The organism is Oricola sp. (assembly GCF_022763245.1).
Taxonomy (GTDB): Bacteria; Pseudomonadota; Alphaproteobacteria; order Rhizobiales; family Rhizobiaceae; genus Oricola.
Genome location: NZ_JALEGV010000023.1, coordinates 1 through 53764, shown reverse-complemented (window position 1 = coordinate 53764; position 53764 = coordinate 1). Strand labels below are relative to the sequence as shown.

Below are 53764 nucleotides of genomic sequence, written 5' to 3'. Positions count from 1 at the left end.
AAACGAGACTGATCACTATCGACGAAAGGAGGCGATCATGACCCGTGATGAACTGATCCGCGAATACCGCATGCGTGGCGCCTCCTGGCCTGCGCTGCTCGGCGTTTACGGCATTCTCGTTGCGACGATGGTGCTGTCGGCGATGGCGATGACCTGAGCGGTCCGCCGCCCGCAGATTTTCCTGCGACATTCGAGTTTCCGCGAAGCCGGCCTTGCCGGCTTCGCTTTTTTGTACCGTCAGGCCGTCGCGGCTTCGCCGACATTGTCGACGCCACGCTCTTCCAACAGGGTCGAGAGCCAGTTCGGATCCATTTCGGGAACCGAGGACAGCAGCAGGTCCGTGTAGGGATGGTGCGGCGGCTGGAACATCTCGTCCTTTGGCCCCAACTCCACGACCCGGCCCCGCTGCATCACCACCACTTCGTCGGCAATGGCGCGAACCGTCGCCAGATCGTGGGTGATGAACATGTAGGCGAGGTTCAGTTCCTTCTGCAGCCTGTCGAGCAGCCTCAGGATGCCCTCGGCGACGAGCTGGTCGAGGGCGCTCGTCACCTCGTCGCAGATGATGAAGGACGGCTCGGCCGCCAACGCCCGGGCGATGCCGATGCGCTGCTTCTGCCCGCCTGACAGTTCCGTCGGGAAGCGGTTGTAATATTGCGACGGCTCCAGCTCGATCATGTCGAGCAGTTCGTCGACCCGATTCTTCAGCGCCGTGCCATGCAGCCCGCTATAGAAGCGCGCCGGGCGGCCGATGATCTCGCTGATACGGACCTTCGGATTGAGCGCCGTGTCGGCCATCTGATAGATCATCTGCGCCTGGCGGAGCTGCTCCTTGGAGCGGTTTTTGTAGCTCGGCGGCAGTGCCTGGCCATGGAACAGTATCTGCCCCTTGGTCGGCGGCAGGAGGCCGGTGATGCAGCGCGCGGTGGTCGACTTGCCGGATCCCGACTCGCCGACAACGGCGACGGTCATGCCGTCATAGATATCGAAGGACACATCCTCCAAGACCTTGGTTGTGCCGTAGGCGGCATCGACATTCTGCACCGAGACGACCGGAACGGCGCCGCCGCCCGGGCGCGACTTCTGCGGCCGCTCGAAGCTGCGCACGGCCCACAGGCTCTTGGTGTAATCCTCCTTCGGATTTTCCAGCATCTGCACCGTCGGCGCCTCTTCCACCTCGTTGCCCTTGAGCAGCACCTTGATGGTGTCGGCCATCTGCGCCACGACGGCGAGGTCGTGGGTGATGTAGATGGCGGCGGTGTTGAACTGGTCGACGATGTCGCGGATCGCCGCCAGCACCTCGATCTGGGTCGTCACGTCGAGCGCGGTGGTCGGCTCGTCGAAGATGATCAGATCCGGGCGGCAGGCCATGGCCATGGCGGTCATGGCGCGCTGCAACTGGCCGCCCGACACCTGGTGCGGGTAGCGGAAGCCGATTTCCTGGGGGTTGGGAAGGCGCAGGCGCTCATAGAGCTCCATCGCGTCTTCCTGGGCCTCCATGCGCTTCTGGATCCGGTACTGGATCGGCGCCTCGGTGTGCTGGTCGATGATCTTGTGCGCCGGGTTGAAGGAGGCGGCGGCCGACTGGGCCACATAGGCGATGCGCGAACCGCGCAGCGCCCGCAGCACCGATTCCGGCGTCGTCGTCAGCTCCATGCCGTCGAACTCGATCGAGCCGCCGGAAATCCGGCAGCCGTCCCGGGCAAAGCCCATCGATGCGAGACCGATGGTCGACTTGCCGGCACCCGACTCGCCAATGAGGCCGAGCACCTCGCCACGATGCAGCGTCAGGTCGATGCCGTGCACGATCTCCATCCACTCCTCGTCGGCATAGCCTTCGATGCGTAGATCCCTGATCTTCAGGAGAACGTCTTTCTTGCTCTTTGTCATGATTACTGCTCCTTCAGGCCGGACGACCGGAACAGCATCCAGTCAACGACGAAGTTGACCGCGACCGTCAGAAGAGCAATCGCGGCGGCGGGGATCAGCGGGGTCATGTCGCCGAAGGAAATCAGCGTCGCCGTCTCGCGCACCATGGAGCCCCAGTCGGCCGTCGGCGGCTGAATGCCGAGACCGAGGAAGGAAAGCCCGGCGATCAGCAGGAAGACGAAGCAGAACTCCAGGCCGAATTCCGCGATCAGCGGCGCGGTGGAGTTCGGCAGGATTTCCCTGCGGATCAGGTACCAGGTGCCCTCGCCGCGCAGCTTCGCCGCCTCGATATAGTCCATCACGACCACGTTGCCGGCCACGGCGCGTGACAGGCGGAAGACGCGTGGCGAATAGATCACCGCGACCACGAGAACGATCACCCACAGATCGGTGCCGAAAATCGACAGCATCAGCAGGGCGAAGATCAGCGACGGAACCGACATGATCACGTCGGCGACGCGACCCAGGACCGTGTCCAGCCATCCGCCCTTCGTCGCTGCGAAGAGCCCGCCGGCAGCACCCAGGAAGAACGCGAGTAGCGTCGCGATCAGGGCCAGGCCGACGGAGTTGCGGGCACCGAAGATGATGCGGCTGAAGATGTCGCGGCCAAGCTGGTCGGCACCGAGCAGCATGGTTTCATCCGGCGGCGCGAAGGCCGACGAGATCACCTCCGACTGGCCGTGCGGCGCGATCCACGGCGCGAAGATGCCCGCGATCGCATAGGTGAAGATCACGAACATGCCAAACGACGCGGTGAGCGGCGCGGTGCGAAGCTCCTTGGCCAGGTTCACCGGCGCAATGGCGACAAGGAATTCCTTGAACGCGTAGGAGGTGCCGGCGGCCAATGCGAGGATCGCGGCGGCACCCGCCACGAAGCGCAGCGCGGACACGCCGCCGATGATCCCGAGGACGAAGGAAACCAGCGTCAGCGAGAAGAGCAGCATGAAGGCCGAGCGCTGCTTGTAGTAAGCGGCGAGGCAGGACACACCGATGAGGAAGGCGTAATAGCCGATAACGAAATAGCTCATGTCCAGCCCCTCACTTCGGATGCCGCAGACGCGGATTGGTGAGGATCGCGCCCACATCGGCTGCCAGGTTGAGCAGGATGAAGGTCGCCGCGAAGATCAGGCAGCAGGCCTGCACGACCGGGAAGTCGCGCTTGCTGACCGCATCGACGAGCAACTGGCCGACGCCCGGATAGACGAACACCACCTCGACCAGCACGACGCCGGTGATGAGATAGGCGAGGTTCAGCGCCACGACGTTGATGATCGGCGCCCAGGCGTTCGGCAGCGCGTGCCGGACGATCACCTTCCATGGCGGAACACCCTTCAGCCGGGCCATCTCGATATAGGGAGAGGCCAGCAAGTTGATGATCGCCGCCCGTGTCATGCGCATCATGTGCGCGGTGACGACGAGCACGAGCGTCAGGGCCGGTAGGAACGTTCGCTGGAGCAGTTCGAGGAAACTCATCCCGTCGCTGATGCTGGCGATGGCGGGGAACATGCTCCACTTCACCGCGAAATAGAGGATGAGGATGTAGCCCAGGAAGAATTCGGGAGACGAGATCGAGGTCAGCGTCAGGACGTTGGCGACGCGGTCGAAGATCGTGTTGCGCAGCAGCGCGACGATGACGCCGAGCGTGATCGCGATCGGCACGGCGATCACCGCCGCATAGGCGGCCAGGAACAGCGTGCTGGCGAAACGCGGCCCGATCGACGCGCTGACGGGCTCCTGCTTGACGAGCGAGATGCCGAAATCACCCTGCACCGCCCCGGCGAGCCACTGGAAGTAGCGTACGAACCAGGGTTGGTTGAGGCCGAGTTGCTCGCGCATGGCGGCGACCGTTTCCTGCGTGGCGCCCTGACCGAGCACGGCTTCAGCGATGTCCCCGGGCAGCAATTCCACGGCAATGAAGATCAGGAACGAAACCACCAGCAAGGTCAGCACTCCGTAGAGCAGCCGCCTCGCCACGAGCTTGAGTATGTCCCCCATTTATGTCCCTCCAGACTGCAACGGCAGCAGGATGCCACCGACTGGGTCGTCCCGGCATTGGCTCAGACAGGAATCTTTATTCAAGGGGTCGCCTGGAGCCCGTACCGGGGCTGGTCAACGATGCCGCAAGAAACGGGCATCGTCCAATTGCAAATCCCGCGCGGCGCAAGGGTGCGCCGCGCGGGACCTTCGTTCAGCTTACGAGAACCACCAACGGCTCGGCGCGCGGGCACCGTCGCAGGCCCAGCTTGCGGCGACCTGGTCGGGACGCTGCACATTGGAGCGGCGCGCATAGACGAAGTTGTTGAAGAACGGCAGCAGCGTGCCGCCGTCGTCATGCATGAGCTGGCACATCTCGCGATACATCTCGCCGCGCAGGCTGTCGTCGAGTTCCGACTTGGCCTGGAGCAGCAGCTCGTTGAACCGCTCGTTCTGCCAACGGCTCTCGTTCCATGCCGCGTCCGACTTGTAGGCGAGCGTGAACATGACGTCCGGCGTCGGGCGGGCGCCCCAGGACACGGCCTGGAACGGCTTCTTCAGCCAGACATCGGAGTAGTAGCCGTCATTCGGCTCGCGCACGACATTGATGTTGATGCCGGCGGCCTTGGCGTGTTCGGCGTAGAGCACGCACATGTCGACGGCGCCCGAGAAGACGCTTTCCGCGCTCGACAGGTTGATCGACAGGCCGTCGTGGCCGGCCTTCTTGAGCAGCGACTTGGCCTGGTCCGGGTCATAGTCGTGCTGCGGAATGTCGTCCGGCCAGAAAGGCTGCACCGGCGAAAGGTGGAAGTCGTTGCCTTTCGTGGCCGCGCCGAAGGCGATCTTCTCGATGATGTCGTCGCGGTTCATCGCCAGCTTCAGCGCCTTGCGCACGTCGACATTGTCGAACGGCGCCGTGTCGCAATGCATCGGCATGGTGATGGCAGCGCCCGACGGGATGTTGTCGATCTGGATGTTCTTGTCGCGCTGCAGCAGCGCCATCGTCTTCAGGTCGATGAGCGAAACCGAATCCACGTCGCCGGTGACCAGCGCGGTCTGGCGGGCGTTCGGGTCGTTGAGGACGATCAGTTCGACGCCGTCGAAATAGGCGCCCTCGCCGTGCCAGCCGTCGTGGCGGGTCAGGCTCCAGCTGACGCCGAATTCGCCGTCCTCGATCTTGTAGGGGCCGCAACCGTCGCCCGACTGCCAGTTGATCGTACCGTCATCATTGGCCGGGCAGATCGCGAGGTGGTAGTCCGTCATCAGCCACGGCAGGTCGGCGATGCCGCGTCCGAGCTTGATGACCACCGTGTGGTCGCCGTCCTTGACGATGTCGGTCACGTCGGTCAGCAGCGCTTTGGCGGCCGAGGTCGTGCTGTCGCCGCGGTGGTGGTTGAGCGAGGCGATGACATCGTCGGCAACGACCGGCTTGCCGCTGTGGAACGTCGCGTTCGGATTGATTTCGAAGGTCCACTCGGTCGCGTCCGGCGTGGCTTCCCAGCTGGTCGCCAGATCCGGGCCAAGCGAATTGTCGGGTTCGATCTGCGTCAGGTAGCTGCGGTGCTGGTGCGCCAGGAAGATCATCTGGCGGGTCACATAGGTGCCCGGATCGTGGGTGTCGGAGGTGTTGCCGTCATGAATGCCCCACCGGAACGTGCCGCCCTTCTTGGGCTGCGCGGCAGCCGTGGTCGTCCACAGGCCGGTGGCGGTCGTCGCGGTCACGCCCGCGGCGATCGAGTAGTGCATGAAATCGCGGCGCGAAATCTTGCCGCGGCGCGCTTCCTCGGCGATGCGGTCGATCATGCTTTGCTTGGAATCTTTTCGCATATGAAAAATGCCTCCTCAGTTATGGCTGTGTTGGCGAGCGCCGGACGCGCTCTACACCCGTCGCTAGGGTCAAACGCCCAGCACAATTCGGGTAGTCAAATTGCGACATTTAGGAACATAAACACGAACAATCGGACAGGACCACCCGTTCGGCTGATTTTTCCCGGGACGCGGCGGGCATGGCGGCAACCGTTGTTCTTGCCGGTGGACGCAAGGTAAACTGAGGACTTCGGCGGGCAATACAGGCTCGAAACTCCACTCGACATCGCTAGACAACGAAACGGGCAAACAGGATTGCCGGCCTGTGCAACAGAGATTTTTTCACCTTCGGCAACCAGGCGCCCAAAAAATAACCGTGCCACGCCGGCTGATGCACAATTTCTCACAGACTTGCGCCCCAAACAGCGCGATTCGGACCGCCAGAACCGCAAAACCGTGGCTGGCACAGGCCTTGCTTGCCCCTGAGACGTGCAGAGGCGCCTAGGGTTCCGGTCCGCAAGGACGACTGGTCCGAGAGGTGCAAGCCGCCAGGAACCGGCGGTGACACGGCGGGGCAAAATCCCGGGAGACAACTGCACAGGTTTGCGCGCGCAGACCTCTCCCGGTTGTGCGCTCGAACCTCCCATGGATGCGGCCCGTCCGCGTGAAACTTGAGAGGCAGGAGCATGATCGCAAAATTCATCACCACCCTCGGCCTGGCGGCGACGTTGGCGCTACCCCTTTCCGCCACTGGCGCGGCGGCGGAAGAGAAAACCGATTTCAAGGTCTGCTGGTCGATCTATGTCGGCTGGATGCCATGGGGCTATCTGTCGGATTCCGGCATCATGGACAAATGGGCCGAGAAATACGGCATCGACGTCGAGATCGTTCAGATCAACGACTACGTGGAATCCATCAACCAGTACACGGCCGGCGAATATGACGGCTGCTCGATGACCAACATGGACGCGCTGTCGATCCCCGCCGGCGGCGGCATCGACACGACCGCGCTGATCGTCGGCGACTATTCCAACGGCAATGACGCCATCATCCTCAAGGACACGGACGACCTCGCGGCCATCGCCGGGCAGAACGTCAACCTCGTCGAGTTGTCGGTGTCGCACTACCTGCTCGCCCGCGCGCTCGATTCGGTCGGCCTGTCCGAGAAGGACCTGACGGTCGTCAACACGTCGGACGCGGACATGATCGCAGCCTATTCGACGGACGACGTCACCGCGGTCGTCACCTGGAACCCGCTGGTCTCGGAGATCATGGCGCAGCCCAACGCCAACAAGGTGTTCGATTCGGCCGGCATTCCGGGCGAGATCATCGACATCATGATGGTCAACACCGACACGCTCGCCGACAATCCGGCCTTCGGCAAGGCGCTTGTCGGCGCATGGTACGAGGTGATGGGCCTGATGGCCGGCGGCGACGAGGCGGCGCTCACCGCCATGGCCGAAGCGTCGGGCACGGACCTCGCCGGATACGAGGCCCAGCTCGCCTCCACCGAGATGTTCTACGCACCGGGAGACGCGGTGGCCTTCACGGAATCGGCCGACCTGCCGAAGACCATGCAGTTCGTCGCCGAGTTCCTGTTCGACAAGGGCATTCTCGGCGAGGGCGCGCCCAGCCCCGAATTCGTCGGCGTCTCGTTTCCGGACGGCTCCGTCTATGGCGACGAGAACAATGCGAAGCTGCGCTTCGACACGACCTACATGCAGATGGCCGCCGACGGCGCGCTCTGACCGCAACGGGGGCCCGGCGCGAGCCGCGCCGGGTCCCCTCCCCTGGTTGTCCCACTGGGTCGCAGCTCCGGAGCCGCCATGCGCCTGATCAACCGCAAACCGTCCCGCGTCGCCGCCTTCGCGCTCGGCATGGCGCCGTTCCTCGCGGCAATCATCGCCTATGCCGTCGCCAGCCATTACCGGCGGCTCGACAATCCGGCCGACAAGCTCTTGCCGTCGCTGCCCGACATGGCCGCCGCCTTCGGCCGCATGGCGTTCACGCCCGACCGGCGCTCCGGCGACCTGCTGTTGTGGGTCGACACGCTGGACAGCCTTGAGCGGCTCGCGGCCGGCATGGGTGTTGCGGTGGTCCTGGCGCTCTCGCTCGGCATCCTGATCGGCTTCATTCCGCATGCACGCGCGTCGCTGGCGCCGTTCATCGCCACCTTTTCGCTCATTCCGCCGATCACGATCCTGCCGATCCTGTTCATCATTTTCGGCCTCGGCGAGGTCTCCAAGGTCATGCTGATCGTCATAGGCACCGCGCCCGTGATGATCCGTTCGGTCGCGCAATCGGTGATGGAGATCCCGCGCGAACTGATCATCAAGGCCGAAACGCTGGGCGCGTCCGTATGGCAGATGATGGTGCGCGTCGTGCTGCCGCAAATCCTGCCGAAGCTGATCACCGCGATGCGGCTCGGCCTGGTGCCGGCCTGGATCTTCCTGATCTCGGCGGAGGCGATCGCCTCGACTTCCGGACTCGGCTACCGCATCTTCCTGGTGCGGCGCTATCTCGCGATGGACGTGATCCTGCCCTATGTCGTGTGGATCACGTTGCTCGCCTTCATTCTCGACCGGCTGCTGCTGATGGCCTCGCGCCGCGCCTTCCCGTGGTACCACATGCACGGAGAGAGCCTGTGAGCGACCAGCCGAAAGTCTCCGTCCAGAACGTCGCCAAGATCTATGACGGCACGATCGTGCTGGAACGGCTCAATCTCGACATCGAGGCCGGCGCGCTGTGCACCATCGTCGGCGCGTCCGGCTGCGGCAAGTCGACCTTCCTGCGCATGCTTCTGTCGCAGGAAACGCCGTCGCGCGGCCAGATCCTGATCGACGGCGAGGTCCTGCCCTCCGAACCGACGCCCGATCGCGGCATAGTCTTCCAGCGCTATTCCGTCTTTCCGCATCTGACGGTGGAGGAAAACCTGATCCTGTCGGCGGAATTCGACGCCGCCCCGTTCACCGGCCGGCTGCGCGGCAGCGCGCGGGCCAGGGCGCGCGACGACATCGCCGAGACGCTGGAGCGCATCGGGCTGGCGCAGGCGCGCAGCCGCTACCCGGCACAACTGTCCGGCGGCATGCAGCAGCGTCTCGCCATCGCTCAGGCGCTCTTGAAAAAGCCCAAGATCCTGCTGCTGGACGAACCCTTCGGCGCGCTCGACCCCGGCATCCGCGCGGACATGCAGGCATTGCTGACCGAACTCTGGCGGGAACTCTCCATGACCATCTTCATGGTCACGCACGACATCCACGAGGCCTTCAAGCTCGGCACCCGGGTGCTCGTCTTCGACAAGATCCGCCACGACCCCGCGGCGCCGGAACGCTGGGGCGCCACCATCACCTACGACCTGCCGCTCGACCGGCCGGGCGTGCAGACCTACCCCGATGCAAAGGCGCTTTTCGCGCTGAAGAACACAACAAGAGGAGACGCTCCAGATGCGTGACATTTTTTCGTCGAAACCGGCGCGCGGCGCGCGCAAGGCGGGTGTGGCGGACCGGACCGAGACACGACGCCTGCACCACCCGGATTTCGACAAGCTGAACATGCGCGGATGGAAGGCGGCGGAGAAGGAAGGCCAGTTGCCGTCGGCCGCATGGCAGCAGGAGCGCGCCTGGGCGTTGCGGATGGGCCTGACCGGCTCGGATTCGCTGGAAGACAAGTCGATCCCGACCTTCGCGCGCGGAGAACTGCCGCATTATGCCGGCATCAACACCTTCCTGAAGGCGCCCTATATCGAGGACGCGACGAAGGTCGGCGCCTATGACGCCGCGATCATCGGCATACCCTTCGACGGCGGCACGACCTATCGGCCCGGAACCCGCTTCGGCCCGCAGGGCGTGCGCAAGATCTCCGCGCTCTACACGCCCTACAATTACGAGATGGGCATCGACCTGCGCGAACAGATGACGCTCTGCGATGTCGGCGACGTCTTCACCATCCCCGCCAATATCGAGAAGACGTTCGATCAGATCACCCGCGCCGTCTCCCATGTCGCCTCGTCCGGCGCCCTGCCGATCATGATCGGCGGCGACCATTCGATCGGCTTTCCCTGCGTGCGCGGCATCGCGCAATGCACCTCGAAGCGCATCGGCATCGTGCATTTCGACCGCCACATCGACATCCAGGAGAAGGATCTCGACGAGCGCATGCACACGACGCCGTGGTTCCACGCGACCGACCTCGCCAATGTGCCGGCGGTAAACCTGGTGCAGGTCGGCATCGGCGGCTGGCAGGTGCCGCGCGAGGGCGTTCAGGAGGCGCGCAAGCGCAACACCAACATCTTCACCATGCGCGACATCGAGGAAATGGGCCTTGGCGAAACCGCGGCCCGCGCGCTGGAACTCGCATGGAAGGACGCCGACGCGGTCTATATCTCGTTCGACATCGACTCGGTCGATTGCGGCTTCGTGCCCGGCACCGGCTGGCCAGAGCCCGGCGGCTTCCTGCCGCGCGAGGCGCTGGAACTGGTCTCGCTCGTTGCAGCGGAAGGCATTTGCGGTCTCGAGGTCGTCGAGGTCTCGCCGCCCTATGACACGTCCGACATCACCGCGCTTCTGGCGACCCGCGTCATCGTCGACGTGCTCGGCACGCTGGTCAGCCACGGCAAGATGGGATCGCACAAGGCCATCATCGACAAGCCGGTGCAGATTCCCGCCGGCCCGGATGTCGGCACGCAGGGCTGGGAGCTGAAATCAAATGCATGACGACCATCATCACGGCCACGGCCACCATCAGCACCATCATGATCACGATCACATGCATGACCATCACCATGGCGTCGGGCACAACCATGCCCACGACCATGGCGACCATCTGCACAGCCATGTCCATGGCGACGCGGCAAAGGAGCGGGCCGAGGAATTGCGGGTCCTGTCGACGGCGTTTCTCGACGGCTATCGCAAGGCCGGCGACAAGACATCGTTCCTGCGCGTGGCCGGCGTGCCGTTCAAGCGCGCGGGTGCGGACGGGCTCGCCATGCACCTGGTCGAGACGAAGATCGAGTGCAAATGGCAGCTCGGCACGGCCTCGCCCGCCTTCGGATCGCGCGAACTTGTCTATCTTCCCTATCCGGGCGAGATGGTAACGGAACGTGAAACCATGACGTTTACCTATGTCTCGCTGACCGCGCGCGCCGATGTCGATCTCACCGAGATCCTCGCCGCCCGCCAGGAGACATGAGGAAGCCGTCCGTGATCGATACCGCCATCGCCCTTGCCGCTCTTGTCGCGGCGCTCGCGCCCGCCGGAACCCTCGCACACACGGGTTCGCATGCGGCCGTGGAGGGCGGGATCGTCAGCCACGTGCTGGCCTCACCCTTCCATGTCGGCCTGATCGCGGCGGGGCTCTACCTCGCCGGCTTCAGCGTTTCGAGCCTGCTGCGGTCGGTACGGGCGAAAGACAGGCGCGACTGACCGGCAGGCGCGGCATGTAGGACGCATCCCACGGCTGTGTCAGCGGCGGGCGGTGAATGTTGCGATCGCGACGGCGATCCAGCCGGCCATCATGGTCATGCCGCCGGCCGGTGCGGCCATGGCGAAGAGCCGGCCGTAGCCGAACAGGCGCAACGCGATGTCGCCGGAGAAGAGCGCCGCACCGACGAAAAGCAGCAATGCGGCGAGGCGCAGCACGATGTCGCGGCGCGCCGACAGGCCGATCGCCAGCAACGCCGGCGCGTGGGCAAGGCAGACAAGCGCCACGGCGCTCGCCAGTCGCGGATCGTCGCCCGCATGCGCGCTCATCGCCGCCGCACCGACGCCGCAGAAACCGAGGATGCCGGCGCCGAGAAGGGCCATGGCGTTGCTGCCCGATCGTTCGCTCATGTGATCTGTCTCCTTGGCCCGCAGCCTTAGCCGATCGGCCGCGCAAGCGACACCATGACAGATGGGCGCATGCGGCGCGACGGACCTGTCCACCGGCGATTGGCCCGTTTCGATTGCACGCGCCCCCTCGCCCGCCTAATCCTTGAGGCGTTCACCCGCGATTCCCCTTCTGACGCCCAACCGACAGGCCCCATGTCCGCCAAGCACGCCGTATTGAAAGAGGTCTTCGGCTTCGACAGCTTCCGTCCCGGACAGGAGGGAATCGTCGATTGCCTTCTTGCCAATCGCAACGTGCTCGCCGTCATGCCGACAGGGGCCGGCAAGTCTCTCACCTACCAGGTGCCGGCGCTGGTCAAGGGCGGGCTGACAATCGTCGTCTCGCCGCTGGTCGCGCTCATGGCCGACCAGGTGGCGGCACTGAAACTGGCCGGCGTCGCGGCCGAAACGATCAACTCCGCGGCCAGCCGCGAAGAGAATGTCGCGATCTGGCGGCGCGTGGCGGCCGGTCAGGTGCGCATCCTCTATCTCGCGCCCGAACGGCTGATGACGGACCGGATGATCGCCGCCCTGCAGAAGATCGGCGTCACCCTCTTCGCCATCGACGAGGCGCATTGCATCTCGCAATGGGGCGCCTCGTTCCGGCCCGAATACGACATGCTGCAGGCGCTGCGCACGGCGTTTCCGGGCGTTCCGATCGGCGCGGTGACGGCGACGGCCGACGAGGCGACGCGGCGCGACATCGTCGAGAAGCTGTTTGCCGGCGACGCCGAGCAATATGTCGCCGGTTTCGACCGTCCGAACATCAGCCTCACGGTCGAGCCGAAGCTGAACACCAAGAAGCAGTTGCTGGCGTTCCTGGAGAACCGGCCGTGCGAAAGCGGCATCGTCTACGCGCTGTCGCGCAAGAGCAGCGAGGAACTGGCGGAGTTCCTGTCGCAGAACGGCTACCACGCCGTGCCCTACCATGCAGGCCTTTCGCCCGAGCAGCGGGCCGAGACGCAGGCGCTGTTCATGACCGAGCCCGGCGTGATCGTCTGCGCGACGATTGCCTTCGGCATGGGCATCGACAAGCCCGACGTCCGCTTCGTCTTCCATGCCGACCTGCCGGGCACGCTGGACGCCTATTACCAGGAGATCGGCCGCGCCGGGCGCGACGGCAAACCCGCCGACGCGCACATGGTCTTCGGCCTGCAGGACATCTCCATGCGGCGGCGCTTCATCGACGGCGAACAGACCGACGATGACCGCAAGCGGCGCGAGCACAAGCGGCTGGATTCGCTGGTCGCCTATTGCGAGGCGCCCGCGTGCCGCCGCCAGAGCCTGTTGTCCTATTTCGGCGAGACGTCGGAACCCTGCGGCAATTGCGACGTCTGCCTCAATCCGGTGGAGACAGTCGACGGCACCGAGGACGCCCGCAAGATCCTGCTCGCTGCCGAGATGACGGGCGAGCGCTTCGGCGCGACGCATCTGGCCGACCTGCTGCTGGGCAAGGCCAACCCGAAGGCGCAACAATTCGGCCACACCGAGCTGCCGGTCTTCGCGTCCGGCCGCGACCAGCCGCGCAATGTCTGGCAGTCGCTGATCCGCCAGCTCGTCGGCAGCGGCTTCCTGACGCTCGACGTCGCCGGCTATGGCGGGCTGTCGATTGCCGACAAGGGCCAGGCGCTGATGCGCGGCGAGGCCGAATTCCGCTATCGGCCCGACCTGATCCGCGCCCAGCGCAAGCCTGCGCGCACCCCCGCCGCCACGCTCGACGCCGATGTTCCGCAGCCGCTCTTCGACCGGCTGAAGGCGCGCCGCAGCGAGTTGGCACGCGAGCGCTCCGTACCCGCCTATGTCATCTTCTCCGACCGGACGCTGATCGAGATGGCGAAGTCGCAGCCGACCACGAAGAGCGACTTCGCCCGGCTGCACGGCGTCGGCGAGGCGAAGCTGGAACGGTTCGCCGACGCGTTCATCGAGGAAATCCGCGGCTTCGCAGCAGCCTGAACGCGTCGCGACGGTGGACAGGGACGGCAAGCGCCCATAGCCTGAGAGCGACTGTGGCATGACGGCCCGTGCTGCATGCTCCCGTCCTGGAGGCAAACATGTTCGGTTTCCTGAAACGGAAGAGGTCCGCCAAACCCCGTGATCCGGCCACCGGCGCGCCGTTCGACGCGGCGGCATGGATCGAGGAAAGCCTCGCCCATTGCGTCCCGGAAGTGCGCGCGACCATGGGGGTGATGCAGATGCAGCGCGACCTGCTGTCGCTGATCGAAACCTCCGTGGCCGAAAACCGGATGAGCCGGGCCGAGGCGGACGCCACCTGGGCCGCTTATGACGCCGAGATCGACCGGCGCTTCGGCGCGAACGGTCCCGTTGCCGCCCCGGCCGAAACGACACGCAAGCCCGCCGCCGCCCCGGTCCCGATCGCCGACATCGAGGCCGCCGCCATTACCGCTGCGCGCAGCGCCTTCGACGCAACGATCGACGGCAGCCGGGCGCGGGCGGAAATCCTGGCCGAGCGCGCACGCGGCAATCTGCGGCAGGTGCTCGATGACGCCAAACTGGACCGCCGCGACCGCAAGCGCATCGAACAGGCGGCGGAAGTCATCATCGCGGAAGAGATGGCAAATTGCGTGTTCTCGTCCTCACGGTAGGCTCAGCCCACGCTTGCACCTCGCCCTGCGAGCATATGAAATCACATCCGGCCCGACAGGAAACGATCAGAACCTGACATTCAGGCCGCCCTGTGCGCTTTGAACGGTCGTGTCGGCACCGAATTCGCCCCTGTAGCCGACATGCACATTGACGTTGTCGCCGAACCGCAGGTTCAGCTTGACATCGGCCAGCGCCGCATCCTCCTCGACGGGCACGCCGGAGACGGTGAAGGGCGTCGCCGCAGCACCAAAGCCGTGGGTGGCCGTCGGCGTGACGTCGCCGAACGCATGTCGCCAACCGATCGCGCCGGTCACGACCGCGGCACTGTCATCGCCGCCCAGGCTTGCCGAACCGCGCAATCCAAGCGTGGTGAAGGTGAGGTCGGTGCTTGTGCTGCCGCTCGTCAGCGCGGCGTCGCCCCCGGTTTCCACATAGCCGTCGGTGTTGAGGTTCACGTGTGCGAGGCCGGCGAAGGGCTCCCAATCGTAATCGCCGGCGCCCAGGTCGACGCCCAATTCGCCGAAGACCTGCGTCGTCGTCGCGTCGTAGTCCGCCGTCAGACTCTGCATTTCCGGCAAGGTCGCCATCCTTGTCGTGGCCATGTCGTGCCAGCTGTGGCTAAGCGCCGCGCGCACGCGCACCATGTCGATGTCGCCGCCGGCATAAAGGCCGAGATGGTAGTTGTCGCCTTGCGCCGACGATGCGCGCTCGTCCACGCTGACATCGCTGTTGCTGTAGCCCGCGAGAAAGCCGACCTGCCAGTCGCCGACGCGACGATCCGAACCGATGAACATGCCGGCCGTATCGTGATCGGCCGACGCGGCATTGCCGTCGCCGTCGATCGAGCCCCAATTGCCAAACCCCGTGGCCCAGAACCCGTCATTCTTCCTGATGTCGGTGATGCGGTCCATCACCGCGCCGCGCAGCAGCTGGCTGTCGGCAATCAGAGCCGTCTTCGCCGACGCGTGGATCTCGCCCGACAGCAGGTCGAAGGCGTCGTCCAGTTCGTCCTCCTCGAGGAACATGGCCGAGAAATAGACCGGATTACCGCCGCCCAACGCCTGCACCGCATCGGCGGCCGCACCCTGATTGGGCGTGCTGACGAACATCGACCACGGGTCGGAAACGCCCTGAAAGGTCAGGGTCACTTCGTCGGTGCCATAGTCCAGCGCGCCTTCCAGCAACGCGTAGTCCTCATCGGGAAGGGTAAAACCGCTTCCCTGAACGAAGATCTCGCCGGTCGAACCGCTGCCCAGCGTGATGATCTGGTAGGGATTGTCGAGGACGACATCACTGGAAAAGACGGCGTTCAGCAGCGCCTGGTCCTCGATCGTCACATTGCCGTCCGCCTCGACGAGGATGCGGTCGCTGAGCAGGCCGTCGAACTCGACGTCGTAGGTCGAGCCAGTCTCGAAAAGCGTGTCGCCGTAAACGGTCATCGTGCCTGGAGAATTGCCGGGCGCCACCGTGCCGCCCGACTGAACGACCAGCGACATGATCGAGCCCGAACCGCCCAGCGTGCCGCCATCGCCCACCGTCACCTGCGCGCCCGAGAGATCGCCATTGGCTTTCAGCGTGCCGCCCAGCACCGCGATCGTGCCGCTATAGTCTGGCGAATCCGCCGTCAGGTCCGTCACACCCGCGACATGGCGGATCTCGTGGCCGGTGTAGGGCTCCTCGGTGGAGGAGATGACATTGGCGAAGACGTAATCCTCGCCGGTGTGGTTGAAGACCAGCGTCGCGTCGCCCTCGCCGAAGAAGACGCCGTTGGCGGCTTCCACCGTGCCTGCCCCAACGGCCGATTCGCCCTCCTCGGCGCCGATCACCAGGACGCCGGTGCTGCCGGCGAGGCTGGCGATGTCGAGGATATTGGCGTTCTTGAGCACGCCGCCTTCCTGCACGATGATCGTCCCGTCCCCCTCGTAGCCGGCGCGTACGTTGCCGGAGAAGTGCGGGCTGCTCAGGACATCCAGCCTGGAGCCTTCGCCGGTGATGATGATGATGCCCTCAGCCAGCAGATCGGTGCCGGCCGCGACGGTGTAGGCCGAGGCCGTCGCGCCGTCGGAGATGGTCAGCTTGCCGTAGCCGCCCGTGGGATTGCCGCCGCCGCCGACATAGAGGCTGAGATTGTTGACCATCCGCGTGCCCTCGCCGGTCACGGTGAGGACGGAATGGGCCTCCGGCGTGCTGGAGACATGCGTGCCGTCGGCATCCAGCAGCGCGCCGCCTGAAATCAGCACGGTGCCGCCGTCCACGGCGAACCAGCCGTCCGCGTCGTCCCAATGGCCAGGCAGGTCGGAGTGTTCCGTGCCGATCAGCAACTGTGTGCCCTCGCCCGTGACGGTGACCTGCGAGCCCGCGCCCGTGTAGAGGCCCTGGCTGACCGTCTCGAAGGTGGCGCCGTCGCTGATCGACAGCGAGCCTGTCGCACCGTTCGTGCGGGCGATCTGGCCGCCATTCCGGCTCACCCAGTGCGTATCCTCTCCCGTCAGGGTCAAGCTTCCGTCCAGGAGGATCGGCGAAGCCTCGGGATCGTTGTTCGTGGTGCCGATATTGGTGTGGGCGGTCTCCACCTTCGCGCCGTCGGACACGGTGATGCCACTCTGGGCGCCCTCCTCATATCCGATGTGAATGTAGGCCGCGTTCTGCCACAGCGTGTCTTCGCCGCTGATCGTCACCGTGCCGATGCCCGTCGCCCCGGCGCCCAACCGCACATTCTGGGTCTGCCAAAGGCCTCCGGAACCGACGTCCAATTTCCCGACCCCGTTCTGGCCGACGATGATCGCCGAATCCGTTCCGGTGTCGATCCACGTCGCGTCCGCGCCTTCCACGTAGACAGTACCGGTGGAGCCCGCATTGACGCCGATGACGCTCGCACCATAGTCAATGCCGGTGTTCAGCGTGTCGCCTGTCCCGACCTGCACCGTGCCGCTTTCGCCGCTGTCGATGCCCACGGTGATGATCCCGTAGGTTTCGCTGCCGGAGACCTCGTGGGTGGCGCCCGATCCGCCGGCGCTGACCGGCAGATCGGCCGCCCGGGCGACGCTCACTGCGAGTGCCAAAGACACCAGGCCGACCGACACCACGCCGATGGCCCTCCACGTCTGAAGCCCTTTCCGCGATCCAGTCATCAGCATGCCTCCCCCACGGCTCGCCCGTCATCCATGCTTGCCGAGGACAGCGATGCCCGATCGACATCCGCGCGACATGAAGCACCGGACCGAGGTGGTCCGACAGGTTTGAACACATGTTATTCTTGATTTCTATTTTTGTACATCGCCGCACAGGACTCTCGATACACACGGAAGAGTCTTAATAGATTCCGAGCGTCGCGATAAAAAATACAAATCAAATATACACTTAGAAAATATGCATCCTAGACTTCCATTTGGACGCGGAGCAGCCCCGCATGGCAATATCTTATATTCCCAAAGGGAAGGTTTTTGATGGAAACCGAATCGAAGCGGATCGAGGGCGCCTCAACTGCATTGCCACGATGAAGCGCGTTGCCGTGCGCCGGCAGGGCGCGACGCAACAGGCGAGTCGCCCCGTGCCGCCGAATGTAGTTTGACACCGGGTTCTGGAATTTCCGGGATTATCCGGGATCTGGCGGGAATTGGCGGGAAACGGCGGTAATTCAACAGCTTGCGCGGGAACCCCTCGAAAAGGGCGGGCGGTTCGTTTGACAGCGGGTTCTGGAACAACCGGCGAATTCGGGCGGCACTCGAGCGATGCGTGAAGGGGCTTCAAAAAGGCTTCGAAAACCATTCGACGCGCGGTCGAGCATCAACAGCAAGCCTCTGACATTCATAACGTTTTCGATTTGAAGGGTGGTCTTCAAAGAGCTTCCGGATACGTCGCTGCAGGCGTCGAGAAAGCAAAATCAAGTTGCGCACTTTGCGCAAGTTGGCGCAATGAGATCGACGCAATGCGAAAACGGACATAATATCAATGGCATGCGTGTTTTCGGATCAGTCAACATGAGCGGATCCAAGTTGCGCACCTTTCGCAGGATTGGCACCATTGCATTGACCCCATAGAGTGGGGCCTCGAAGCATGGATGGGGTCCTATGCGATGAGACCAAGACACCTGCTAATTGCCCTCCCGCTGCTCGCGGGGTGCAGCTTTACCGAAAGCGCTCTCACGAAAGCCTGTGAAGCGGAGATCAAGTCCAGACTCCGCTCTCCTTCAACCTATGAGCGGGTCGAGCTGCTTGTCGATGCCGTGGAAATCTCCGTGGCCGCATGGAAGTCGAAAGAGGAAGACCGATTGGCCGGAAGGAGCCCAGACGGCGACCTGACCGAAGAGGACAAAAAGCTGATCGACCTCGCAGCTACGGTCCTAAGCGCCGGCGATTCCAATCCAACATTGTTCATCAAGTTCTACAGTTATGATGCAGCCAATGCTTATGGCACCCCAGTTCGCGGGGTGTCCAAGTGTGAGTACATCTCGAATGACGGCGAAAAAGGCGACATATCGAGACAATGGTTGCTCGTCGATGGTGAGACCCATGCTGAATGGCTTTTGTCAGCCATCCACAAGCTTAAATGAGCTACCTCAATGGACCGCCTGACCACACGACGCGCGCGTGCACAAGCATCTTCTCGTCCGCGTATTCGCGATCGACGCGCTCCGGTTCGTAGCGGTCGTTGTCCGACCGGATCATGATTGATCCGTCGAGCATGATCTGCAGGCGCTTGACGAAAAGGTTGCCGTCGATGGTGATGACGAAGACGCCGCCATTGGCGACGTCCTGGCGATTGACGTCGAAGTTCAGCAGCAGGATATCCCCGTCACTGATCGTCGGCTCCATCGAATCGCCCCTCGCCTCGATGACACCCGTCCGGGCGCCGCGCGGCACGTAGCGCTCAAGCCAGTCGCGGCCGACGCGAAACCAGTCGGCGACCTCCTCCGCCAGAACCACCGCTCCATTACCAGCTGATGCCTGGACAGAGTAGCGCGCGATCGCGACCTCATTTCGTCCAACCGTCACGGGAGCCTCTACTGACTTCTCCCCAGACACGATCCAATTCATGTCAGCACCAGCGATTTCCCTCAAACGTGAGAGAAAGTCGGCCGTGGGTATGCGGTCGCCGCGCGTGTAGTTGCTGACCGTCGTTTCGGGAAACCCTAGCCGTTTAGCAAAATCTGCCTGTGTCTCTCCCTCTGGAATCAGCTCGGCGATGCGCGACGCGATTCCTGGGCCAATCTTCCTAGGCCTACCCATGATTTATTGTCATTCGGGGTTTACATAAAACCCAAATGATGTTTTTCTCCCCATAGCGATGGGCTGTCGCCCGTTGAAAAAAGGAGGCTCTGCAAAGCCTCCCGGTTCGTGACCAGGAGCCACTATGGACTCGAAGAAGCCGAGCGCCAAGAGCAGGACGAAGCGCCTGATCGACATGCGCGTCAAACAGGCAGCATCCATCAAAGCCCTACTCTACGAGGCGGGTTACACCTTCGCTGAACTCGAGCGCATTCACGACATCCCCAGAGGAACTGTCAGCGACACGCTGCGCGCGCCGAACCTCAAGGGCGAGCGTGCGATTTCCGACGCTCTCGGAACCAGACCTGAGCTGCTGTGGCGTGACCGGTATCACGCTTCCGGTCGCCGGAAATCGCCCCAGGATCATTCCCGCCCGCCGACCATGGCGCAACGTCGAAAAGAGGCGGAGGCGCGGACATGAGACGCCTCCATTCGACAGACCGCTTCAGAGTGCGCCAGCACCATCCGGCGGCCGAGCCGATGGTCTACGCGATCGTCGGGGTCTGCGTGGCCGCATGCATCGCGGCATCTCTCTCCTTCCTTGGAGTGTTCTCATGAGCTGGAGCGCCGCCGCCATCGGCTATCTGATCTTCTGCGCCGTCGTCCTGCTTTTCGTCATGTGCGCGCGCAAGCAGGAGGAGACCACGCGGGCTTCCCGCCGACGGGAGGGACAGGGCGATGTCTGAGCCGTTCCCGCTGCTCTTCCAGGCACTGGCAGGGTCGAGCGCGTCTCCCCGACGAGAGGAGCCGGCCGATTACCTGGCCGGCGGCAAGGATGCCGTCGTGCCGCTGTTCGAAGCGAGCGTGCGCGGCGTTCAGAGCCGCTTCCCCCACCTGTCGGAAGCCGACATCACGGCACCGCCGCATCACTGGTTCGACGCGGCGCTCGCGCGCCAGATCGCGCTGCATCTGCTGATCCAGCATTTCGACGTGCCGAAGCGCGCCGTCGCGCAGGAGCTGGAACGCTCGCGCGAGGCCGTGAACCGGGCGCTGCGGACGATCGACGAAAGGCTCCAATACCCGGAGTTCCAGGACGCCTATTCGGCCATGGCCGAAAGCGCGCAGGCATCACTCACGCAGCGAGGCGACAATGAGCAAGATTGAGACCATCGCCCTTGCGGATATCCATGTGCCTGAGGATCGGCTACGGGCGGTCAAGGAGGACTTCGCCAGCCTTTATGCCGCCACGCTGGCGCGCGGTCGCAGCTTGCCGCCGATACAGGTGCGTCGGACCCCAAACGCGAAGGGCGGTAAGTTCACACTGATAGCCGGTCTGCACCGGCTGCGCGGACACGAGATCGCCGGCCTCGTCGAGATCAGGGCCGATATCGTCAAGGCCGACGCCGTGGAGGCCCGCAAAATCGAGATCGAGGAGAACCTGTTTGTCAACGGGTTGTCTGCACTGGAGCGGATCGACGCCGTCGCCGACTATCGCCGCATCTTCGAGGAGGAATTCGGCGAAATTGACCCGAAGGGTGGCCGGCCGAAAAACTCCGCCAAGTTGGCGGAGTTTCCGAAACGCAATCTCCTCGGCGTGGTCGAAGACAGCCAGGAAGGCCATTTCTACGCCCGCGTGTCAGAGCGCCTCGGCCTTTCGCGGCGCTCTTCTGAGCGCCTCTGCGCGATCGCGAAATCGCTTCAGAGTACCCTGCATGACGCCATCGTCGGAACGCCGATCGAGGACAACCAATCCGCCATCGAGCGGCTCTCCAAGCTGCCGGTTCGCGATCAGGTCAAATACGCGTCAGTCCTCGCCGATAATGGCGGCGACCTAAATGCGGCGGACCTCGCCCTCGCCCCGAAGCCCAAGCAGAGCGACACGGACAAGCTGCGCTCGCGCCTGATCGACACATGGGGCCGGATCAAGCCGAAGGCGCGCCTAGAGTTCGTTCGGGAACACCGGACCGAAATCGAGGCGGCGCTGGCCAAGCTGGACGCCGAGGCCGCGTCATGACCAGCGACCTCGCCCATGATTTCGCCGAGCGCCTGCACACCCTCAAAGCCGAACGCGACCTGACCGTTCGCGAGATGGCGGAACGCTGCGGCCTCGGCAAGAAGCGGATGGAGAATTATCTCTCGCGCCACGCTCCCACCCAGCCGGGGCTGGACGCGCTTGCCGCGATCGCGGTCGGGCTGCAGGTCGCCCCGAACTGGCTCGTGCTCGGCATCGGCTCTCCGGACATCAGGAAAGCCTCGCCGGACCGAACGCCTGGCAGCATTCGGGGGGGCATCATGACTCCTGATCGCGGGCAGATCGACCTCGACGATGATCTCAACGGGAGCGGGTCATGACGATCTGCCGTTTCCCCGCATGCGAGTCCGAGACAGGTGGCCGGGACGCCGTTTTCTGCGCCGACCATCATTTCGAATGCACGCGGGTAGAGGCGGGCTTCCTTCTTCGCATCAGCATCACGGCACGGCGCACAGAATCGCCGGCCGAGCGCGAACACCTGCGCGGGCAGCTCAATGGCTATGTCGCCCAGGTGGTTCGCAACATTCAGAGCAGACAGGACAAAGGGGCTTCAAGTGTTGCGTAATCCTCCCCATGCCGGCCAGGGCGATCTGTTCGCCAAGGCCGTCTTCGAAAGCCGCGAGGCGGCTCCCATGCTGGACGTCGACAGGTTCCGCCTGCGGATCAAGGGCGCCATGTCGGCGGCGATCACCAACAGGAATCTCGACCGCCACGCGATCGCCTCCGACATGGCCAGGGCGCTGAACGCGCCAGGCCTCTCCAAGGCGATGCTCGACGCCTACACGTCACCCGCCAAGGACCAGGACATCACCCTGGTGCGCTTCAAGGCGTTTGCGCGCGCCATCGACGCGCCCGAGCTTTGGGACGTGGCCGTTTCCGACGACGGGTTGCTGGTGCTGCGCGGCGACGAAGCGCGCCTGGCGGAGATCGCACGGCTGCAGCAGGAGCAGCGCGCGATTGGCGCTAAGCTGAAGCAGCTCCGGTCCGTTCCCGTGAACATCTCCCGAGAGGAGCGTTGACCGCATGAAGGAGTGGCTGACCCCGCGCGAGATCGCCGAGTTGGGCGGGCACGACCTTCCGTCCGACATCGGCGGCGTGAACCGGCTCGCCAAGCGCCAAGGCTGGCGCGCACAGGGCGACAAGGCGCGCAAGACGGCGATGCGAGGCGGTGGCTGGGAATACCATGTCTCCCTGCTTCCCGGAACGGCGCAGGCGCGGCTGATGGCGGCGCATAGCGCGCCGGCCAACGAGAATCGCGACATGCTCAATGACGCCCGGAACGCCCTTTGGGAGCGCTTCGAAGGCCTGTCGAAGGAGCACAAGGAGACCGCGCGAACGCGCCTCGCGATTGTCGATCGCTTCGAGACGCTGATGACAGGCGGGCTCGGCAAGACGGCAGCCGTCCGCCTGGCCGCGCGCCAGAACGGCGTCTCCGCCGGCTCGCTGCAAAGCTGGCTCGGCAAGATCGCCGGTGTCGATCGCGCCGACCGGCTGGCGGCACTCGCGCCAGACTACAAGGGTGCGACCGAGCGGGGCGAGTGCGACCCGCGCGCCTATGCGGCGTTGAAGTCCGACTATCTGCGCCCGGAACGGCCGAGCTTCTCGGCCTGCTACCGGCGCATGAAATCCGCCGCCGCAAAACATGGCTGGACGCCGATCCCCTCCGAACGCGCATTGCGCCGGCACCTCGACAAGGACGTTCCGAAGGCGACGATCGTGCTGGCGCGCAACGGCCGCGACAAGGCGAAGGCGCTCTATCCGGCGCAGCAGCGCACGCGCGGCCACCTGCATGCAATGCAGGCGGTCAATATCGACGGCCACAAGCTCGACCTGTTCGTGCGCTGGCCGGGCCGGGAACTGCCCGTGCGTGTCTACATGATCGCGTTGCAGGATCTCTATTCCGGCAAGTTCCTCGCTTGGCGATTGTCGGAGAGCGAGAACAAGGAAACCACGCGCCTCGTCATCGGCGACATGGTCGAGCGTTACGGCATCCCCGACCATCTCTATTCCGACAATGGCCGCGCCTTCGCGTCAAAGTGGATCACCGGGGGCATCGCGAACCGGTACCGGTTCAAGGTGCGCACGGAAGAGCCGCAGGGCCTGCTAACGACGCTCGGCGTCGAGGTGCACTGGACGACGCCGTTTTCTGGCCAGTCGAAGCCGATCGAACGCGCCTTCCGCGATCTCACGGACACTGTCTGCAAGCACCCACTCTGCTCGGGCTGCTACACCGGCAACACGCCGGAAGCGAAGCCCGAGAACTATGGCGACAAGGCAATCGAGCTGGAGACGCTGCGCGCCCATGTCGATGCCTGCATGGCCGAACACAATGCGCGGCCAGGACGGCGCGCGGAACATCTCGGAAAACGCAGTTTCGACCAGGCCTTCTCCGAGAGCCTCGCCGACCCTTCGACCGTCGTGCGCTGGCCGACGGCCGCGCAGCGCTCGCTATGGCTTTTGGCCGGCGAACGAATCCGCGCCTCGAAGGGCAATGGCGAGATCAGGCTGCTCGGCAGCCGCTACTGGAACGAAGCGCTGACGGCATGGGCCGGGCGCGCGGTCACGGTCCGGTTCGACCCGGACGACCTGGCGAAGGACGTGCAGGTCTATGACGCCAGCGACCGCCTGCTCTGCGCCGCCCAGCTGGTCGGCCTCACCGAATTCGACAATGCCGAGGAAGCCCGCGAGCACGCCGCGCGGCGCAACCGGTTCATCCGCGCCCACCGGGAGCTGCAGAGGCAGATCGTCGAGCTGTCAGCCGACGAACTGGCGCGGCTCTACGCGCATGCCGACGCGGAAAAGCCGAAGCCGCAGAAACCGAAGGTCACGCGCATCGCAGTTGCGGGCGGTGCGGCGGCCGTACCGGTCGCGCAATCCGAATGGGACGACGATGCAGAGGAGGGGTTTTCACGCGGTCTGCGCCTTGTGGCGCAAAGCCGCGACGAAACGTGATCCGCCGGTGCGGTCGGCGGCATGAGCGCTAGCAGGTTCAGGGTAGGCGCAAAGAAAAAGGCGGGAATGCACCCGCCTGAAGAAAACGCCGCAAAAGCGGCAACGTCAAAGGAAGTCTACATGAGCACCGACATCAACACAAGCTGGCCCCTGCCCGACATGACCCGGCCGTTCGACAACGGTCCCGGTCGCGGCGAGTCCGATTTCGAGACCTGGAAAACCCTGGTCAGCAAGACGAATGCCATTGCCGTGCGCAACGGCTGGAACAAGGCCGAGACATCACGCCAGATCGGCCTGGCGAGCGCCACCTTTCACGGCTGGTACGAGGGCACCTACAAGGGCCGGTTCGACACCACCAACGAGAAGGTTGCGGCCTGGCTGGCCGCGCATGACGAACGCGCCGCGCTGGCCGCCAGAATTCCAGGATCGCCGCCCTTCATCCGCACCGTGATCGCCGGCGAGATCATCGACATGCTGGGCGCGGCGCAAATGATGCCTGCCCTGGTCATGGCCACCGCCGGCGCCGGAATGGGCAAGACCACCGTCGCGCGGAACTATTGCGACACGCATCCGCATTCCTTCCTGGTGACGATCAGCCCGCACACGCGCACGGTGCATGCAATGCTGATCGAGATCGCGGAGGCGATCGGCGTACGCCAGCACAATCCCGGCAGGTTGGTCCGCTCGATCGGCGAGAAGCTGCGGCGGACCGGCGGCGGCACGCTGCTGGTCATCGACGAGGCGCAGAACCTGGTCGACGACGCTGTCAACCAACTGCGCCACTTCGTCGATGTCTATGATTGCGGTGTCGCGATCCTCGGCAACACGGAGACCTATTCGCGGTTCTCGTCGGGCCTTGCCGGCGGCGTCAAATACGCCCAGCTGCGCCGGCGCTTCTTCAAGCGGATGCGCCGCGACACGCCGCGCAAGGATGATCTCGAGCAGTTCATCAAGGCTTGCGGAATCACCGCCGAAGACCAGGCCCGCTTCCTGACCGGCGTCGGCATGAAGCCCGGTGCCTTCGGCCAGATCGACATGACGGTGAAGCTCGCCAAGATGCTCGCCCTCGGCAATGGACGGGACATCCAGCTCGGCGACCTCAAAGCAGCCTGGGAAAACCGTGATGTGGAGGGGCTGACATGAGCACCGACACCCCCCTCCCGCTGCTCACCACGGAAATCTCGGCGATCGGCAAGCTGTTTTCACTCACCGTCGAGCCGGGGCAGCCCATCGACGCCGATGCGCATGCCGGACTGCTCGCCGCGTTCGACGCGCTTGCCCGCCTCGCCGCCCTTCAGGACCGCGAACTGGCTCTTCACCGGGAGCTGATGGACGCGACCCATGCCCGCAAAATCGCCGCCGCGCTCGGTGGCCACACCACACCGGAGACAATGCAATGACATCGACCGCCAGAAAGACGGCCAAGCCGCCGCATCCCTTCACGCTGAACCACAGGCTGCAGGAACTGAAGGCCCGTTTCACCCAGCATCGCCATTCCGGCATCACAGCCAATCCGGAAGGCGTCGAGATGATCATCGACCAGATCGCATCCATCGAGGAGCTGGCGCGGGGGTTCATGAACGAACTTTCCGCTCATCGCTGGAACCAGGCCGGCCGGCTCGACGCGCAGGAAGAAGCGGTCATGACCGCGCTGCGCGACCCCGAGGGCAACGTGGTGCTGTTCGCGCCGCCGGCACCGGCGTTTTCCGACGGTGACCTGTCCGGCGGTGAGCCGGCATGATCCGGGTCATCGACATTGCCCAGATCGTTTGCCTGGCGCTCGGCGCGGACGTCGCCGAGGTGATGTCCGATCGCCGCAAGAAGGCGGCAATCGAGGCGCGCCACGTCACGATGTATCTGGCCAACCGGCTGCTCCCCGACACGGCCGTCGATATCGGCAAGCAGATGGGTGGGCGCGATCATACGACCATCCTGCACGGTGTGGCGAAGATCGCGGCGGAGATCGAGTCAGACACGCGGCTGAAGGCGCTCGTCAACAGCCTGCAGGCAACGCTCGAATACCGCATGACGCTGGAATCGCTTGGCGGCATAGACCCGCTCGCTGCGGCACGGGAAATCGTGCTGCGACCGCGTCGCGCCGCCTTAGAGCGATCCACCTATGAGCTGGCCGCGCTCGCCGTGTTCACGCTCGACCTCTGGGAGGTTGCCAGCTGCGCCGAGGCCTTGGCGCGGTCCATCGAGCTTATCGATCTCCCCGAACCGTACGACGCCGGCCTGCCCCGCATGCGGGCGCTCGCCGTAGCCATCATCGACGAAATGAACCACATCGCCGGCCCGGCGCCGGCCGAACACGGAGAAGCAGCATGAACGAGGCAGTCATTCTCGAAGAACGCGAAGACGAGGGCGTCACGCTCGTGAACGGCAAGCCCTACATGGCAGACGCAAAGGGCGCACTCGTGCCGCTCGCCACGATCAAGCCGGCCGACAAGCTGGAAGATGAGACGGTCCGCAAGATCATCGGCTTCGCCCGCGACCTCTCGGCGCAGATAGGCCGCTTTCGCGGTCACACCTTCACTGATCTCGGCGAGCTCGATGCGCTTCTGGAGCAGGAATACGGCGCGACCAGGGGCGGCCGGAAAGGCAATCGTACCTATCAGAGCTTTGACGGGCTGATGAAGGTTCAGGTCCAGGTGTCGGACTTCATCGACTTCGGACCGCAGCTGCAGGTCGCAAAGAAGCTGATCGACGAGTGCCTGACCGAATGGGCCGCAGACAGCCGCGACGAGATCCGCGCATTGGTCACGCGCGCCTTCAACACCGACAAGGAAGGCCAGATCAACAGGTCCGAAATCTTCATGATGATGCGTCTCGATATCGCCGACGAGCGCTGGAAGCGGGCCATGGACGCGGTCCGGGACGCCATGCGGGTGACCGGCTCGAAGCAATATGTGCGCTTCTACGAGCGGGCCTCGGCGGAGGACAAGTGGACGACGGTCACGATTGATCTCGCCAAGGCAGGTGGGTGATGTCAGGCAACCGGCTCGACGATCAATTGTTTCACGCGGTGGACTCTCTGGAGACAACCGAGAACGCGCGCAAGACGGCTGAGACCAAGTTCGGCCGCCTGCTCAACGAGTTCGGTGGCTCCTACACCTTGGGCAACGCTGAGAAGATGCGCATTGCGAGCGTCTCGGTCAGTTTTACAGGCAGCAAGGGCAACCTCCCTTCCGCCTGGAAAAGGAAGGCAGGGAACAAGCTTGGCATCGCCACTAAGGCAGGCGTGTGATGTTATCCATTCGCGCGCGCTCCAACGACCTTCAGCAGAAGATTCAAGTCTTTGACAAATCGTTTCGTCGCATCCGCAACCATTTTCGAGTGATCCAAGCTCGCCCAAATTCTGTCGTATTCAGAATCACCTTCTTCAAAAAGGAACTGATCTTCCTCTTCTTCATCACTAAATCCAAAATCGCTATTTTCAGAAATAATGACTCTGACCCGTCCAAGCTTGTAAGCCCCCTCTTCCGCCATAGGCTCGCTTTGCTGGATAAACGCGCGATCACCGTGCATGTCTGCGTCCAAGAGATCAGCAATCATGGCAGACTCTTCGGATACGAATGCCGAAATAATGTCCGATACATTCTCTGCGATCAGCCGGGCGTTCGTCGGAACTTTATGAGCTTTGCACTCCAGCATCGCTGCATCAACGTTTTGCAAGAGAGTATTGGCGACTATTTCGACATCGCGACCATATGTTTCTCGGAAACGAATAAGGCGACTGATATCTCTTCTAAGCGTAAGTCGAAGAACATCTCTGTGCCGACTTTCTGCTCTGTCGTCAGATCTCTGCATCTGTCCAACAGTGAGGCCTGCCGCGGCAAGTGCAATCATTCCAGCAACGAACGTCTGGTGCTGGAAAAACCAGTTTTGGAACCGTCCAAAATCTCCAGCGTATACCCCAAACAAAAAGCCTGCAAAGCACGCCACAACAATCCCAAAGCAGAACATGAGCAACGTGCCGCTATCGCGCAACTGGCAAACCCCACTCTTTCAGCCTGTGAGTACACTACTTTTTGTATTGCAGGGTTGCAATGAGCAACTACGCCCTACTCCATATCGCCAAGCGCGCACTTGGTCTTGATGATCACACCTATCGTGCGGTCATCGAACGAATGACTGGCAAACAGTCGGCGAAGACCCTGACTGAGACCGAGCGCGAACGCGTGATCGACGAGTTGAAAAAGCTCGGTTTCAATCCGTCTTCGGTCGGTCGGCGAAAGGCGCTCGAAGGCAAGTTCGCGAAGAAGCTGCAGGCGCTGTGGATCGCCGGCTGGAACCTCGGCATCGTGCGCAACCGCGACGACAAGGCGCTGCTCGCCTTCGTCAAGCGGCAGACCGGCCTCGAGCACACCCGGTTCCTGCATCATGCGGAGGACGGCGCCAAGGCGATCGAGGCGCTGAAGCGCTGGCTCGCCCGCGACGGCGGCGTGGACTGGACGCAGCGCCGCCACGAGGCGGCCCATCGCGAAACGAGCGGGTTCAAGATCGCGCTCGCCCAGCACCAGCGTCTGTTTCCTGCCGCCGATTTCAGTGGCTTCGTCGGGAAGGCGAAGGACATTTCCGGCAAGGCGCCGCACTTCATGACGGACGAGGCGGACTGGCAGCCGGTGATGAACGAGTTCGGCCGGCAGATCCGCGCGGCGAAGGCAAACCGGTCATGAGCCGGCGCCGCTCCACTTGGCGCGTCTGCGCCACGCTGCATCAAATGCGCGCGATCGCAGCGAAGGTGCTCGACGAGCGGCAGAACGCCCTGACGCACGAGTATGAACTGACCGCGTCGAGCGGCATCTGGAGACGGGCGAACGGCACCTTCACCGTCAAGCTCGTCTATCGCAACCGCCATGCCGACCGGCCCGCGACAGTGTCATTCACCATTCGCAACGTCAGCCACCATGCGATGCTTTCGGCGGGGCAAGCCGGATGACCACGCGCAAGCCGCAGATCCGCGTGTCCGACCATGCCATCGTGCGCTGGCTTCAGCGCGAGTGCGGCTGGGACATCGAGGCGCTGCGCACCACCATCGGCGAATGCTGCGAGCGCGGCGCGGCGGCCGGAGCACCGGTCGTCATCGTCGGCTCGGTCAAGTTCGTGATCGAGGACAATGTCGTCGTCACGACGCTCGACAAGACCATGCGGCCGAGAAAGCCGAGGGCGCGATGAGCAGGATCCGCCCGCCCGCCCATATCGCGCCCATCGTCGAGATCTTCGGCCAGGACGACGCGGTTGAGTTCCTGCTCGAGCATGGCGGCGGCTATCTCTATTTCTCGGACAATCCGACAGCGCGAAATCCGGTCGCCAAACGCTTCGGACGGGACAAGGCAGTCGCGCTCGGCCGGGTCTATGGCCGGCGCAACATGCGCGTTCCGCTGGCAAAGGAATGGGTCATGCGCGTGCTCGCCTCGCGTGGCGTCGGCACGCATGAGATTGCCAAAAGGCTGCATGTCAGCGATGTTACCGTCCGACGCGCCATCGGCACGCGCGACAGGCTGCAGCTCGACATGTTCGAGAACACGCAGGACTGATCCACACACCGTTGTGGCGTTTTTTCCCGTTATTGAGCGCCCATTGTCGGCCCGGAACGAACCGGAGCCGACCCGATGGACATCGCGAAACAATACGATCCGAGACTGGTGCCGTTCACCGGCGGCCACGAGGGCAAGGTGCTTCGCTGGTACCGCGACCCGACAGGGACGCCGACGATCGGCTTTGGTTTCACCTGGTCGAGCCGCATCTTCCAGGAATGGTTCCTGAAGTCCCGCGGCCGCAAAATGCAGCCGGGCGACACGATTACCGAGGCCGAAGCGCTCGAACTCCTGAAGCGCATTCTCGAGAGCGAGTATCTGCCTCCGGTGCTCGCCGCCATCGCGGCCTCGAACGCGAAAGTCTCCGGGCACGCCGTCTCGGCCGCGACGGACATGAGCTACAATTGCGGACCTGGCGCGCTCAAGTGGTCATGGTTCGCGAAGCTGCTGGCCGGAGACGTCGCCGAGTCCGCGAAACGCTATCGCGTGACGGCGCAAACCTCGAAGGGCCGCAAGCTGCCCGGCCTCGTGCGTCGTCGCAAGGAAGGCGCCGATATCCTCGAGCTCAATATCTGGCCGGTCTGGCTGAAGACGATCGAGCATGTCGAGACCGTCCAGGAGATCAAGGATGCGCTGCCGGAATGGCGGCTGCTGCCGGAGGACCACGAGCAGGGCCTGACCTGGCTGAAGCAGCTTGGCTATTTCGACCGGCCGATCCTGACCGATCCCGACGCCGTGCGGCAGGCCGTGCTGACATTCCAGCAGGAGCACCCCCAGCTCACCAATGACGGCATTCTCGGTCGGGCCACGCTCGACCAGCTGCAGCGCGTCATCGACCTGAAAAGGAAGACGAAGGCGACGGTCGCGACCGGCGGCGCCCCCACAGCTGCCGGCGGCGCCGAGGCTGTGTCGCAGACCGACGTCACCGGCGTGCCCGACCTGCTGATCTGGGGCGGCTTCGCCGTGTTGATCATCGGCGGGACTTGGCTCGCCTGGCGCTACCGCGACGAGCTCTCGATCGCCGCTCGAAGCCTCTTCAAACGGAAAGGGAAACGCTGATGAGCGCGATAAGAGCCGTCATCGCCACCGCTGCCGCCAAGGTCGGCGCCGGCATGGTCAAGTCCGTCGTCGAGCGGAGCCTCGGTGCAGGCGCAGGGCAGATCGCCGGCGATCTCGCCGGCAACGTCATCGACACCGTGGCGCGCAAGGCGGGCGTCGAGCCGATCGACCTGCCAACGCTGTCAGAAAGAGAGCCGGGCCAGGTCGAGGAGGCGGTGCTCGCCACCGAGGCCGACATGCCCGAGCTGATCGCGCTCTGGCAGCGCGGGCTGGATGGACAGTTCGCACTGTTGCAGGCGGAAACGCAGGAAGGCGGGCTGAAGGCCTTCTGGCGCTATGGCTGGATGTATCTGCTCGCCGTCTTCTGGATCTGGCGGATCATCATCGTGCCGGTCGCCAATCGCTACCTCGGCCCGTCGCCGATCGAGCCTGTCGACTTCGCGGTGCTGCTGACGCTCACCTCCTGGTTCATGGCCCTCTACATGGGCGGCCACACCGTCAAGGAACTCGGCAAGAGCGCGATCGAGGCCCTGCGCGCCCGGAAGGGAGCGTGACCATGGCGGACATTGAGAAACTGATCGCAGGCGATCGTGTCGCGGTGGTCGTGACGCCGGCCTTCGGCAAGCCGCGCCTTCGCGAGGGCGAGGTCTTCTCCGTTTCCGAAGGCATCGCCAAGGTCGAGGTTCGCGCGCCCGGCCTGCCGAACTGGCCGTGCACGGTCGAGACGGCCGACACGACGCCGCATCTCGGCCGCCCGCCGACGTCGGATCACGGGGCGCTCAAGCCCGGCGACGAAGGCGACGAGGTCACGGCTCTGCAGGCGGAACTCCATGCGCTCGGCTTCGGAATTGCCAGGACCGGTGTCTATGACATTCAGACGCGCGTCACCGTCGAGGAGTTCCAGAAGGCGGTCGGCATGGTCCCGCATGGCTTCGCGACCAAGGCGACCCGCGACCGGCTGACCGAGTTGGTGCGTTGCAACCGGGCGGAGCACTGACATGGTCCGCTGCGCCCTTGCCCTCCTGATGCTGATCTTCGCCGCTCCCGCGATCGCGCAAACGGCGTGCTACGAGGTCGACTCGCTGCAAAGCACCCTTGCCGGGAAACTCGGCGAGCGGCTCACCTTCTCCGGGCGCTCGGCCAACGGGATCGGCGTGATCCTCTTCGTCGCGCCGGCGGGCAACTGGACGCTCACCTGGCTCGACCCGGACGGTGCGGCCTGTCCGGTCGCCAGCGGCGACACGTCCCGGCTGCCTGACGGCCCCGCCTTCATCGAACTGATTCCGGAGGATCCGGCTTGACCCTGACACCGTCCAGGCGCGCCTTCATCTGCGCCCTCTCGATTTCCGCGCTCGGCATCCTGGCGCTCGCCTCGGCCGCCCTCGCCCAGCCTGCCGAGACGCCGGCGAAGAGTTTGCCCGAATTGCTCGGCCCGTGGTTCGGACTGTTCGCCGTCGTGATCTCGGTCGGCGGTACGCTCTATGCGTTCTTGTCGTCGCCTTCGAAAAAGAATGCAGATGCGGTCGAGACCTTGAACGAGATCGTCACCGATCAAGGAAAGCGCATCCAGACGGTCGAGGACGAGCTGAAGCATCTGCCGGACCGGGATTCACAGCATCGCGTCGAACTTGCCCTGGCGCAGATGAACGGCCGCTTCGAGGCGCTCGACGAGCGGTTGAAGCCGATCGCCGCGACGAGCCAGCGACTCAGCGAATTCCTGCTCGAACAGGCGAGGAAGTCATGAGCCTCGGTATCGATTACGCCAAGAAGATCCGCGAGGACGCACGTCTGATCATTCTGCGAGCGCTCGCCGAGCAGATCAACGACACGCTCGCATCGAACGTGCTGCAGGATACGGTCCTGCCTGTTTTCGGGGTCCGCCAGGATCGCGCCTGGGTGCATCAGCAGGTCGAGTATCTCGCTAATCTCGACGCCGTTTCAGTGGTGGAAGCTGGATCGGTGAGAGTCGTGACGCTGACTGCAATCGGCAAGAAGCACATCGACCGCCTCGTGGCGCTGGAAGGTGTCACGCGACCGTCCCTGGCCGGCGAGGAATGACATGGCGAGCAAAGGCCGTGGTCGGCTCTCCAGTCTCGATTTGCTGCCTGAAGAAGCGCGCGACGATGTCATCTGGGCAATTGCCGAACTCAACACGCGTGAGCGCACGCAGGCCGACATCCTTTTCGAGCTGAACGACCGGCTCGCCGTCAAGGGCATTGATCCGATTTCGCGATCGGCCTTCAACCGGAGATCGATGCGGCTGGCCAAGCGCTCGATGCAGATCGACGAGCGCCGGCACATCTATGCCGGCATTGCCGAACGGTTGACGCCCGAGGAGGTCGGCAAGGCGGATCTCGTGCTCGGCGAATTCCTGAAAACGCTGATCGACGAGCTGCTGGACGGCGACGGCCTGGCTTCGAAGAACGCCATGGAGCTGGCGCGCGCCTACAAGGACACCGTCATGGCGCAGCGCCACTCTGTCGAGCTGCGCGACAAGGCCGAGGCCCAGGCCGATGCCAAGCTGAAGAAGGCCGTCGACGAGGTTGGCGAGGTAGTCCGCAAGACCGCCGGCATCAGCCAGGAGACGCTGGACGAGATCAATCGCCGGCTGGGTGCGATCTGATGGGCCGCGCCGGGATCATCCCCGCCAATCCGGACACGATCTTCCTGCCCTATCAGGCAAAGTGGATCGCCGACCAGTCGCGCCTCAAACTGATGGAAAAGGGCCGGCAGATCGGCCTTTCGTGGTCGACGGCTTATGCCACCGTCTCGCGCACCGCGCTGATATCGGCGCGCCATGACCAGTGGGTGTCGTCACGCGACGATATCCAGGCGCGGCTCTTCCTTGAGGATTGCAAGCTCTGGGCCGGCAACATGGACCTCGCGGCGCAGGATCTTGGCGAACAGGTTATCGACCCGGAAAAGAAGCACAGCGCCTATGTACTCCGCTTCGCAAATGATCGCCGGATCCATTCCATGAGCTCCAATCCAGATGCCCAGGCCGGCAAGCGCGGCGGGCGCGTCCTCGACGAGTTTGCCCTGCATCCTGACCCGCGAAAGCTCTGGTCGATCGCCTATCCCGGCATCACCTGGGGCGGATCGATGGAAGTGATCTCGACGCATCGCGGATCCCAGAACTTCTTCAACCAGCTCGTCCGCGAAGCACGCGAGAGCGGCAACCCGAAGAAGCTCAGCCTGCATCGCGTGACGCTCGAGGATGCGTTGAACGATGGCTTCCTCTGGAAGCTGCAACAATCGTTGCCTGACGACGACGAACGCCAGGAGATGAGCGAGGCGGATTATTTCGACTGGGTGAAGAGCGGCACGGCCGACGAGGAAAGCTTTCTCCAGGAGTACATGTGCCAGCCTGCCGACGACAATTCGGCTTTCCTCGAATACGACCTGATCGCTGCGGCCGAATACCCCTCTCAAGTCGATTGGCAGCAGGTCGAGGGCCGCAAGCTCTTTGCCGGCATCGATATCGGTCGCAAGCACGATCTGACCGTTCTCTGGGTGCTCGAGGAACTCGGCGACGTCCTTTACACGCGACATGTCGAAACCATGCGCAACATGCGCAAATCCGACCAGGAGGCAATCTTGTGGCCCTGGATCCGGCGGTGCATCCGAAGTGACTGGGACGCAACCGGCCTCGGTATCGGCTGGGCAGACGACGCGCAGGACGAGTTCGGCGAACACGCGGTCGAGGCGGTGACATTCTCCGCGCGCGTCAAGGAGGCTCTCGCCTATCCGGTTCGCGCGAAGATGGAAGACCGGAAACTGCGCATTCCCTACTCCAATCCGATCCGGGCCGATCTGCGGTCCGTGACCAAGCAGGTGACCGCCGCGGGCAATATCCGCTTCACGGCCGAACGCACGGCGGACGGCCATGCCGACCACTTCTGGGCGCTGGCGCTGGCGATCAACGCGGCGTCCGGTCCTGGAGCGGAATATGACTACGTGCCCGTCAGGCCCGCCCGCACCAGGTTCGACGAACGCCGCTTTGACGATGACGGCCGCAATGACGCGGGCGGGTTTCGCCTGGCCAGCATGCGCAACAATCGAGGACTGTTCTGATGGCCAAGCCCCAGCTTCTCGACGCCTATGGGCGACCGATCGAGGTCACCAAGCTGAAGACCGAGCAGGCGCGGTCGGAAACGCTTGCGGTGCGCCGGCCGAACGCGCTGCATCCGGCTTCGGGCCTGACGCCGGTTCGTCTCGCCAACATCCTGCGCGACTCGATCGAGAGCGATCCAGAGAACTACTTGGCGCTCGCCGAGGACATGGAGGAGCGTAACGAGCACTATGCCGGCGTGCTCGGGATCCGCAAACGGCAGGTGGCCAGCCTTGAGGTCACCGTCGAAGCGGCCTGCGACGATGCCCGCTCGGTCGAGCAGGCCGACCTGGTGCGCGAGATGCTGACCCGCGACGGCTTCGAGGAAGAGGTCATCGACATCCTCGACGCGACCGGTAAAGGCTTCTCCGGCACCGAGATCATCTGGGACACGTCAGAGGGCGATTGGCGGATCAGCCGGCTGGAATGGAAGGATCCGCGCAATTTCCGGTTCTCCAACGATGACGGCGTGACGCCGCTGCTGCGCGCGATCGGCGGAGAGGAGCGGCTGAACCCGTTCCAGTGGATCTGGCACCAGGCGAAGATGAAGTCGGGCCTTCCGATCCGCGGTGGGCTGGCACGCGGCGCGGCGTGGAGCTTCTTCTTCAAGTCCTTCACGCTGAAGGATTGGGCGATCTTCTGCGAAGCCTATGGCCAGCCGCTGCGGCTCGGCAAGTTCCATCCCGGCGCGACCGAGAAGGACAAGGAAACGCTGATGCGCGCCGTCGCCAGCATCGGTTCCGACTTCGCTGCCGTCGTGCCCGAATCCATGGCGATCGAGTTCGTGCAGGCGCAGATCTCCGGCAGTCACGAGCTGTTCGAGAGGCGCGCCGACTGGCTCGACAGGCAGATCTCGAAACTGGTGCTGGGCCAAACCGCGACGACGGACGCGATCGCAGGCGGCCATGCGGTGGGAAAGGTGCACGACCAGGTGCGCGGCGACATCGAGGACGCCGACGCGCGGCAGCTGCGCACCACGATCAAACGCGACCTGGTGCGGCCGCTGATCGACCTTAATTACGGTCCGCAGAAGAACTATCCCGACGTGAATATCGGCCGGCCCGACGAGGTCGACATCGAGAGCCTGGTCAACAATGTCGCCACGCTCGTGCCGCTGGGACTGAAAGTCGGCATGGCGACCATGCGCGACAAGATCGGCGTTCCCGATCCCGATCCCGAAGAGGAGTTGCTTGGGTCGCCTGTGCCGCCGCCTTCGTCACCTCATCCCTCGAACGGCAACCCGCCTGACGCGGGAGCACTCAATGGACATGAGGCGCACGAAGCCCTGCAGGCCGAGCGGCTGAACGAAGGCGACGCCATCTCGATCGCTGCGCGCGACGTTGCGGGCGACGAATGGGAGGCGATGACTCCGCCGGTCGTGCGCGGGCTCGCCGAGGAGATCGCCGAGGCGGAAAGCGTTGAAGAGGTGCGCGCCATTCTCGATCGGCGCCGCGAGACGATGAACCTGTCGGATTTCACCGACCTTCTGGCGCAGCTCACATTCCAGGCGCGGCTTTCTGGCGAGGCCGACGAGGATCTCGCCTGATGGTGGCGCGGTTCCGGCCATTGCCGCCGCGCGAGGCGATCGCAGCCCTTCGCGCTCGCGGCATGACGCTCGATGCGAGTTTCGCCTGGCAAGACGTCTATGCCGAGGAACACGCCGCGATGTTCACTGTCGCGAAATCGGCCGGATACGACATTCTCGACGACATCTGGGCGACGCTGCTCGCATCACTTGAGGATGGCCGGACGTTCCGCGAGTTCGCCGCCGATCTGGAACCGGTGCTGCGCGCCAGGGGATGGTGGGGCAAAGAAACGGTCACCGAACCGCAGACGGGCGAGACGCGCGTCATACAGCTCGGCTCGCCGCGTCGCCTGGAAACGATCTTCGGCGTCAACATGCGCGTCTCGCATGCCGCCGGCCACTGGTCGCGCTTCGAACGGATGAAGGCCGAGCGCCCCTTCCTGCGCTATGTGGCGATCCTGGACGAACGGACCCGGCAGAGCCACGCCGCACTCCACAATCTTGTCCTGCCCTTCGATCATCCGTTCTGGGACGTCTTCGCCCCGCCGAACGGATGGAACTGCCGCTGCACGCTGCAGAACTTCAACCAGACCGACATCGACCGCCTCGTTGCGCGGGGCGTGCCGCTTCGCTTCGAGCCGCCGGAAATCACCTATCGCGACTGGACCAACAGGCGCACCGGCGAGGTGCGCCGCATCCCCGACGGGATCGATCCGGGCTGGGACTACAATCCGGGTAAGTCAGGCCACCAAGAAACCAAACGGCGACTGGAAACAAGAACTGTCCGATGAGATCCCTATGATGATCGTGCATTGCCCGCCTGTTCAAAGTCTATTTTAATGAAACCATGCAGAAGCACGTTCATTTCTGGATCGGTTTCTTTGTTGCGTTCCTGATTTCACTGCCTGTGGCAGTGGGCGTATGGGCCGCGCAGAAAGGTCTCGCACGCGATCTTGCGGCAGCTGCGTTCGGGGTCACTGCGTTCCTCGTCATCCTGCTGGTGGTGATGCTGCTGTTTCGCGATCGCATTCTCCAACGACTGATCGGAACGCCAAGATCGGCAATCGAAGATGTCACGAAAAGCGGCTTTGAGGCCATTTCTGCCACGCTAGCTGGAGATCGAACGCAAGCAACACACCACGCCTCCCAGGCCGTTGCCGGGGGCCTCGCCTGGTACGGATGGTCATCTTTCTATCGATGGGTCATCGGTACCTGCATTGCATTTCTGGTGGCATTCGCCGGCTTCACCGGAACGGTCCTCCTGTTCGAACAGAACGAAAAGCTCGGCAAACAGATTGAATTGTTAGGTGACCAGAATGAGAAGCTCGGTAGCCAGACCGAGTTGCTGGCAGGGCAAAATGAACGTTTGGACACTCAGAATGCACTTTCTTCCCTGTCCCTGGTCTCGCGTCTTCGAGAAGAATTGCGCAGCGGATCAGAGGAAGCTCGCATTGGTGTGGAGTATTACGACTTAGTTCTCGGAGATCCGATTTGGCAGGATGGAGACTGCAGCCTCCACTTCGACCTAGGAACCGAGCTGATACGCATGCCAAACGAGTCTAGAATTGGAGCAATCGTTGATCTGACTCATTCGGAGCTCTTGTCCGAATCAATCACAAGCGCACTGACGATCCTGCTGGACGACTCCCATGCTGGCGTTGTCATGGGAGCTGCCGCAGCTCTCCTCCAGATTGGCAAATTCCCAGATGGGACGGATCTGATACTCGACAATGCAATAATTCGTGGTTTCGAACCTCCAGCCTATCAATCCATTTCTGCCCGTGGGAGCTTGTTCGACATAAGTTGCGAAGAATGCTCAGTGGAACTCATTGACTCCACTGCCCTGCTAACGCCCGGACAAACGGTGGAACGTTCGAATGGATCCTTCCTCACAAATTCCCCGTTCCCAGTTCCGCCGCGCTACCTCGGCAAGCAGATTGAGGTAAGTGATCCTGATTTTTCGCTTGTTTCAGGTTTTGGTTTCGACTTCCCATCCAATCCTTGGCTCCAATTCACATTGCTAGGTGGCAAGATGCAATCCATCAAACGGAGGGTGCATGTTAGTCATGACCAAATGTGCGATATTGCATCGCAGATTGCTGATGGTAATCCCACTCTGTCGTTCTACAGACCAACTCAAACTCAGATTGATGTAAGAGACGGTCCGCTCCCCCCACCGCCGGCACTAACAGACATCGAGTAAGCGTCGCTCCACAGGAGCTTCAATAGGCGCGGATGAACCCTGATATCACCGAACCTCAAGAATCGCGCCCAGCGGCTTCAAAAGTCATTCGAATTTGATCCTGATCTGGAAGCGTCGGGCGCAATTCGCGTCCCCGAGCAGTTTCTGGCCTTGAGGGCGCTCATCCACACAGCGTTGTGGATATTTCGCCGACGGTGGTCGGGCCAGTGTCAGCGCCATGATGACCGCGCTTCATTCGCAACGCAACACCCCTTTGACGGCGCTCTGCGCAGCCATGCCGCTGCCCGCCGCCCAGAACGACGACGTGCCGGAATGGATCCACATTCTGCCGGCCGGCGAGTTCTCGGGCGCTGACGGCCGCGGCCCGTACCGGGTCGAAAATGCGCAGAAGCTCGTCGAGGCGAGCCTGGAGGCGATGAACGGCGCGGGCGTGATCGACGAGAACCATGCCACCGACCTCGCCCTGCCTCGCGGCGATCCGGCGCCTGCCCGCGGCTGGATCAAGGAGATGGCGGCGCGTGCCGACGGCATCTGGGCCAAGGTCGAGTGGACGCCGACCGGCCGCGCGCTGCTGTCGGAGCACGCCTACCGGAACATCTCGCCGGTCATCGTGCACGCGAAAGACGGGACGGTTCTCGCCATCCTGCGCGCCTCGCTCGTCAACAAGCCCAATCTTCGCGGCCTGACCGCACTTCACCAGGAGCAAGACATGAACGAACTGCTCGCGCAGCTGCTCGCTGCGCTGGGCCTGCCCGCCGAGACGAAGGCGGAAACGGCCATCGAACGCGTCACCGCGCTACACGCAGCCGAGGGCGAAGCCTCCACGTCGCTGCAGTCGGCGCTCGATCCGATCGCCAAGGCGGCAGGGATCGACGCAGGCTCGGACGCGGCAACGGTCCTGGCCGGCGTCCAGAGGCTTGCCGATGCGAAGCCCGGCGAGGCCGGCTCCACTGTCGTCACCGCGCTGCAGGCGGAGCTGAAGACCGTCACCGAGCAGTTGACCTCACTGCAGTCGGCCCAGGCGACCGACAAGGCGACCGCCTTCGTCGATGGCGCGATCAAGGCCGGCCGCGTCGGCGTGAAACCTCTGCGCGACCACTACATCGCACGCCACGCCAAGGATGCGGAGGCCGTCGAAAAGGAGATCAACTCCTTCCCGATCCTCGGCCCGTCCGGCGCGACGATCGAGCCGCCCTCGGAAAGGAAGGACGGCGAGGTGTCGCTCAACGCGGCCGAAAAGGAGGTCGCAACCATGCTCGGTCTCGACCTGAAGACCTACGCCGAAACCCTGAAGGCTGAACGCGAGGAGGCGCGCGCATGACCGCTCTGACCAAGGGCCGCAACACGCCGGAGGCCACCGGCGCCATCTATTCCTTCCCGCTGCTTGCCGCGGCGGTCGCGTTCGCCGGCGGAATTGCCGTGCTCGACGCGTCCGGCTGGTGCAAGCCTGGCGCGACCGCCACCGGCCTCGTCTGCGTCGGCCGCTTCGAGGCGACTGTCGACAATTCCGATGGCGCCAACGGCGCGCTGAACGTCGATGTGAAGTCCGGCGTTTTCCGCTTCGCCAATTCGTCCTCGACCGACGAGATCACCAAGGCCGAGATCGGCGACAATTGCTACATCGTCGACGACCAGACCGTTGCGAAGACGGACGGGACGGGCACGCGTTCGATCGCCGGGCGCGTCATGCAGGTCGATGCCAGCGGCGTCTGGGTTGAGATGGGCGTCGGCATCATGAATTCGCCGGGCGGCGCTCTGCTGGCGGGGAACAACTTCTCCGACGTCGGCAGCAAGGGAACCGCCCGCTCCAATCTCGGCGTCTACGAGAAGATGGGCGCGCCCGCCATCGTCGTTGGCGCCGAGGCCGGTAACGCGATCAATGTCGCCATCCAGCTGAAGGACTCGGCCGGCGACGATCTCGCGGTGCGCGGATCCGTGCTCGCCTATCTCTCCGACGACGCGAACGGCGACTCGATCGCCGCCGCGGCGCCCGACGGCAATGTCGCGATCGGCGCGGACGGCGTGTTGATTCCGGTCGTCGCCGACAAGTGCTTCCAGCTCGTCTCCGAGGCCGACGGCGATATCGACATCGATATCGGCGAGTCCGGCGCGGACACCTGGTACCTCATCCTCGTCATGCCCGACGGCAAGCTCGTCGCGTCCGACGCCATCACCTTCGCCTGATAGGAGGCCTTCATGCTCATCAACCGACCCAACCTGGAAGCGCTGCGCGTCGGCTTCAAGACGACGTTCCAGGGCCGTCTCGACCAGGCGAAGCCGATGTGGCCGCGCGTCGCCATGGAAGTTCCGTCGACCACTGGCAAGGAGGAATATGGCTGGCTCGGAAAGATCCCGAGCGTGCGCGAATGGCTCGGCCCCCGCGCCGTCCAGAACCTGATGGAGCACGACTACTCGATCAGGAACAAGGATTACGAGCTGACGATCGGCGTCGACCGCAACCATATCGAGGACGATACGCTCGGCATCTACACGCCGATCTTCCAGGAGTTCGGCGACTCGGTCGCCGCCTGGCCTGATGAACTGGTCTGGGCGCTGCTGAAGCTCGGCTTCTCGACGGCCTGCTATGACGGCCAGTATTTCTTCGACACCGACCATCCGGTCATCGTCGACGAGAACACCACGACGTCCGTCGCCAACACCGATGGCGGTGCTGGAACGCCGTGGTTCCTGCTCGACGCGTCGAAGGCGATCAAGCCGATCATCTGGCAGGTTCGCAAGCGCGGCCAGTTCGTCGCGCTCGACAACCCGAATGACGAGAACGTCTTCCGCAACAAGACCTTCGAATATGGCTGGGACGGCCGCGGCAATGTTGGCTTCGGCCTGTGGCAGTTCGCCTGGGGCTCCAAGCAGCCGCTCAACAAGGCGAACTACAAGGCCGCCCGCGAGGCGATGATGGGCTTCAAGGGCGATTATGGCCGCCCGCTCAATGTCCGTCCGAACCTCCTCGTCGTGCCGCCCGATCTCGAAGGCGAAGGCCTCGAGATCCTCAACGCGGAACGCGACGACGCCGGCGCGACCAACGTCTACAGGGGCACCGCCGAGCTGCTCGTCTCACCCTGGCTGGCCTGATCGAACTCGCATGACATTTCCTCCGGCATCGCGCCGGAGGGTCTGCAGAAGCTGGCTCGAAGGCTCTTTGAACCGGCTTTTCCAGACCCTCGAAGGAAGGATGACACCATGGCGAAAGCCCCTGCCTCAAAGAAGGATGACGAAGCTGTCGGAACGGATGCGAAGGCCGCCGCCGACAAGCTGATCGCGGATGCGAAGGAAGAGGCTGCGCAGATCACGGCCGACGCGAAGGCGAAAGCCGACAAGGCGCTCGAGGATGCGACGAAGGTCGCCGAAGAGAGCAGTGCCGCAGCGGCGGATTTGATCGTGAAGGTGAAGGCCGAGGCGGAAACCGTGATCGCCGATGCGAAAGCGGCGGCGGCTCGGATCGTCGAGGAAGCCAGGGCCGGCGCGAGTGCCCCGGAGCCGGTCGAGACCCCGCCTGCAGCAACCACCGACATGAAGGGCGGCGTGCGGATCCGCTCGAAGATCGACGGTTTTCGTCGCGCCGGCGTCGCCCACCCGAAGGACGCAACCGAGTATCCGGCAGGCACGTTTTCGACCGAGCAGATCAAGGTTCTGAAAGGCGAGCCGAACCTCGTCGTCGAGGACCTCTAGTCCCTGTCCTGTCAGCGAGGGGCAAGCCGCTGGCGGGATGAACGAATACCCAGAGAGGGCGGTCAGGTACGGCTCGCAAGGCCCCCTGCACTCTTTGAGGACGGTCCGACCGTAGGGGTTCTGCCCGCCGCCCGCACGCATGCCAGGGGAAGCTGCGCCGCCCCGCCGATCGTAAAGCCGAGGACGTCCTCGGCCGCGCAGCCAGCCGGGAGGGTTGCCCGGCAGCTTTCCAATCGAGGACCGCATGGCCTACGCGTTACAACAGGATCTGATCGACCGCTTCGGCGAAACGGAGTTGCAGCAGCTCACCGACAAGGTGAACCGGCCGGCGACGACGATCGACGAGACCACGGTCTCCAAGTGCCTGGCGGACGCCGAGGATCTGGTCGATTCCTATGTCGGCAAGCTCTATTCGCTGCCGATCGCCTCTCCGCCGCCGATCCTGACCCGCATCACTTGCGAGATCGCGCGCTTCTATCTGCATGGCCGCCGCGTCGTCGACAAGGACGACCCGGTCTCCCGCGCCCATGACGCCGCGATCGCCTGGCTGAAGGAACTGTCCAAGGGGATGGTCCAGCTGGAAGCCGACGGCATCGCCGCCTCCCAGGCAGGCGACAGCGAGGTGCGCGTCGAGGCACCCGACCGCGTCTTCACCCGTGACAGCATGAAGGGCTTCTGATGGCCCGGACCGCCGACATCGTCATCGAGGACGCCGCGGTCAATGCCGCGATCGCCCGCGTCGCCGCCGCCGGCCTCAACACCGCGCCGCTGATGCAGACGATCGAGGGCATCATGCTGGCCGGCGTCCAGGCGCGTTTCGAAACGCAAACCGCCCCGGACGGCACCGCCTGGCAGAGACTGTCGCCGCGCACCGCCGCCAAGCGCCTCGGCCGGTCGTCGCGCCGCCGCGGCTATGAAAACATCCTGCGCGTGACGGGCGGCCTCTATCGCTCGATCACCGGCGAAAGCGACGCCACGCGCGCCGAGGTCGGCACCAATCACCCGTTCGCGGCCGTCCACCAGGAGGGCGCCACCATCAACATGCCGGCACGCAGCCAGACGGTGCGACTGCGCAAGGTGAAGGGGAATGTCCGCTTCGCACGTGCCGCGCACAAGCGCGTTCGCGAGGTCGAGGCGACCGTGAAGGCGCACACGATCACCATTCCCGCCCGGCCCTATCTCGGTTTCTCCGACCAGGACCGGGCCGACATCCTGGCCGCCGCGGAGCGCTATTTCGAGGCGGCGTCGGAGGGCGGCGACAAATGAGCATGTTCTCCGACATCGTCGAGCGGCTGAAGGGCGGCGAAACGCCTTTCGCGATCGTCGATCGCGTTTCCGATCTCGCCGCGGTCGACGATCGCCCGAACGCCACGCCCGCCGGCTTCGTCTTCCTGGCCGAGGACGCCAGCGGCCCGAACACCCGTGCCACCGGTCCGATCCTGCAGCGTCTCGAGCGCGACATCGCGATCGTCATCATCACCGACAATGCAACCAGCCGAACCATGGGCGACGCTAGCGACGACATGGAGGGCGTGGTCGACTGGGTTCGTTCGCGGCTGCTCGGGTTCGAGCCCGAGGGCGCCGACGAACCGATGGAGCATGTGTCCGGCCAGCTCGTCAAAGCACGCGGCGGCGCGGTCTGGTGGGAAGAGCGTTTCGGCGTCGCCGCCTATCTGGAGGAAGCCAGCCAATGACCTACAAGCCCCGCAAGCCCGGCCGTTTCATCCGCGAAAGCGAGCAGGCAAAGCCGCGCCCGGCCACGAAGCAGGAGGCGGAGATCGCACGCGGCCGGATCGTCGAACCGCCGGCGAGCGCCGACGTCGCGTCCGACCAAACGGCCGATCAGAAATCGACGAAGAAGAAGGGTAGCTGACCATGGCGCGCAAGGAAAAGACGCTGGCGGCCCTCGCCAAGATCGAAACGACCTATGGCACGGATTCGACGCCGACCGGCGGGGCCAACGCCCTCCTGTTAAGTGACGCGCAGTTCACGCCGCTGGCCGGCGAGCAGGTCTCGCGCGACCTGCTGCTGCCCTATCTCGGCCACCAGGGCGAGAGCCTTGTCGGCGACTACGTCCAGTTCGACTTTTCCGTCGAGATCGCCGGCGCTGGCGCTGCCGGCGACGTGCCGGCCTACGGACCGCTGCTGCGCGGATGCGGCATGGCCGAGACGGTCAATGCAGGGACGTCCGTCGTTTACGATCCGATCTCCAGCGACGAGGAGTCGCTGGCGATGTATTTCAATCTGGACGGCGTGAACCACATCCTCCTCGGCGCCCGCGGCGACGTTTCGATGTCGTTCGTGCCGAAGCAGATCCCGCGCTTCCGCTTCAGCTTCAAGGGCCTGGTCGGCACGATCGCCGACACGGCGTTGCCGACGGTGGACGTCTCGGCCTTCATTAAGCCCCTGCCCGTCTCCGACACGAACACGCCGACCTACACGCTGCATGGCGTTTCACCGAAAGCGGAGAGCATCACCATCGCGCTCGGCAACACCGTCGAGCCACGCCACCTGGTGGGCGGGGAATCGATCGAGATCACCGACCGCAAGATGACGGGAACGACGGTGATCGAAAACCCGCTGCTGGCAGTGAAGAACTGGTTCGCAGCCGCCCAGGCGGAAACGCGCGCCGCCATGCAGCTCGTACACGGCAAGACCGCCGGCAACATCGTCCAGTTCGGCGCGCCCAAGGTGCAGCTCGGCCGGCCGACACAGGGCGCAACGCAAGGCATCGCCAACCTGTCGATCCCGCTGATGATGACGCCGGACAGCGGCGACGACGACTACTCGATCACCGTGAAGTGAGGTCAAATCCATGAAATTCGTTCTTGCCGACACATACACCTTCTCCTGGCCCGTCAAGGTTCGCATGCCCAATCCGGACAAGCCCGGCGAGACCGTGGAGCAGAGCTTCACGGGGCGTTTCAAGCTGATCCCGATCGAACGCCTGACCGTGATGGAGAATGCCGGCAGGCAGGCGTCCGACGAGCTTTCCGAGCTCATTCGCGAGGGCCTTGTCGGATGGAGCGATGTCATTGCGCCGGACGGGGTGGAGATCCCCTTCAGCGACGACGCCCTGGCTCGCGCCCAGCGCTTCACGCCGTTCCAGACCGGTGTCTACCGGGCGATGATCGATGCGGCGCGCGGGGGAGCTGCGGAAAAAAACTGACCGAGGTCGCCGCCGCATGGGCACATGCGTCGCGCGGCCTGTCCGACCCGACGCGGCCAGTCACGGTGAACACCGGGACGCAGGCGCAATTCGCGAGCCTCGGCGTGCAGGTCGCGGTCTCGGAAGACGACACCACGGAGTGTTTCACTGTAATGGCCGAGAACTGGCCCATCGTCAGAGCCTTCCTCGCGCTGGAGACGCAGTGGCGGATCACGGCCGGACCCGGCGGCGTCATCTGGTCGGGCCTCGACTATGCGGCGGCAGAAGCGCGGCTCGGCCGTCGCCGGTTTCGCCGGGTCGCCTCTCACCTGAAACGCATGGAAGAGGCCGCCCTGCCCTCCCTCAACCAGAGTGACGCGCCATGACGTTCGTCCTCGGCATGCGCGCGGAATTCGACCCGAGCAGCGCGGTCCGCGGCGCCCAGGCGACGGAAGACGCGCTGCAGGATGTCGCCGGCGCCGCCAAGTCCGCCGGCGCTGCGATGGACGCCGCCCTGCAGCAGCAGACACGCGTCTCGCGCCAGGCAGCCGCCCAGCTTCGCAATGTGCAGTTCCAGATGATCGACATCGGTCAGTCCTTCCCGCTGGCCTTCCAGTCGCCGGTCTACTTCCTGCAGAACGTCGCCATGCAGGGCGCGCAGATCGCGCAGATCTACGGACCCAACGAGGGTGGCGCGGCGCGCGGTTTCCGCGAGGCCGCGAAGATGGCTACCGGCTTCGTTCGGTCGCTTCTGCCGCTCGCCGGCGTCATCGGTGCGGGAGCTGCGGCCTGGCTCCTGTTCTCAAGGAACACCAGCGAGGCGAGCGCCGAAGTGCGTCGACTGGCAGCGGATGCGAGCTCGTTTTCCGCCGTCCAGGGCATGATGGCCGATCTGGCGCGTGTGCAGAAAGCCTATCGCGACGCCATTGAGGACACTGCCAATGCGCAACTAATCGCCAGCTCCGGCATCGTGGCGGCAACCGAGCGCGAATTCGAGGCAAAGAAGTCGCTGCTCGAACTGGAGTTGAAGCGGCAGCAGGCCCTGGTGGAGACCCAGCGGATCGCCGTGGCCGAAGAACAGCGGTCTCTGCGCAAGCAGTTGCAGGAGATCGTCGACACGTCGGACATCTCGCCAAGAGCGCGTGGCTTCGCCGATCCTCGCATAGGGTCGGTGCCCTTCGTCCGCGACCCGGATGCGGCGTCCACGGTCGAAGCGCTTCTGACCAATATCGACGCGTCGCCCGCAAGCGACCGGATCAAGCAGTTGCGCGCCGAGCTCGAATTGACCGAGGTGTCGGCCGAGCTGCTCGAAAAGGCGCTCAAGACCACATTCAACGACATCGGCTCCGGCAAGGTCGACAAGCACAAAACGACATCAGCCGAACGCTACCTTCAAGGCTATCGCCGGTCGCAGGCCGAAGAGCTCGCTCAGCTGCGCCTCGAAGCCGAGCTGATCGGCGCGACGGCGGTGCAGCGCGAACGGGCCAATGCGCTGCTGGAGACAGAACTGGCGATCAAGCGAAGCAAGATCGCGGTGGACGGGGCGCTGGCCAATGCCATGCGCGAACAGGCGGTCGCCCTGGCAGACCAGACGGTCGAGTTGCGTCGCCAGGCCGACGCCTATGGCACGGTGAAGGATGCCGGCCTTTCGATGATCGATTCCATCTGGGCCCGACTGAAGACCGGGGACGTCACCGGCCTGCTCGCCGACTTCACCGACGAGATCTTCGAGTCGCTCGGTCAGCTCAACGTCGTCAATCCGCTGAAGAACGCGCTCTATGGGGAAAACCTCGGCACCATGTCCGACGTCAACGGGCTGGGCGGGTTCTTCAGCACGCTGCTCGGCCGCAACAAACCGTCCGGCGAAGGCATCGCCTCGGCGATCTCGCAGGTCACCGGCACGATGAACGTCCAGGCCGCGACCGTGATCGTCAGCGGCGGCATCACCGGAACAGCCGGCGGCGCCGGCGGGATCATCAGCTCGCTCTTCGGCGGGAGTGGATCGACCGACCCATGGGCAGGCCTGCGTTTCGACACCGGCGGATGGACCGGAGGCTCCGATCCCTCTCGCGTGGCCGGCTATGTGCACGAGAAGGAGTTCGTCGTTCGCGCCGGACCGGCCGCCCGCTTTCGGCCGATGCTGGAGGCAATCAATGCCGGCCGCAATCCGGGCCATGCCGACGGCGGCATGGTGACGGGAGGCATCGCCAGCGCCTCCTATGGCGCGAGCGGCGCAGCCATGGCGGCGCCCGGCATGAGGCCGCTCAACGTCTCCTTCGACGTCCACGACAATGCCGGCGTCGCCATCGAGCAGCGTCAGGAGACGGATGCCGACGGCGACGTCATGTTCACGCTCGTCCTGAACAAGGTGGATGCGGCGATCGCGGACGGCCGCTTCGACAGTTCCTTCGGCGGTCGCTATCGCGGTGCAAAGGTACGGGGGACGGCGCGATGACCGCGACCTGGCCAGTGGGCCTGCCGCAATATGTCCTGCGTGACGGCCACGAGGAGGCCCCTTACCTGCCGCGTGCCAGCGCCGAGCCGGATGCGGGCCCGCCGATCGGCATCCGCCTCGGCACGGTCGACATGGAAGAGCTTGCCTGCGGCCTCTGGCTGACGGGAGCGCAGCTGACCATCCTGAAGAGCTTCGTCTTCAGCGATCTCGCCGGCGGCGTCCTGCCCTTCGACGGGCCGCATCCGCGCACCCGCGGTACGGTCATGCTCTGGTTCATCGACAAGCCGAAACCCTACCGCGCCCGGCCCAAGGGCGGCGACAACTGGATCGCCAGCTTCACGCTGCGCGCCCTGATCCCGCCGGAGGGGAGCTGAGATGGCGCGTTCGATCCCGCTCGTCACGCGGCAGTCGCTGGAGGATTACTGCGCCGACAACGCGCTCGCCTTCTTCGTGGAATTGACCCACGAGGATGTCGCGCAAGCGGTCCGTCTCGTGACCGACGGCGTCGATTATGTCTGGGACGGCGAGACCTGGCACAAGTCCTGGTTCGAGATCGCCCTGCTGACGGATTCGGAACGGCCGCCGGAGACACGGTTCAGCTTTCCGAATGTCGACCGGTCGAAGACGATGCAACTCGAGCACCTGAAGGGCGCCGTCCAGGTCTCCTTCTGGGTGATCTCTTCGGGCTATTTCGACCTGACCGCGAATCCTCGCACGGTGCTGGAAGGCGAGACCGTCGAGACCGCCTACCAGGCGCTCTATCTCGACCTGATCGATGTCGAGGTCGGTCCGGCCGACGTCAGCGGCATGCTGCGCGGCCTCGACGTGCGCTCCGAGATCTGGCCTGCCCTGTGGGTGACCGAGGCGCTGTTTCCGGGGGTGTATCTCGAATGACCCCTGCCCGTTTCAATCCGGCCCCTGCGCCTCAGAGGCCGCCCCTGCCGGCGGTGATCCGCGGCTTCGTCGGCATTCCGTTCGCCGACAAGGGCTTCAGCTTCGACGGCTGTCATTGCTACGGCCTGTGCTGGCTCGTCTTCCTGCGCGCGGCCGACATCACGCTCCCGAAATACGACCTGATCTCCTCGGCCGAGACGATCGCGATCGCCCGCGCGATGAAGGACGAGGCGAAGAGCGGCCGCTGGCGCCGGCTCCGCGCTGACGAAACGCCGCGCGCATTCGACATGGCGGAGATGATCGAGATCCCCAGACCCGGCGCGCGCGCCTGGCATTGCGGCATCGTCGCCGGTCCGGGCAGGCTTCTGCACTGCGAGCGCGGTGTCGGCAGCCATCTCGCCGATCTCGCCGATCCCCGGATCGCACCGCGCGTCGTCGGGTTTCATCGTCACGTCGCGCTGGAGGGCCGGACCGATGGCTGACGGGATGTTCACCGCCATCTGGCGGCCGCCATTTTCCATGGACGCCGCCGAGATGCGCGAATGGCCGGCCGGCACGACGATCGCCGCGATGGTCGCGGGCTTCGGCCCGGCACTGCCGAAGGATTTCGACAGGCGCGGGGAGATCGTGCTCGCCGGCCGCGATGGCGAAGAGCATGTGCTGGCGCGGCGCTACTGGTCCGGCACCGCCATCAAGGCCGGCCAGAAACTCACCCTTCACTACGCGCCCGGCCGCAGCGGCAACGCCGGCAAGAACGCCGTGCTCGGGCTGGTGATCGCCGTGGCGTCGGCGCTGACGGCCGGCGCCGCGCTGGCGGCGGCCGGACCGTTCTCGTTCCTGACTGCCGGATCGCTGACAGCGCGGCATCTCGCCGGCGGCATCACCATCGCCGGCAGCCTGCTCAACAACGCCCTCACCGCGCCGCCGGTCGCCACGGCGCAGAATTCGTCGACCGACACGCTGTCCGGGCCCGCCTCCGTTGCCGGCAACGTCATCGGCCGCGGCGTGCCCGTGCCGGCCGTGATCGGCGAGCGCGACATCTATCCGCCCTTCGTCACCCAGCCGCTGACCGAGCGGGTCGGCGAGGAGGAAGTCGTCGAGGTGGTGATGGCGCTCGCCGGCACCTACGCGATCTCCATGCCGCGCGCCGGCGAATCCTCCGTCGCTGAGGCCGACGACGTGACGCTGCAGATCCGCGAGGGCCAGCCCGGCGACCTGCCGATCACGCTGATCGAGCGCTACGGCGCCACCAGCCTGGTCAACACCGAGATCGCGCCGCACAAGACCGATCCCGACGATCCGGAGGAGCTGGAAAACCAGACCAACCCGGATGCGAGCCTGCCGACCTGGCTGGGAATGGGCACGGCCGGCGAATGGGACGAATGCTGGCTGCACCTGACCCTGCCCGGCGGCCTGGCCAAGCCGAGCGCGGAAGGCCAGATCCAGGCGGTGCCGTTCCGCATTCGGATGCGCCAGGACGACGCCGACGACTGGATCCACCTGCCGGAGCTGCATTTCGCGGGCTCGGAGGTCCGCGAGATCCGCCCGACCATCAAGCTTCTTCGCGGCGACGTCCCGGAGACCGTGCCCTCGATGCCCTCCAATCGCGGCTGGCGCGCTGTCTATGCGGCAGCGCCCGGCCAGGAGGCGCCCAATCCGGTGACCAGCGGCTGGACGGCGCATTCGTCCTTCATCGACGGCGCCGGTTCGAACGCCCTTTATTCGGGCGTCGAAGGCTCTTCGAACGTGGTTCGCGTGACGGTCTCCGGCACCGAGGCGACGCTGACGCTCGATCCGGCCGTCTTTGCCGAGGGCCGCTGGCAGATCGAGATCAAGCGCGGCGCTTGCTACGACGTCAGCGACTTCTCGCGCGCCGACTACGAATATAACGGCTACGTCATCGACTTCTTCCATTACGTCGAGACGGGCGGCGTCTTCGAGGTGGCTCGCACGCGCGACGGCCTGTCGGACGGCTGCTACCTGACCCGCTGCTGCAGCGTGGTCAATTCCCATCCGGTCAATAGCGGCACACCGGTTTCCGACATGACGTTGATCGCGGCGAGGTTCTTCGGCCGCTCCGTCTCCTCCTTCAAGGTCCGGGCCTCCTCGATCGTCGATCGCTGGGACGGCACGGCCTTCGCCGATTTCGGCGAGAGCGCCCTGCCGGCCGACCACTATCACAACGTGCTGCGCGGGCCGCTCGCCTCGCTGCCGCTGCCGGCGGAACTGTTCGACATGACGGGCGTCGCCGCCTGGCGCGCGGCCAATGTGACCGAGGACCGGCGCTGCGACATGATCGTCGAAGGCGCGCTCGTCGCCGAAGTGCTGGCCAACATCGCCGGCTGCGCATTCGCCCGGCCTCTGGCAAGCGAGATCTGGGGCGTGATGCGCGACTATGACCGCTCGGCCGAGGATCCCGCCCAGGTCTTCAACATGCACAATTCCTGGTCGCTGAAGATGTCCAGGAGCTTCGAACGGCTGCCGGACATGCTGCGCTGCGCGTTCACCGACACGGAAGGCCGGCAGCGCGAGATCGAGGTCTGGCGGGACGGACGAGAAGGCGTCGCCAAGCCGCTGATCGAGACCATGACCTATGTCGGCCTGGTGCGCGCGGCGGATGTGCGCGAGCGCGCCCGACACGACCTGCGGCAGTTGGAAGAGCGCGCGGCGACCTACACCTTCAACGCCTTTGCCGAGACGATCCGCTGCCGGCGCGGCGACCTGATCGCCGTCAATCACCCGGTGCTCAACAGAACCCATGATTCAGCGCGCGTGCGGGCGATCACGATCGAGACGGTGGAGGAGGAAGACCTGATGACCTCCGTCTCGCTCGACTCGCTGGTGCGCATCTACAACGAGGACGACATGCACGAGGCGGCCGACATGCACGCCGTCACCGACATGCACACCGTCGGCCTGAAATCCAGCCTTCGCATTCGCCGCTCGGACGGCAATTTCTCGGTCCATCCCGTCTCCAACGCGACCGGCCAAACGGGCACGCTGACGCTGACCATGCCTGCGGCGCTGCCCGAATATGAGGAAGGCGGCCAGACCGTGCGCGCCGTGCGCCGCGGTAATCTCGTCTGGGTCGGCTCGACCGGCCGCGAGGAGCGCCGCCTGATCGCAACCGACATCACCTGGCAGAAGAACTGGCAGGCCCGCATTTCCGCGCTGGCGGAAGCGCCCGTCCTGTTTGCCTGAGGAAGAACGACCATGACCACGCTCGATCGCCTGATCCCAAACAGCCTGACGCCCGACCCGGTCGAAGGCGACGACTTCATGGACGAGGTCCAGGCGGAACTGACCGGCCTTTGGGACCGCGCCCATATCCTGCTGACCGACATCGACGGCACGGCCAACGCGATCACCGGCACACTGACGCCGGCGCTGACCGGCAGCCTCGTTGCCGGTATGCAATTGAGCTTCATCGCCGCTGCCGAGAATGACGGTGCGACGACGCTGAACGGAACGGCCGTGGTCGACAAGGACGGCGATCCGCTGACCGGCGGCGAGATCGTCGCAGGCCGCCTGCACACCGTGCAGTTCGACGGCACGAGCCTGCGCTTGACCGGCGGCGCCGACGCCAACGGTTCCGGGCCCGACTATCAGGTGTTCACCGCTGACGGCACCTGGTCCAAGCCGTCGGGCCGACCGGATACGGCGCTCGTGATCATGGAGGGCTGGGCCGGCGGCGGCGGCGGCGGGTCGGACAATGACGGCGGCGGCGGTGGTGGCGGCGGCTACAACACCAGGTTCATCACGCTGGGTGACCTGCCCTTGACGCTTTCGGTGAGTGTCGGCGCCGGCGGCGCCCAGGACAGTGTCGGCGGCAATTCCAGCATCGACGACGACGGGACCAATTACCTTATCGCCTATGGCGGTGGCGGCGGCGGCGGCGCAGGTGAATCCGTCAATGCCGGCGGCGGCGGCGCCGGCGAATTCGAACAGGGCGGCAACGGAAACTTCAATACCGTCGGAACAGGCGGAGCATTTGGCGGAGGCGCCGGAGGGGATCCCGGCACTAATAACGGGATCGACGCGTCCACACCCTGGGCCGGCGGCGGCGGCGGTGCAGGCGGCTACAATTCAACCCGTGACGGCGGACGTGCGATCTATGGCGGCGGCGGCGGGGCCGGCGTCAATGACGGTGTCGGCGGCACGCCCGGCATCTCCATCCATGGCGGCGATGGCGGCGCGAGTGGCGCCGCGGGTTCACCGCGCGGCGGCGGCGGCGGCGCAAACGCCTCCGGCGGTCGCGGCGAAATCAGAGTCTATGTGATCGGGTGAGCATCCCCGACCAGGTCGGCAGATACGAGAGTCCAGGAAAGGAAGAGAAATGGGAGTGGACGGAAACCGGGTGGCGCTGGTCACCGACGAGTGGCGCCTAATCGTAAGCGGTCCAGGCGACGCCATCGTGCAAAATGTCGGCGATGGCGATGGCGGCGGCGAATGCGAAGTCGTGCCGCGCACGTCGAAACCGGAGGCGTCCGAGAGCGGCATAGGCCATCAGCTGGTCTACGGATCGCCCGCTTTTTCCTACGCTGTCAGCGACATGGAAGAAGGCGACATGATCTATGGCCGCGCGATCGGCGGACCTGTCACTGTCGCATGGTCGAAGAAATGAGGCTCGGCGCGATTGGCATGGACGCAGGCATGAGGCTTGGTCCCCCCCTTGGTGCGGGCGGTGGGTGGACGCCAGCCAGACTATTCGGGCCAGGCGACAATGGCGCCTGGTTCCCGATCAAGTCGGGTCAGCTTTTCCAGGATGTTGCCG

At 64.6% G+C, this 53764-nt stretch carries 65 protein-coding genes and 1 riboswitch; of the genes, 57 read left to right on the top strand and 8 right to left on the bottom strand.

The window, feature by feature from the left end:
• Positions 1–237: 237 nt before the first annotated feature.
• The 4 genes from MRY80_RS11260 to MRY80_RS11245 all read right to left on the bottom strand — a co-directional run bounded on the left by MRY80_RS11260 (position 238) and on the right by MRY80_RS11245 (position 5730).
• Positions 238–1890, bottom strand: a complete 1653-nt coding sequence (locus tag MRY80_RS11260; protein ID WP_293291056.1) for an ABC transporter ATP-binding protein — start codon at positions 1888–1890, stop codon at positions 238–240.
• Between the two features lie 2 nt (positions 1891–1892).
• A complete protein-coding gene (locus MRY80_RS11255; protein ID WP_293291054.1) occupies positions 1893–2957 on the bottom strand; it encodes an ABC transporter permease in 1065 nt (354 codons plus the stop codon).
• 10 nt (positions 2958–2967) lie between these two features.
• Positions 2968–3924 carry an ABC transporter permease gene (locus tag MRY80_RS11250; RefSeq protein WP_293291053.1) on the bottom strand — a complete coding sequence of 319 codons (957 nt, stop codon included), beginning with the start codon at positions 3922–3924 and terminating at the stop codon, positions 2968–2970.
• A 198-nt stretch (positions 3925–4122) separates the two neighbouring features.
• Positions 4123–5730, bottom strand: coding sequence for an ABC transporter substrate-binding protein (locus MRY80_RS11245; RefSeq protein ID WP_293291052.1), 1608 nt, complete (start codon positions 5728–5730; stop codon positions 4123–4125).
• A 469-nt stretch (positions 5731–6199) separates the two neighbouring features.
• Positions 6200–6300: riboswitch (guanidine-I (ykkC/yxkD leader) on the top strand.
• Positions 6301–6395: 95 nt separating this feature from the next.
• Between MRY80_RS11245 and MRY80_RS11240 the strand changes: the two genes are divergently transcribed.
• The 6 genes from MRY80_RS11240 (at position 6396) to MRY80_RS11215 (ending at position 11129) form a co-directional block, all read left to right on the top strand.
• Positions 6396–7457 (top strand): putative urea ABC transporter substrate-binding protein, encoded by a 1062-nt coding sequence (locus MRY80_RS11240; RefSeq protein ID WP_293291051.1) that lies wholly within the window; start codon positions 6396–6398, stop codon positions 7455–7457.
• Between the two features lie 78 nt (positions 7458–7535).
• A complete protein-coding gene (locus MRY80_RS11235; protein ID WP_293291049.1) occupies positions 7536–8357 on the top strand; it encodes an ABC transporter permease in 822 nt (273 codons plus the stop codon).
• On the top strand, positions 8354–9160 hold the full coding sequence (locus MRY80_RS11230; protein ID WP_293291048.1) for an ATP-binding cassette domain-containing protein: 807 nt from the start codon (positions 8354–8356) through the stop codon (positions 9158–9160). Before MRY80_RS11235 ends, MRY80_RS11230 begins: the two co-directional genes overlap by 4 nt.
• On the top strand, positions 9153–10421 hold the full coding sequence (locus MRY80_RS11225) for an agmatinase family protein (RefSeq protein ID WP_293291046.1): 1269 nt from the start codon (positions 9153–9155) through the stop codon (positions 10419–10421). Before MRY80_RS11230 ends, MRY80_RS11225 begins: the two co-directional genes overlap by 8 nt.
• Positions 10414–10896, top strand: a complete 483-nt coding sequence (locus MRY80_RS11220) for a hypothetical protein (protein WP_293291045.1) — start codon at positions 10414–10416, stop codon at positions 10894–10896. The genes MRY80_RS11225 and MRY80_RS11220 overlap by 8 nt, the downstream gene beginning before the upstream one ends.
• 11 nt (positions 10897–10907) lie before the next feature.
• The gene (locus MRY80_RS11215) at positions 10908–11129 is read left to right on the top strand and encodes a hypothetical protein (protein WP_293291044.1); all 222 of its coding nucleotides are present in this window, start codon (positions 10908–10910) and stop codon (positions 11127–11129) included.
• 39 nt (positions 11130–11168) lie between these two features.
• Here MRY80_RS11215 and MRY80_RS11210 read toward each other — a convergent pair whose 3' ends face one another.
• On the bottom strand, positions 11169–11537 hold the full coding sequence (locus MRY80_RS11210; protein WP_293291042.1) for a DUF423 domain-containing protein: 369 nt from the start codon (positions 11535–11537) through the stop codon (positions 11169–11171).
• Between the two features lie 192 nt (positions 11538–11729).
• Between MRY80_RS11210 and recQ the strand changes: the two genes are divergently transcribed.
• Both recQ and MRY80_RS11200 read left to right on the top strand, forming a co-directional pair.
• Complete coding sequence (gene recQ, locus MRY80_RS11205; protein ID WP_293291040.1) at positions 11730–13526, top strand: DNA helicase RecQ; 1797 nt, start codon at positions 11730–11732, stop codon at positions 13524–13526.
• 98 nt (positions 13527–13624) lie between these two features.
• The gene (locus MRY80_RS11200; RefSeq protein ID WP_293291038.1) at positions 13625–14176 is read left to right on the top strand and encodes a hypothetical protein; all 552 of its coding nucleotides are present in this window, start codon (positions 13625–13627) and stop codon (positions 14174–14176) included.
• A 66-nt stretch (positions 14177–14242) separates the two neighbouring features.
• Here MRY80_RS11200 and MRY80_RS11195 read toward each other — a convergent pair whose 3' ends face one another.
• Positions 14243–17308 carry an autotransporter domain-containing protein gene (locus MRY80_RS11195; RefSeq protein WP_293291037.1) on the bottom strand — a complete coding sequence of 1022 codons (3066 nt, stop codon included), beginning with the start codon at positions 17306–17308 and terminating at the stop codon, positions 14243–14245.
• A 929-nt stretch (positions 17309–18237) separates the two neighbouring features.
• Here MRY80_RS11195 and MRY80_RS11190 point away from each other — a divergent pair.
• Positions 18238–18729, top strand: a complete 492-nt coding sequence (locus MRY80_RS11190; RefSeq protein WP_293291035.1) for a hypothetical protein — start codon at positions 18238–18240, stop codon at positions 18727–18729.
• 1 nt (position 18730) lies between these two features.
• Here MRY80_RS11190 and MRY80_RS11185 read toward each other — a convergent pair whose 3' ends face one another.
• Positions 18731–19171, bottom strand: coding sequence for a S24 family peptidase (locus MRY80_RS11185; RefSeq protein ID WP_293291034.1), 441 nt, complete (start codon positions 19169–19171; stop codon positions 18731–18733).
• A gap of 358 nt (positions 19172–19529) precedes the next feature.
• Between MRY80_RS11185 and MRY80_RS11180 the strand changes: the two genes are divergently transcribed.
• The 15 genes from MRY80_RS11180 (at position 19530) to MRY80_RS11110 (ending at position 27615) form a co-directional block, all read left to right on the top strand.
• Positions 19530–19865 carry a helix-turn-helix domain-containing protein gene (locus MRY80_RS11180; RefSeq protein ID WP_293291032.1) on the top strand — a complete coding sequence of 112 codons (336 nt, stop codon included), beginning with the start codon at positions 19530–19532 and terminating at the stop codon, positions 19863–19865.
• Complete coding sequence (locus MRY80_RS11175) at positions 19862–20002, top strand: hypothetical protein (RefSeq protein ID WP_293291031.1); 141 nt, start codon at positions 19862–19864, stop codon at positions 20000–20002. The genes MRY80_RS11180 and MRY80_RS11175 overlap by 4 nt, the downstream gene beginning before the upstream one ends.
• Positions 19999–20130, top strand: a complete 132-nt coding sequence (locus MRY80_RS11170) for a hypothetical protein (protein ID WP_293291030.1) — start codon at positions 19999–20001, stop codon at positions 20128–20130. Before MRY80_RS11175 ends, MRY80_RS11170 begins: the two co-directional genes overlap by 4 nt.
• The gene (locus tag MRY80_RS11165) at positions 20123–20548 is read left to right on the top strand and encodes a hypothetical protein (RefSeq protein WP_293291029.1); all 426 of its coding nucleotides are present in this window, start codon (positions 20123–20125) and stop codon (positions 20546–20548) included. Before MRY80_RS11170 ends, MRY80_RS11165 begins: the two co-directional genes overlap by 8 nt.
• Entirely contained in the window at positions 20535–21398 is an 864-nt protein-coding gene (locus MRY80_RS11160; protein WP_293291028.1) for a ParB/RepB/Spo0J family partition protein, read from the top strand. The genes MRY80_RS11165 and MRY80_RS11160 overlap by 14 nt, the downstream gene beginning before the upstream one ends.
• A complete protein-coding gene (locus tag MRY80_RS11155) occupies positions 21395–21736 on the top strand; it encodes a helix-turn-helix domain-containing protein (protein WP_293291026.1) in 342 nt (113 codons plus the stop codon). The genes MRY80_RS11160 and MRY80_RS11155 overlap by 4 nt, the downstream gene beginning before the upstream one ends.
• A complete protein-coding gene (locus MRY80_RS11150; RefSeq protein WP_293291025.1) occupies positions 21733–21981 on the top strand; it encodes a hypothetical protein in 249 nt (82 codons plus the stop codon). The genes MRY80_RS11155 and MRY80_RS11150 overlap by 4 nt, the downstream gene beginning before the upstream one ends.
• Positions 21974–22435, top strand: a complete 462-nt coding sequence (locus MRY80_RS11145) for a hypothetical protein (RefSeq protein ID WP_293291024.1) — start codon at positions 21974–21976, stop codon at positions 22433–22435. The genes MRY80_RS11150 and MRY80_RS11145 overlap by 8 nt, the downstream gene beginning before the upstream one ends.
• 4 nt (positions 22436–22439) lie before the next feature.
• Positions 22440–24368 carry a transposase domain-containing protein gene (locus tag MRY80_RS11140; protein WP_293291022.1) on the top strand — a complete coding sequence of 643 codons (1929 nt, stop codon included), beginning with the start codon at positions 22440–22442 and terminating at the stop codon, positions 24366–24368.
• Positions 24369–24488: 120 nt separating this feature from the next.
• Entirely contained in the window at positions 24489–25511 is a 1023-nt protein-coding gene (locus MRY80_RS11135) for an AAA family ATPase (protein WP_293291021.1), read from the top strand.
• Positions 25508–25768, top strand: coding sequence for a hypothetical protein (locus MRY80_RS11130; RefSeq protein ID WP_293291019.1), 261 nt, complete (start codon positions 25508–25510; stop codon positions 25766–25768). Before MRY80_RS11135 ends, MRY80_RS11130 begins: the two co-directional genes overlap by 4 nt.
• On the top strand, positions 25765–26109 hold the full coding sequence (locus MRY80_RS11125; protein WP_293291018.1) for a hypothetical protein: 345 nt from the start codon (positions 25765–25767) through the stop codon (positions 26107–26109). Before MRY80_RS11130 ends, MRY80_RS11125 begins: the two co-directional genes overlap by 4 nt.
• Positions 26106–26696, top strand: coding sequence for a helix-turn-helix domain-containing protein (locus tag MRY80_RS11120; RefSeq protein ID WP_293291016.1), 591 nt, complete (start codon positions 26106–26108; stop codon positions 26694–26696). The genes MRY80_RS11125 and MRY80_RS11120 overlap by 4 nt, the downstream gene beginning before the upstream one ends.
• On the top strand, positions 26693–27355 hold the full coding sequence (locus MRY80_RS11115; RefSeq protein WP_293291014.1) for a DUF3164 family protein: 663 nt from the start codon (positions 26693–26695) through the stop codon (positions 27353–27355). Before MRY80_RS11120 ends, MRY80_RS11115 begins: the two co-directional genes overlap by 4 nt.
• Positions 27355–27615: a hypothetical protein gene (locus tag MRY80_RS11110; RefSeq protein ID WP_293291013.1), complete on the top strand. Its 261-nt coding sequence runs from the start codon at positions 27355–27357 to the stop codon at positions 27613–27615. Before MRY80_RS11115 ends, MRY80_RS11110 begins: the two co-directional genes overlap by 1 nt.
• A gap of 2 nt (positions 27616–27617) precedes the next feature.
• Here the strand turns inward: MRY80_RS11110 and MRY80_RS11105 are convergent, their stop codons facing one another.
• On the bottom strand, positions 27618–28358 hold the full coding sequence (locus MRY80_RS11105; RefSeq protein WP_293291012.1) for a hypothetical protein: 741 nt from the start codon (positions 28356–28358) through the stop codon (positions 27618–27620).
• Positions 28359–28417: 59 nt separating this feature from the next.
• Between MRY80_RS11105 and MRY80_RS11100 the strand changes: the two genes are divergently transcribed.
• The 33 genes from MRY80_RS11100 (at position 28418) to MRY80_RS10940 (ending at position 53614) form a co-directional block, all read left to right on the top strand.
• Entirely contained in the window at positions 28418–29047 is a 630-nt protein-coding gene (locus MRY80_RS11100) for a regulatory protein GemA (protein ID WP_293291010.1), read from the top strand.
• Positions 29044–29310, top strand: coding sequence for a hypothetical protein (locus MRY80_RS11095; RefSeq protein ID WP_293291009.1), 267 nt, complete (start codon positions 29044–29046; stop codon positions 29308–29310). The genes MRY80_RS11100 and MRY80_RS11095 overlap by 4 nt, the downstream gene beginning before the upstream one ends.
• A complete protein-coding gene (locus MRY80_RS11090; protein WP_293291008.1) occupies positions 29307–29546 on the top strand; it encodes a hypothetical protein in 240 nt (79 codons plus the stop codon). The genes MRY80_RS11095 and MRY80_RS11090 overlap by 4 nt, the downstream gene beginning before the upstream one ends.
• Entirely contained in the window at positions 29543–29908 is a 366-nt protein-coding gene (locus MRY80_RS11085; protein ID WP_293291006.1) for a hypothetical protein, read from the top strand. Before MRY80_RS11090 ends, MRY80_RS11085 begins: the two co-directional genes overlap by 4 nt.
• 75 nt (positions 29909–29983) lie before the next feature.
• Complete coding sequence (locus MRY80_RS11080; protein ID WP_293291004.1) at positions 29984–30967, top strand: peptidoglycan-binding protein; 984 nt, start codon at positions 29984–29986, stop codon at positions 30965–30967.
• On the top strand, positions 30967–31521 hold the full coding sequence (locus MRY80_RS11075) for a hypothetical protein (RefSeq protein WP_293291002.1): 555 nt from the start codon (positions 30967–30969) through the stop codon (positions 31519–31521). Before MRY80_RS11080 ends, MRY80_RS11075 begins: the two co-directional genes overlap by 1 nt.
• A gap of 2 nt (positions 31522–31523) precedes the next feature.
• A complete protein-coding gene (locus MRY80_RS11070; RefSeq protein ID WP_293291000.1) occupies positions 31524–31964 on the top strand; it encodes a peptidoglycan-binding domain-containing protein in 441 nt (146 codons plus the stop codon).
• Between the two features lies 1 nt (position 31965).
• Positions 31966–32268, top strand: a complete 303-nt coding sequence (locus MRY80_RS11065) for a hypothetical protein (protein WP_293290999.1) — start codon at positions 31966–31968, stop codon at positions 32266–32268.
• Positions 32265–32711, top strand: a complete 447-nt coding sequence (locus MRY80_RS11060) for a DUF2730 family protein (protein ID WP_293290997.1) — start codon at positions 32265–32267, stop codon at positions 32709–32711. Before MRY80_RS11065 ends, MRY80_RS11060 begins: the two co-directional genes overlap by 4 nt.
• Positions 32708–33025, top strand: coding sequence for a hypothetical protein (locus MRY80_RS11055; RefSeq protein WP_293290995.1), 318 nt, complete (start codon positions 32708–32710; stop codon positions 33023–33025). The genes MRY80_RS11060 and MRY80_RS11055 overlap by 4 nt, the downstream gene beginning before the upstream one ends.
• 1 nt (position 33026) lies before the next feature.
• Complete coding sequence (locus tag MRY80_RS11050; protein WP_293290994.1) at positions 33027–33590, top strand: phage protein Gp27 family protein; 564 nt, start codon at positions 33027–33029, stop codon at positions 33588–33590.
• Positions 33590–35041: a terminase family protein gene (locus MRY80_RS11045; RefSeq protein ID WP_293290993.1), complete on the top strand. Its 1452-nt coding sequence runs from the start codon at positions 33590–33592 to the stop codon at positions 35039–35041. The genes MRY80_RS11050 and MRY80_RS11045 overlap by 1 nt, the downstream gene beginning before the upstream one ends.
• Entirely contained in the window at positions 35041–36624 is a 1584-nt protein-coding gene (locus MRY80_RS11040; protein WP_293290991.1) for a DUF935 domain-containing protein, read from the top strand. Before MRY80_RS11045 ends, MRY80_RS11040 begins: the two co-directional genes overlap by 1 nt.
• The gene (locus MRY80_RS11035) at positions 36624–37394 is read left to right on the top strand and encodes a phage minor head protein (protein WP_293290990.1); all 771 of its coding nucleotides are present in this window, start codon (positions 36624–36626) and stop codon (positions 37392–37394) included. Before MRY80_RS11040 ends, MRY80_RS11035 begins: the two co-directional genes overlap by 1 nt.
• A gap of 56 nt (positions 37395–37450) precedes the next feature.
• Positions 37451–38806: a hypothetical protein gene (locus MRY80_RS11030; RefSeq protein ID WP_293290989.1), complete on the top strand. Its 1356-nt coding sequence runs from the start codon at positions 37451–37453 to the stop codon at positions 38804–38806.
• A 217-nt stretch (positions 38807–39023) separates the two neighbouring features.
• The gene (locus MRY80_RS11025; protein ID WP_293290987.1) at positions 39024–40127 is read left to right on the top strand and encodes a phage protease; all 1104 of its coding nucleotides are present in this window, start codon (positions 39024–39026) and stop codon (positions 40125–40127) included.
• Complete coding sequence (locus MRY80_RS11020) at positions 40124–40990, top strand: hypothetical protein (RefSeq protein WP_293290986.1); 867 nt, start codon at positions 40124–40126, stop codon at positions 40988–40990. The genes MRY80_RS11025 and MRY80_RS11020 overlap by 4 nt, the downstream gene beginning before the upstream one ends.
• A gap of 12 nt (positions 40991–41002) precedes the next feature.
• Positions 41003–41896: a Mu-like prophage major head subunit gpT family protein gene (locus tag MRY80_RS11015; RefSeq protein ID WP_293290985.1), complete on the top strand. Its 894-nt coding sequence runs from the start codon at positions 41003–41005 to the stop codon at positions 41894–41896.
• Between the two features lie 108 nt (positions 41897–42004).
• A complete protein-coding gene (locus tag MRY80_RS11010; protein WP_293290984.1) occupies positions 42005–42493 on the top strand; it encodes an HI1506-related protein in 489 nt (162 codons plus the stop codon).
• Positions 42494–42737: 244 nt separating this feature from the next.
• Positions 42738–43172 (top strand): DUF1320 domain-containing protein, encoded by a 435-nt coding sequence (locus MRY80_RS11005; RefSeq protein ID WP_293290982.1) that lies wholly within the window; start codon positions 42738–42740, stop codon positions 43170–43172.
• Positions 43172–43759: a phage virion morphogenesis protein gene (locus tag MRY80_RS11000; protein ID WP_293290981.1), complete on the top strand. Its 588-nt coding sequence runs from the start codon at positions 43172–43174 to the stop codon at positions 43757–43759. Before MRY80_RS11005 ends, MRY80_RS11000 begins: the two co-directional genes overlap by 1 nt.
• Positions 43756–44187 carry a hypothetical protein gene (locus MRY80_RS10995; protein ID WP_293290980.1) on the top strand — a complete coding sequence of 144 codons (432 nt, stop codon included), beginning with the start codon at positions 43756–43758 and terminating at the stop codon, positions 44185–44187. The genes MRY80_RS11000 and MRY80_RS10995 overlap by 4 nt, the downstream gene beginning before the upstream one ends.
• Positions 44184–44366: a hypothetical protein gene (locus tag MRY80_RS10990; RefSeq protein ID WP_293290979.1), complete on the top strand. Its 183-nt coding sequence runs from the start codon at positions 44184–44186 to the stop codon at positions 44364–44366. Before MRY80_RS10995 ends, MRY80_RS10990 begins: the two co-directional genes overlap by 4 nt.
• 2 nt (positions 44367–44368) lie before the next feature.
• Positions 44369–45298, top strand: coding sequence for a phage tail tube protein (locus MRY80_RS10985; RefSeq protein WP_293290978.1), 930 nt, complete (start codon positions 44369–44371; stop codon positions 45296–45298).
• Positions 45299–45308: 10 nt separating this feature from the next.
• Positions 45309–45662 (top strand): hypothetical protein, encoded by a 354-nt coding sequence (locus MRY80_RS10980; protein ID WP_293290977.1) that lies wholly within the window; start codon positions 45309–45311, stop codon positions 45660–45662.
• A 65-nt stretch (positions 45663–45727) separates the two neighbouring features.
• Entirely contained in the window at positions 45728–46027 is a 300-nt protein-coding gene (locus MRY80_RS10975) for a DUF1799 domain-containing protein (RefSeq protein ID WP_293290975.1), read from the top strand.
• Complete coding sequence (locus MRY80_RS10970) at positions 46024–48096, top strand: hypothetical protein (RefSeq protein WP_293290973.1); 2073 nt, start codon at positions 46024–46026, stop codon at positions 48094–48096. Before MRY80_RS10975 ends, MRY80_RS10970 begins: the two co-directional genes overlap by 4 nt.
• A complete protein-coding gene (locus MRY80_RS10965; RefSeq protein ID WP_293290971.1) occupies positions 48093–48470 on the top strand; it encodes a hypothetical protein in 378 nt (125 codons plus the stop codon). The genes MRY80_RS10970 and MRY80_RS10965 overlap by 4 nt, the downstream gene beginning before the upstream one ends.
• A gap of 1 nt (position 48471) precedes the next feature.
• Positions 48472–48990, top strand: a complete 519-nt coding sequence (locus MRY80_RS10960) for a hypothetical protein (protein WP_293290970.1) — start codon at positions 48472–48474, stop codon at positions 48988–48990.
• A complete protein-coding gene (locus tag MRY80_RS10955) occupies positions 48987–49472 on the top strand; it encodes a hypothetical protein (protein WP_293290969.1) in 486 nt (161 codons plus the stop codon). The genes MRY80_RS10960 and MRY80_RS10955 overlap by 4 nt, the downstream gene beginning before the upstream one ends.
• On the top strand, positions 49465–52191 hold the full coding sequence (locus MRY80_RS10950) for a hypothetical protein (RefSeq protein WP_293290968.1): 2727 nt from the start codon (positions 49465–49467) through the stop codon (positions 52189–52191). Before MRY80_RS10955 ends, MRY80_RS10950 begins: the two co-directional genes overlap by 8 nt.
• A gap of 12 nt (positions 52192–52203) precedes the next feature.
• Complete coding sequence (locus tag MRY80_RS10945) at positions 52204–53277, top strand: glycine-rich domain-containing protein (RefSeq protein ID WP_293290967.1); 1074 nt, start codon at positions 52204–52206, stop codon at positions 53275–53277.
• Positions 53278–53326: 49 nt separating this feature from the next.
• Positions 53327–53614 (top strand): hypothetical protein, encoded by a 288-nt coding sequence (locus MRY80_RS10940; RefSeq protein ID WP_293290965.1) that lies wholly within the window; start codon positions 53327–53329, stop codon positions 53612–53614.
• The last annotated feature ends 150 nt before the right edge of the window (positions 53615–53764 follow it).

What these genes read in the sequence shown, in the direction of transcription:
- MRY80_RS11250 (WP_293291053.1), bottom strand. Translation starts at nt 3,924, where the DNA reads ATGGGGGACATACTCAAGCTCGTGGCGAGGCGGCTGCTCTACGGAGTG.
- MRY80_RS11040 (WP_293290991.1), top strand. Translation starts at nt 35,041, where the DNA reads ATGGCCAAGCCCCAGCTTCTCGACGCCTATGGGCGACCGATCGAGGTC.
- MRY80_RS10985 (WP_293290978.1), top strand. Translation starts at nt 44,369, where the DNA reads ATGGCGCGCAAGGAAAAGACGCTGGCGGCCCTCGCCAAGATCGAAACG.
- MRY80_RS11255 (WP_293291054.1), bottom strand. Translation starts at nt 2,957, where the DNA reads ATGAGCTATTTCGTTATCGGCTATTACGCCTTCCTCATCGGTGTGTCC.
- MRY80_RS11010 (WP_293290984.1), top strand. Translation starts at nt 42,005, where the DNA reads ATGGCGAAAGCCCCTGCCTCAAAGAAGGATGACGAAGCTGTCGGAACG.
- MRY80_RS11025 (WP_293290987.1), top strand. Translation starts at nt 39,024, where the DNA reads ATGATGACCGCGCTTCATTCGCAACGCAACACCCCTTTGACGGCGCTC.
- MRY80_RS11135 (WP_293291021.1), top strand. Translation starts at nt 24,489, where the DNA reads ATGAGCACCGACATCAACACAAGCTGGCCCCTGCCCGACATGACCCGG.
- MRY80_RS11100 (WP_293291010.1), top strand. Translation starts at nt 28,418, where the DNA reads ATGAGCAACTACGCCCTACTCCATATCGCCAAGCGCGCACTTGGTCTT.
- MRY80_RS11005 (WP_293290982.1), top strand. Translation starts at nt 42,738, where the DNA reads ATGGCCTACGCGTTACAACAGGATCTGATCGACCGCTTCGGCGAAACG.
- MRY80_RS11170 (WP_293291030.1), top strand. Translation starts at nt 19,999, where the DNA reads ATGAGCTGGAGCGCCGCCGCCATCGGCTATCTGATCTTCTGCGCCGTC.
- recQ (WP_293291040.1), top strand. Translation starts at nt 11,730, where the DNA reads ATGTCCGCCAAGCACGCCGTATTGAAAGAGGTCTTCGGCTTCGACAGC.
- MRY80_RS10970 (WP_293290973.1), top strand. Translation starts at nt 46,024, where the DNA reads ATGACGTTCGTCCTCGGCATGCGCGCGGAATTCGACCCGAGCAGCGCG.
- MRY80_RS11220 (WP_293291045.1), top strand. Translation starts at nt 10,414, where the DNA reads ATGCATGACGACCATCATCACGGCCACGGCCACCATCAGCACCATCAT.
- MRY80_RS10960 (WP_293290970.1), top strand. Translation starts at nt 48,472, where the DNA reads ATGGCGCGTTCGATCCCGCTCGTCACGCGGCAGTCGCTGGAGGATTAC.
- MRY80_RS11035 (WP_293290990.1), top strand. Translation starts at nt 36,624, where the DNA reads ATGGTGGCGCGGTTCCGGCCATTGCCGCCGCGCGAGGCGATCGCAGCC.
- MRY80_RS11000 (WP_293290981.1), top strand. Translation starts at nt 43,172, where the DNA reads ATGGCCCGGACCGCCGACATCGTCATCGAGGACGCCGCGGTCAATGCC.
- MRY80_RS11020 (WP_293290986.1), top strand. Translation starts at nt 40,124, where the DNA reads ATGACCGCTCTGACCAAGGGCCGCAACACGCCGGAGGCCACCGGCGCC.
- MRY80_RS10980 (WP_293290977.1), top strand. Translation starts at nt 45,309, where the DNA reads ATGAAATTCGTTCTTGCCGACACATACACCTTCTCCTGGCCCGTCAAG.
- MRY80_RS11200 (WP_293291038.1), top strand. Translation starts at nt 13,625, where the DNA reads ATGTTCGGTTTCCTGAAACGGAAGAGGTCCGCCAAACCCCGTGATCCG.
- MRY80_RS11210 (WP_293291042.1), bottom strand. Translation starts at nt 11,537, where the DNA reads ATGAGCGAACGATCGGGCAGCAACGCCATGGCCCTTCTCGGCGCCGGC.
- MRY80_RS11115 (WP_293291014.1), top strand. Translation starts at nt 26,693, where the DNA reads ATGAACGAGGCAGTCATTCTCGAAGAACGCGAAGACGAGGGCGTCACG.
- MRY80_RS10940 (WP_293290965.1), top strand. Translation starts at nt 53,327, where the DNA reads ATGGGAGTGGACGGAAACCGGGTGGCGCTGGTCACCGACGAGTGGCGC.
- MRY80_RS11245 (WP_293291052.1), bottom strand. Translation starts at nt 5,730, where the DNA reads ATGCGAAAAGATTCCAAGCAAAGCATGATCGACCGCATCGCCGAGGAA.
- MRY80_RS11240 (WP_293291051.1), top strand. Translation starts at nt 6,396, where the DNA reads ATGATCGCAAAATTCATCACCACCCTCGGCCTGGCGGCGACGTTGGCG.
- MRY80_RS11090 (WP_293291008.1), top strand. Translation starts at nt 29,307, where the DNA reads ATGACCACGCGCAAGCCGCAGATCCGCGTGTCCGACCATGCCATCGTG.
- MRY80_RS11085 (WP_293291006.1), top strand. Translation starts at nt 29,543, where the DNA reads ATGAGCAGGATCCGCCCGCCCGCCCATATCGCGCCCATCGTCGAGATC.
- MRY80_RS11165 (WP_293291029.1), top strand. Translation starts at nt 20,123, where the DNA reads ATGTCTGAGCCGTTCCCGCTGCTCTTCCAGGCACTGGCAGGGTCGAGC.
- MRY80_RS10955 (WP_293290969.1), top strand. Translation starts at nt 48,987, where the DNA reads ATGACCCCTGCCCGTTTCAATCCGGCCCCTGCGCCTCAGAGGCCGCCC.
- MRY80_RS10995 (WP_293290980.1), top strand. Translation starts at nt 43,756, where the DNA reads ATGAGCATGTTCTCCGACATCGTCGAGCGGCTGAAGGGCGGCGAAACG.
- MRY80_RS11075 (WP_293291002.1), top strand. Translation starts at nt 30,967, where the DNA reads ATGAGCGCGATAAGAGCCGTCATCGCCACCGCTGCCGCCAAGGTCGGC.
- MRY80_RS11045 (WP_293290993.1), top strand. Translation starts at nt 33,590, where the DNA reads ATGGGCCGCGCCGGGATCATCCCCGCCAATCCGGACACGATCTTCCTG.
- MRY80_RS11050 (WP_293290994.1), top strand. Translation starts at nt 33,027, where the DNA reads ATGGCGAGCAAAGGCCGTGGTCGGCTCTCCAGTCTCGATTTGCTGCCT.
- MRY80_RS11015 (WP_293290985.1), top strand. Translation starts at nt 41,003, where the DNA reads ATGCTCATCAACCGACCCAACCTGGAAGCGCTGCGCGTCGGCTTCAAG.
- MRY80_RS11030 (WP_293290989.1), top strand. Translation starts at nt 37,451, where the DNA reads ATGCAGAAGCACGTTCATTTCTGGATCGGTTTCTTTGTTGCGTTCCTG.
- MRY80_RS11155 (WP_293291026.1), top strand. Translation starts at nt 21,395, where the DNA reads ATGACCAGCGACCTCGCCCATGATTTCGCCGAGCGCCTGCACACCCTC.
- MRY80_RS11140 (WP_293291022.1), top strand. Translation starts at nt 22,440, where the DNA reads ATGAAGGAGTGGCTGACCCCGCGCGAGATCGCCGAGTTGGGCGGGCAC.
- MRY80_RS11150 (WP_293291025.1), top strand. Translation starts at nt 21,733, where the DNA reads ATGACGATCTGCCGTTTCCCCGCATGCGAGTCCGAGACAGGTGGCCGG.
- MRY80_RS11175 (WP_293291031.1), top strand. Translation starts at nt 19,862, where the DNA reads ATGAGACGCCTCCATTCGACAGACCGCTTCAGAGTGCGCCAGCACCAT.
- MRY80_RS11065 (WP_293290999.1), top strand. Translation starts at nt 31,966, where the DNA reads ATGGTCCGCTGCGCCCTTGCCCTCCTGATGCTGATCTTCGCCGCTCCC.
- MRY80_RS11260 (WP_293291056.1), bottom strand. Translation starts at nt 1,890, where the DNA reads ATGACAAAGAGCAAGAAAGACGTTCTCCTGAAGATCAGGGATCTACGC.
- MRY80_RS11055 (WP_293290995.1), top strand. Translation starts at nt 32,708, where the DNA reads ATGAGCCTCGGTATCGATTACGCCAAGAAGATCCGCGAGGACGCACGT.
- MRY80_RS11225 (WP_293291046.1), top strand. Translation starts at nt 9,153, where the DNA reads ATGCGTGACATTTTTTCGTCGAAACCGGCGCGCGGCGCGCGCAAGGCG.
- MRY80_RS11235 (WP_293291049.1), top strand. Translation starts at nt 7,536, where the DNA reads ATGCGCCTGATCAACCGCAAACCGTCCCGCGTCGCCGCCTTCGCGCTC.
- MRY80_RS10950 (WP_293290968.1), top strand. Translation starts at nt 49,465, where the DNA reads ATGGCTGACGGGATGTTCACCGCCATCTGGCGGCCGCCATTTTCCATG.
- MRY80_RS11095 (WP_293291009.1), top strand. Translation starts at nt 29,044, where the DNA reads ATGAGCCGGCGCCGCTCCACTTGGCGCGTCTGCGCCACGCTGCATCAA.
- MRY80_RS11190 (WP_293291035.1), top strand. Translation starts at nt 18,238, where the DNA reads ATGGGGTCCTATGCGATGAGACCAAGACACCTGCTAATTGCCCTCCCG.
- MRY80_RS11080 (WP_293291004.1), top strand. Translation starts at nt 29,984, where the DNA reads ATGGACATCGCGAAACAATACGATCCGAGACTGGTGCCGTTCACCGGC.
- MRY80_RS10945 (WP_293290967.1), top strand. Translation starts at nt 52,204, where the DNA reads ATGACCACGCTCGATCGCCTGATCCCAAACAGCCTGACGCCCGACCCG.
- MRY80_RS10965 (WP_293290971.1), top strand. Translation starts at nt 48,093, where the DNA reads ATGACCGCGACCTGGCCAGTGGGCCTGCCGCAATATGTCCTGCGTGAC.
- MRY80_RS11070 (WP_293291000.1), top strand. Translation starts at nt 31,524, where the DNA reads ATGGCGGACATTGAGAAACTGATCGCAGGCGATCGTGTCGCGGTGGTC.
- MRY80_RS11110 (WP_293291013.1), top strand. Translation starts at nt 27,355, where the DNA reads ATGTCAGGCAACCGGCTCGACGATCAATTGTTTCACGCGGTGGACTCT.
- MRY80_RS11120 (WP_293291016.1), top strand. Translation starts at nt 26,106, where the DNA reads ATGATCCGGGTCATCGACATTGCCCAGATCGTTTGCCTGGCGCTCGGC.
- MRY80_RS11195 (WP_293291037.1), bottom strand. Translation starts at nt 17,308, where the DNA reads ATGACTGGATCGCGGAAAGGGCTTCAGACGTGGAGGGCCATCGGCGTG.
- MRY80_RS10990 (WP_293290979.1), top strand. Translation starts at nt 44,184, where the DNA reads ATGACCTACAAGCCCCGCAAGCCCGGCCGTTTCATCCGCGAAAGCGAG.
- MRY80_RS11125 (WP_293291018.1), top strand. Translation starts at nt 25,765, where the DNA reads ATGACATCGACCGCCAGAAAGACGGCCAAGCCGCCGCATCCCTTCACG.
- MRY80_RS11130 (WP_293291019.1), top strand. Translation starts at nt 25,508, where the DNA reads ATGAGCACCGACACCCCCCTCCCGCTGCTCACCACGGAAATCTCGGCG.
- MRY80_RS11180 (WP_293291032.1), top strand. Translation starts at nt 19,530, where the DNA reads ATGGACTCGAAGAAGCCGAGCGCCAAGAGCAGGACGAAGCGCCTGATC.
- MRY80_RS11160 (WP_293291028.1), top strand. Translation starts at nt 20,535, where the DNA reads ATGAGCAAGATTGAGACCATCGCCCTTGCGGATATCCATGTGCCTGAG.